The following is a 57671-nucleotide window of genomic DNA, read 5'->3' as shown; positions in this document are numbered from 1 at the left end:
CGACAGGGGTGGTATTGCTTAAGTTTAGTTTTTATGCTATAATATAGACAGTTCTTGCGCGATTGGCGTGCAGTACAGAACCTTTCACTGTGAGGTGAGAAAGTTGAAAAAACTCCTCGAGGGAGTTCCCCAGGGTCAGCGTCGTCTCGCGCGCGTTCTGGTCGTGCTCATCTTCGGGGCCTTGGCTCTGTTGGGTTTCGTGCTGTTGAATCCCCCGGACAATTCGGAGGACAAGCCAGCCGAGACCGCAGCCGCAGCGTCGGCTACCACGACCACGTCGACCACGACGGCATCACATCGGACGCCGACAACGGCAACCGATCAACCCGACGCCACGACCACCACCGTCCAGCCGCCGGCTGTGCAGCAAGCTGCTGCCCAGAGCGTGCGACCGGCCAGTACATCCGAGACCAACGACCCCGACACGACAGCGCCCCCCGCGCCACCGACAACCGTCACAACCCAGCCATCGACGCCACCTGCGCCTCCCACCACGGAGCCACTGGGTGTCGAGAAGCGCTACGTCACCATCGAGTCGGCGACCTACCTGTCGACCCGGCCGGTAGCCAACTGCGCCGATCTCGGCTGTGCCGTCGCTGGTACCCAGCTGAACCCGGGCGAATCGATGCTCGAAGTCAACTGCTACGGCGGTGGCTGGTACGGCATCCTTCGGAGTGGCAGCATCGTGTACATCCCCGAGCTGGCCCTCATCGAGTCCGACAGACACGGCCTGGGCTTGCCCAGCTGTGCTTTGTACTGAGCGTGGGGCATCCGGATGTTCTTCTCGACTTGTCGAGATTCCGGCTCTGCCCCCCAATTCAGCTCCTCTCACCTCACATAACAACTCTTTCGATGTTATATTGAATCTTATGCAAGCTCTCAGGCGTACCCAATTTGGCAATCCTATTCTGCGCCAGCAGGCACGACGCCTTAAGCCGAGTGAAATTATTGAAACAGACCTGCAGCAGCTGATCGCCGCCATGCGGCATACGTTATTACAAAAGAAGCTGGGTATTGGTCTGGCAGCTCCCCAGGTTGGCCACAGTGTGGCAGTGGTGGTTATCGCTATTCGGCCCCTGGCACATCGGCAACAAGTAGAACCATTTGACCTAGTACTCATCAATCCTGAAATTACCCAGACTTTTGGCCGGCGTATTCAATTATATGAAGGCTGTATCAGCGGCGGGCCAGGCAAGGCGGCACTATTTGCCAAGGTGCCACGTTACCAAAAGATACAAGTAAAGTTTTGGGACAAGCAGGGGAGACTGCGCCATGAAATATATGAGGGACTGCAGGCGCATGTTATACAGCACGAGACAGATCACCTGAATGGCATATTGTTTGTCGACAGAGTGGTAGACAGTACGACATATCTAACTTACGCAGAGTATATGAAGCGCGCACGCAAAATCCTGGCAAAACAGTCGTAGGCGGACCTATACCTTTAGCGCTAGTTTGGGCGTAGGCGGCCAGACGTCATCAAAGACATCAATTCTGACGGCAGCTACCTCAATATGGGCAGCTGTTTTATCACGATTCCGACGCATAATGGCGTAGAGCGCTTGCTTGGTTGTACCTTGTACGATTTCTATAATCTGATCCGGCTCCAGTGCGGGGCAAAGTTCCTCAAGTAATTGGTACTTCCCAACGACATGTCTCAGCTCTGCTTCATTGGTGCAGCCCACCATAATAGAAGTGGGCAAATCTCCATCGTTAACGGCCTGCATAGTGGCGGCAAATTTATGAGCGTTTCTTATGGTTATACGATCTACCTCTGCGTAGTACTTGTCTTCGACTTTAAGGTTAAATTTCTCGATGGTGCCGTATCTTGCGTGAATGGTTTTTGCCCCAGGGGACAGTCGTTTTGGCGAGAGTAGCTTGAGCACCCCGGTGTCGACGGGTCGGCCATTGTTGGCAAACATAAAGTCCACACCCCAATCTTCGTAGTAGTCTTCGTCTGCACCAAAGAATATATATAGCCCACGTCGCGTTAGTAGGCGCCGCATGCCGCCTTTTGTACGTTCGTTTATTGTTTTCAGGCCTGGCCCTTCGCCCCTTAGGTTAGCTTCACGCAGGGTCTGGGTGAGTGACTTTGTGCGGTCTGGGTTCGTCTCTTGTTTGTATACATAGTCAGCAAAATCATTGATATCCCAACTATCGTATAGGCCATATCTCACGGCATTGGGAAGCTCGGCGCGCTCATACAGTGCGGAGAATCCTCCTAGTTTCTCAATTCCTTTTTCAGAGGCGCCCAAGCTTAACTTGTGTAAAAATTTAAAGTGACCAATAACCACGCGCACCCGTTCACCCAGAATTTCATGACCGACCCACTGTGCAAGGGCTGTTAAATCCTCTTGATCTGGTAATTCAATCTGACGAGGCACCTCATTTGTCACAAGTGCTGCGTAACGCTTAGGATCATGCAACGCATCGCGCAGGTCTATGAAATCATGTGGGTTACTACCGGCTGCCAGGGCGTCCTCGTACGCAGTAGCACCCGTAAGCATGCGATTTTCGAACAGATCGTAATAAAAAAGAGGTTCTCCCTCTATGTGTGTCATAAAATACTTTTTACCATAAACAAATAATTCAGCCTAGTCTCATCCTGCTTGAGAATAGGAAGAGCTCCAATTTTACAGCATGCAAGTCTGCTGTTTTCGGGTAGAATGGTGGCTGACAAGCATAAAACCAAAGAATATACGGAGCATACGTGGAAGAACCTACCACCGAAGAAACGGCTGCACCAGCGGCCGAGAGCTACGAGCAATCTGACGTTTTCCTCTGGGCCAACAATCTCGTGCCCATAAAGGAAGAGCTGGTGATTGAGCTGTTTCTATTCAACAAGAACTATGTCGTGTACAGGGCGGCGGTCAGCAAAGACCTGCGTAAATCGCTAGAACCACTGCTGGTAGACAACCTGCTAGAGTTTGTGCTGGAGGGGGCTGAGTCTGGCCTGACAGTTCGGGAGTTCGAAGAGGGAGAGGCCGAAGGCAACGTTCTGCAACGAACCAAGCTCCGCAATGTTGAAAACGCTCGCATGGCGCTGAACTGGCTGAAAACCCAAGAACACGAAATAGAAACATTCGTAGAGGAAGAACACGACTTTAAGCGTATCAAGGGTTTAGTGGCCCGCTGTACTCACGCGTCTTTACCCAAGCCGTTTTATATCATCAAAGCCTTGTCTTCGAATATGGTCATGAAAGGGAGCACCGCCTGGCTGATGCGTGGCGGCAGGTTTGTGCCGTTTGATGCCGATGGATCATTGCAGATTCCCAAGGACAACCAACTGCTGGTGGTAGACCAAGATATGTACGTATTTAATCAGGCCAAGCTAGAGTCTTTGTTTGGCTACAATGCCAAGAAGTACGGCATTGCCCTGGACAAGATCAAGCTGATCGGTGAGCACTTCAAACTGAGTTTTGCCGAATCTTCGTTCGAGGAAATGATAAAAGGCAAAAAAGCTCTGGTAAACAAGCTGCAAAAGATTGACCCCCTGGCCATGAAACAGGAAGATTTACTGAACCATGCAGAAGAGATAGAAATTCCACTCATGACCGACGATACAGGGGCAATAATACTTATGGACGGTAAAGATTTGAATACATTTGTTAACCTCCTGAACGATGACTACATGGAATCACCCGTTACGGGGCTACGCTACGAGATCAAGACTAAGCGACCGCTAAAGCCACCCGATGACGAAGACTTACTAAAGCAAGTCATGTAGTATCATTAGGATATGGGAAAAGAGACTCAGCCAAAGCAAGTATTTGCTTTTATAGATAGCCAAAACCTAAATATCAGTGTGCAAAAACTGGGTTGGAAGATGGACTGGCGTAAGTTTCGTGTGTACTTGACAGAGAAGTACGGCGTGACGAAGGCGCTGATGTTCATCGGGTATGTTCCGGAGTTCGAGGATATGTACGTGCAGCTGCACGAGTCAGGCTATGCCATTGTGCTGAAGCCTACATTTGATATGACTCGTCCGCGCCCAGAGATGTCCGACAAAACAGATTCTAAGGGCAGGCCCGACAAAGAAGAGGATAAGAAAACAAAAGGCAACATAGATGCCGACCTAGTACTGTGGGCTATGAAAGAGCTGCCACATTACAACAAGGCTATTATTGTTTCTGGCGACGGTGACTTTTATAGTCTGGTTGAATACCTCGAGCAGGAAGGTAAATTGCTGAAGCTGCTCGCACCAAGTGGGCACTATTCTAACCTGTACAACACCTTCGACGCCTACGTAGACCGGCTGGATCAGTCCCGCAAAGAACTGGCATACCACGACCGCAAAAAGCATCGGCCCGCTCCTCGACCAAAGTCATGACAGTAGCTTTCCCTAAACAGAAAGCACACTATATGGTCGCAAAAGAGCGGCTCGTAATTACAACAAACCGCACATGCTAAACCCTGTATACTACGGAGGCTTATGGATCAAGTTTTGGCGCTCGAGATTATGTTGGCTGGCAACAGTGTACTGTTGACCGGTCCTGCTGGTTCGGGCAAAACATATGTGCTGAATCGCTTTATAAAAGAGGCCAAAAACGACGGCAAGCACGTAGCCGTTACGGCAACGACGGGGCTGGCCGCAACACACCTGAACGGATCGACTGTCCACTCCTGGAGCGGAATAGGTGTGTTGGATGACCTACCACCTCGCTTTATGGACCACATGCCAAAAGGTCGCCGAGAGACTATCCAAAAAACAGACGTTTTAATTATCGATGAAGTGTCTATGCTGCACGACTATCGGCTGGACATGATTGACGCCATTGCGCGCAAGGTGCGTAACAAAGACGAGCCATTTGGCGGTATCCAGGTTATTCTGTGTGGTGATTTTTTTCAGTTGCCACCCGTTAACAGGCGTGACGGAAAGCAGGGCAGCTTTGTCACGCAGTCACAGGCGTGGACCGACCTAAACCCGGTTGTGTGCTATTTGACCGAGCAGCATCGTCAGGACGACGATACATTTCTGGAAATTTTACATGCCATGCGGGCCAATGATCTGCGTCGCAGACATGCCGAACAGCTGCTGGGGCGGGTTGATGCGCAGCTGGCCGAGGACATAGAGGTTACCGAGCTCCACACCGTAAATGTCGACGTCGACACTATAAACGAAGGACGTCTGGGGTCTCTGGAGGGCGAGGAACATGTTTTCGAAATGCACACCACGGGTAGTGCAAACTATGTTGATACACTGAAACGATCTTGCTTGGCCGTAGAGCAGCTGGTTCTAAAGGAAGGCGCGTTGGTTATGTGTATTCGCAACAGCCCCGAAAAACGTTACGTGAACGGGTCGCTCGGTATGGTGGTTGGGTTCGAGGAAATTGGTGGTTTTCCAGTTGTACAGCTGCATAGCGGCAAAGAAGTGACCATGACAACAGAGACCTGGGAGCTACGTGACGGTGACAAAAAGCGTGCTTCTTTGACACAAATTCCGCTGCGTCTAGCCTGGGCTATTACCGTTCATAAAAGCCAGGGCATGACACTAGACGCTGCCCGGGTTGACCTGCGCAAGGCCTTTGTAGAGGGCATGGGGTATGTTGCCTTGTCTCGTGTACGTCGTCTAGACGACCTTAGTCTTATGGGGATTAATCGCATGGCGCTGCAAGTCAGCCCACTGGCGAGAGATATTGAAGCTACTTTGCGGAATCGGGCTACCGAAGCGGCTCAGCAGTTTGAGCACTTGCGTGAAAATGCTGCCAAGCGGGCCAAGAACCCAAAACCCAAGAAAGCTCCAAAGGGTGAGTGGGGAGAACGCCTAGCAAAAATGCGCGAAGAGTATCCAAATGCCTATACACCCTGGGTACAAGAAGACGATGATAAGCTGCAGAAACTCTACGATGATGGCAAGGGTGTCAAAGAGCTGACGGAGTTGTTCGGCCGACACCCAGGGTCTATTCGCGCTCGACTAAAAAAACACTACGGCGACGATATAAAGTTCCGCAAATAGTTCTACGGTGTGTCTGTAAAGTATCTTGCGTTTTTGACAGGGCGCATGGGTGTACACTCATGGGGCAAAGTAAATAAAGGCTTTCGTGAAAAAGACACTCCGTTTGAACGCCGGCAATGCTATACCGACTCTTGGTTTTGGTACATGGCAGCTGGCCGATGGCTCCGAGACACTGCGTGCGGTAAGGGTGGCATTGGATACTGGCTATCGGTTGATAGATACTGCCAAAATTTATGGTAACGAAGCCAGCGTGGGACGGGCTATACACGAAAGTCCGGTGGCCCGCGAAGATATCTTTGTCACGACGAAATTATGGAATAGCGACCAAGGGTATGAATCGGCGCTCAAGGCATTTGCGGGGTCGCTAGAAAAACTAGGTCTTGAGTATATAGACTTATACTTGGTTCACTGGCCGGGCGACGACCTGCAGAGACGGGGCGAGAGTTGGCAGGCATTGACGGACATACACGGCACCGGAAAGGCGCGGGCTATCGGGGTCTCTAACTACGACGTTTCGCAGCTGAAAGAAGTGTTAAAAACCAGTATCCCGCCTGCTGTTAATCAGATAGAGCTCCATCCTTTCAATTATGCCCAGCAAAAACCTATACTAGATTTCTGCAAAGAGCAGGGCATTGTCCTAGAGGCTTATAGCCCACTGGCTCAAGCTCGTCGCCTAGAAGATCCGGTACTAAAAGAAGTCGCAGCCCGTGTTGGCAAAACTCCTGCTCAGGTTATGCTGCGCTGGAGTCTGCAGCATGGTGCTGTGCCTACCCCCAGATCGTCTCGGCCCAAACGTATCCAGGAAAATTTTCAGATTTTTGACTTTGAGCTGACGACCAGTGACATGAAACTGCTCGATGGCCTAAGTGACGGAAGTAGTGTCATGAATCGCAGGAATATGGTCGGCTGGTATGTGAAAGATCGCCTGCAAAAAGGCCTGAAGCGCTTGTCTTGAGCCTAGCGTCAGCGCATAATGCTTATGAATGAGCCCTGGGGGGTTCGCTAAAGCAGGAGGGAATAATGGATGTTCAGATAAACTATCTGGCGGTTCTATTGGCAGCCATATCCAGCATGATTATCGGGGCGGGGTGGTACGCTGGCCCAGTGTTTGGTGACGCTTGGATGAAGATGGTCAAACTAGACAAAGACAAGGCACAGCAGGGTGCGACTGTTGCATTGGTCGGCGCTTTTTTGTTGGCGCTGGTAACAGCGACTACCCTGTATTATGTGGCGATTTTGCTGCAGCATTTCTATTTGGACACTTTCTTTTCCTCGGCTCTGCGGGCAGCTTTTTTGCTGTGGGTTGGTATTATGGTGCCGACGGTTATCATGCACGGGTTATTCGAGCGCCGCCGTAAAAAACTGATGGCACTGACCGTTGCCCATGAATTTGTGGCCATCATGATTATGGGGTTAGTTATAGGAATTATAGGATTCTGATATGACAGAAAAGACTCTAGACTTCTCGGGTACAAAAGCACTGTTCTTTAATTGCACACTCAAAAAATCACCAGAAAAAAGCCACACCGAATTGCTTATAGACGCTAGCCGCAAGATCATGGAAAAACATGGCGTTAAGACCGAACTGATTCGGCCCATAGACCACAACATTGCTACCGGTGTGTATCCTGACATGCGCGAGCATGGCTGGAAAGCAGACGAGTGGACTGATATATCCCCCAAGGTCATGGCTGCAGACATTGTCGTGGTGGCTGGACCGATCTGGCTTGGTGACAACAGTTCGGTTACCAAGAGAATCATCGAGCGGCTGTACGCCCACTCGGGCGAGCTGAACGAGAAGGGTCAGTACAGGTTTTATGGCAAGGTAGGCGGCGCCATTATCACGGGTAATGAAGACGGCATAAAGCACTGTGCCATGAATATCCTCTATAGTTTGCAGCACATTGGCTTTACTGTTCCGCCCAATGCCGATGCTGGCTGGATAGGCGAAGCCGGGCCGGGACCTAGCTATGGCGACAAGCTAGAGGATGGAACTAGGGCTGGGTTAGACAACGATTTCACTAACCGCAACACCACTTTTATGACCTGGAATCTTTTGCATATGAGCAAGCTACTCAAAGACGCCGGCGGAGTACCAGGCTATGGCAACCAAAGGAAAAAGTGGGACGCTGGTACTCGCTTCGATTTCGAGAATCCGGAATACAGATGAGGAAACCGGGATAGGTTTCCTCATCGCGCGGCGAAAATGTGCTCCATTTTCTCCGGCTGCTCCTTCCTGAAAGCAGATAAAATTTAGCCGAAGTAAATTCGGACTAAATTTTGCACATAAAAATAAAAGCAAAACCGCCAGTGGTATAATCACGCTTAAGATGAAGAATGATAATAATGAGAATGACAAAATTTTTCCGAAATCTTTTTTTTGGGGAGCGAGTACTGCAGCGCACCAGGTAGAAGGTGGGCTAGAAAATCAGTGGTCGGTGTGGGAGCGCGAGAACGCCAAAGAGTTGGCTCAGTCGGCGCACCAGCGCCTGACGGAGGTGCCATCGTGGAACGAGGTAAAGAACAGGGCCGAAGATCCGGCTAACTACATCTCGGGCAAGGGCGTTGGTCACTACAAACAGTACAAAGAAGATTTTGATCTGCTGGGAAAACTCAACATGAATGCCTATCGGTTCGGTATTGAATGGTCTCGGATCGAGCCAGAAGAAGGTAAGTGGAACGAAGAAGCGATCGAACACTACCGCAGATACATTCGCGAATTGCGCAGCCGGCACATCGAGCCATTCGCTAACCTGTGGCACTGGACATACCCGGTGTGGTTCGACAAAAAAGGTGGTTTTCAGAAGCGCAGCAATGTCGCGTACTTTGAGCGTTTTGTCCAAAAGATTAGCGACGAACTTGCCGAAGACCTGACTTATATCATCACGATTAATGAGCCCAATGTGTATGTAACCTTTGGCTTTATCATTGGTGAGTGGCCCCCGCAGCAGAAAAATATTTTCTTGGCCCTAAAGGTGTACCGGAACTTGGTGCGGGCTCATAAGCGCGCTTATCGCATTCTGAAAAAGGAAAAGCCCATGTTGCAGGTTGGCGTGGCGCAGCAGCTTGCCAATATTCAGGCCAAGCATCCGCATAGTCTGTTTGACCAGTTTTCGACGCAGCGCATGCGGTACTTTTGGAACTGGTGGTTTCTGAAAAGGATACGGAGTCATCAAGACTTTGTAGGGGTGAATTTTTACTTCTCGGATTACTACACGGGCCTGTTTAAGAAGGATAATCCACGGGTGCCACTGAGTGACCAAGGGTGGTATATGGAGCCGGAGGGTTTGTACCCACTGTTGCTGCGTACCTGGAAGCATTTTAAGAAGCCTATTTATGTGACAGAGAACGGCCTGGCAGATGAGGCAGACGAATACCGCCGCTGGTGGATAGAGGAGACGATTGTTGCTATGCAACGGGCTCTCAGTGAGGGAGTGGACCTGAGGGGTTATTTTCACTGGAGCCTCTTGGACAATTTTGAATGGAAGTTTGGCTGGTGGCCCAAGTTTGGGCTGGTGGCTGTTGACCGCGAGCGGGGTATGAAGCGCACCATTCGTCCCAGCGCCAAATGGTTTGCAAACCGTATCAAGGATATCAGGCAGTCGTAAGACACATTATTGACTAAAAACAATGCTTATGCTATAGTACTAGCTATGGATCATCCAAAACAAACACTCCCAGCAGATGTAACCGCACCACAACAAAGCCTAGAACAACGTCCATCGCCTGGCACATACCGAAAGCGAAGGGTTGCGGTTGGCGCTGGAGCTGCCGCTGCTGCAGCACTTGGAATAGTCGGTGGAGCGGCAGTTGTCCGAGCAGTAGCTCATAGTGAGTCCAGCGTACCGTTTGAGGGCCAAAGAACTGCCGAATACACCATCCAACCTGGGGACAACCCGACAAACATAGCTGAGAGGATAGTAGTAAACACGGGCCAGGACCCAAGCGAAGTAGATCTTAGGCCTGTAGCGCGCCAGCTGTCCGAGCAGATCCCTAAAGGGCAAGAAACCTTTCAGCCCGGTAACACGGCAGATGTTCCCGAGGCTGCAGATATATATGCAGACCAGGATGACGTGCAGCTTGACCATAAGTAGGGCAGTAGCGTCATAGCATATATGCAAAGCGCTACATGTTGTGGATATCTTTAATACAGAAGTAAAACTGTGGATAACTGCCGCTTAAGCGGCAGTTTTTATTGCGAAACTGCTTGCATGTGGGTAAACGTGGGTTGTACACTCATGTCAGTGGGTAATCGTGGGTAGCCCAAAACTGACTACCTAGAACGCGACAAAAATAAAAACCACTAGCAATTTAAACGGGACGTTGGAAACGAGTGGCAGTAGATTATTTCGAGAGGAAGCTTGATGATAAGCGTAGGTTGACAATACCTGCAGAGCTTAGAGTCGAGTTTGCCAGCGGGGTAGTACTGACACGCGGATTCCAGAAATATCTGCACCTATACCCAAAGTCTGTTTGGGATGAGCTGATGGAGCCAGAGCTCCAGGGCAATATCCTAGACGAACGTACCGCCGACCTGAACGTACAATTCAGATCCGGTAAAACCGAGGCAGATTTGGACCAAAAGCAGGGCCGCTTTGTGATAGAGCAGCACTTGTTGGACCACGCAGGTATGACTCGCGACGTCATTGCAGTAAGAGCAGGGAAGTATTGGCGCCTCCAAGCGTCCTAACCAACCTGAAATCTTGCCCCTTAACAATTAGATCAGAAGACCAAATAACAAGCGACCGACACTAGACTTCAAATTCTAGTTGAGGGGCAAATTGTTGCATTCGGATGCAGCGGTGGGACCGAGGCGAGAAACGGACCGAGGCGTACTTTAGTACGGTGAGGGAGTATCGCAGAATCGGGCACAGCGATGCGCCGAAAGGGCGGGCAAGCGGCTGGCTTTGCCAGGCGATGGCACGACCGGTGCAATGATTTGAGGTTAGCTATTTGGCAGTCAACATATGGGCTGAAGGTAACCATATAAAAAACCTTAGCACCTTACATCAAAACACCTCCCAAAACTCCACCTCACACATAAGTCTCTCAAACCGTTAGTAAACGCGGAAAGGACGCCGCAGGTTACAAAAACCCGCAAAAAATGTCCCTTCATTACGCATTTACCAACACCATAAAAACAAAAACTTTCCAAAAAACAAAAAGTTGACTGCTAAATAGGTGACCTTGCTTGTAGGGAACAGGTACCCTGTGAGGCCAAAAGCCAAGCAGAAAGTAATGACCTTACAAGAAGTTACGCTATAATCTTTATGGCGTGACTGAAAACAAAAACACCAAAACAAACAACCAAAATCAAACTAATTCACATTTTCCAGTGCTGCTTGAAGCAGCCGTACACTATCTCCAACCAAAAAAAGGGGAATCGTACCTGGACCTAACGGCAGGATACGGCGGACATGCTAGGGCAATACTGGAACGTACCTTACAACCAAGCAAATCTACTCTTGTAGATCGCGATCAAAATGCAATTGAACATCTGCAAAAAGAGTTCAAAGGTGGTGGCGTCCAGATAGTGCAAAAAGACTTTCTGGGTGCAAGCCAAGAACTGCAAGCAGCAGGTAGACAATTCGATTTGATTTTGGCCGATTTGGGTGTTTCGTCACCACATCTTGACAATGCCAGTCGAGGATTCAGTTTGAAGCTGAATGGACCACTTGATATGCGCATGGACCAGACACAAAGCTTAACAGCCGAAGTCATAGTGAATAGCTATGACCAGGAGGAGTTAAGTAATCTAATCCATGAGTATGGCGAAGAGCCACGGGCGAATAAAATAGCTCGCTTGATAGTAAGCCATAGGCCAATAACAACAACCCAACAACTTGCAGCTGTCATAGCCCCAGCTTGGCCGGGGCACAGCAAAGTCCATCCAGCTACCAGGACGTTCCAAGCGCTCCGAATAGCGGTGAACAGCGAACTTGACCAAATCAAGCAAGCCATACCAATCTGGATAGACCTGCTTGCCCCGGGAGGGCGAATAGTGGTTATCAGCTTCCATAGCTTGGAAGACCGCATCGTTAAACAAGCATTTAACGAGCTGGCTGGTAACCGCTACGACGCCGTCCTAACGTTGCTGAGTAAGCAACCAATTATGGCTGAGTCAAATGAACTTGTTTTCAATCCGCGGTCGCGCAGTGCAAAATTGCGTGCCGCAGCGAAACAAAAATAGCGTCTGCCAGGACAAAATTTTCTGGCAGAAGCAAAAAAAGAAAGGAAGAGGATTATGCCAATTACGGTAAAAAACCTCTCCCGAGCGTACAAAGTAAAAGTCCGGGTTGTTTAACCTTTAGAAGTGACTGACCCTTGTACAAAGGTGTGCCTCGGCTTCCCCCAGGGGAGGTCGGGGAACAAAGAAATACAAAAATAACAAAAAACAAAAACATTCATGACATATTCATCCTCACTGGCGATGGGCCGGCAGCGCTATGCTACCCGAAACCAAAATACGACAAGCTTCCGTGAGCGTGGCCGAAGTGTAGGCCCGGTTAGCAACACTATTATTCTGATTGTTTTGGCATGCTTGGTTGGACTGCTGTATCTCACGCAGGTTACCAAGACTAATGCCTATAGCTACCGGATCAACGATCTGAAAGAGCAGCAGGCGGGCCTAAAGGCAGAGCACGACCAGCTGACCATTGACTCGGCACGGCTGCAGGCACAAGAACGTGTCAAAAATAGCGAAGCGGCCAAAAATTTGGTTGGTGTTGCTCCAGCTGCTACACTGCAAAACTAATCTATGCAGTCGCCGCATCATGGGGTGGCAGGAGGGCCAAAAGGACAAGCATGCGGCCAACACTGAGTCCCGTACAATTAGAACCAACTTCAGAATTTCCTTCGGTTCCGAAGGCCGGATGCAGGAGAAAGATTGACGATTTATTGCGACAAAAGGTAGCCATAGCTACATTGCGAAGCAAAAATCGGCAAGGTTTCCCTGCATCAAGGCTGCAGGACGGAGGTGAATTTTGAAGTTGGTTCTGGAAGTAGATCCTGTTAGGCGTATCCGTATATGGTATGCCTTGTTGCTGATATTGTGCGCGGTGTTTATTATTCGGCTCTTCTATCTGCAGGTTATTCGCCACGATTATTACCAGACGGCTGCACTGACTGGACAGCTCAAACAATATGAAATCCCGGCAGAGCGGGGAGTGATAGAGGCTCACAATGGGTCAGCTACGGTGCCTATTGTATTGAACGAGACCCGCTACACTCTGTATGCCGATCCGGTCTATGTACACGACCAACGCAAGGCGGCCGATGAGATTGCTCGCGCCATAGGGGGCAACGCCAACGACTATGAAGAGAAACTCCGAACGCCAGAGACTCGGTACGTGGTACTTGCCAAGAAACTTGATAAGTCCCAGAGCGAGAAAATAGACAAGCTAAAGCTGAAAGGGATTGGCACGCGAGGGATTCCGTACCGGACCTATCCACAAGGGGCCTTGGCTGCCCAGCTGCTGGGATTTGTAAACGATGAAGGTGAGGGCAAATATGGCCTAGAACAGTTCTTGGGCACGCGCCTAAAGGGCAGGCCGGGACAGCTCAAGGCGATTACTGATGCCGAGGGTGTGCCGCTGGCGGCTAACCGCGAAAACGTTATGACTGAACCCATGTCGGGCGAAAGAGTGGTCTTGACCATAGACATTGGCATGCAACAGCAGCTAGAAGACATGCTAAAAGCGGGGCTTGACCGGGCCAAGTCTGATTCTGGTGGCGCCGTGATCTTAGAGGCGAAGACTGGCGCCGTAAAGGCCATGGCCAACTATCCCACCTATAACCCTGGCGAATTTTCTAAAGTAGAAGATGGCAATACCTTTAACAACGCCGTGGTAAGCGATCCGCTAGAAGTGGGATCTATCATGAAGCCTCTGACCGCCGCAGCCGCACTGGATATGGGTGTAGTAGGCAAGGACACAACCTATTACGACCCCAGCAAATATAAGGTGGGCGATGCTACGGTAAGCAATATCGAAGAAGATGGTGGGCCAGGGACCCATAGCGTTCGGGATATTTTGCAACTGTCGCTCAACACGGGTGCCACCTGGTTGCTCATGCAGATGGGCGGCGGCGAAATAAACCAACAGGCCAGGCAGCGCTGGTACGACTACATGACAGGGCACTACCATCTTGGCAAGCCAACGGGGATAGAACAGGGGTACGAATCTGGTGGGTCCATACCTGACCCAGTCGAAGGCTATGGCTTGAATATCCAGTACGCCAACACCGCCTTTGGGCAGGGTATGACGGCCACGCCGCTTCAGATGGCCGCCGCTCTGGCAGCTGTGGTCAACGGAGGCACCTATTACCAGCCACGCCTGATTGACAAGACTATTACCGATAAGGGCGAGCAGCAGGTAGCACCAAAAGTTATAGGTACTAATGCAGTTAAGCCAGAGGTGAGCCGCACTATCAAGGAAATGATGGAATATACGGTTGCCAAAAATCGGGTAACCTATGGATTCAAACAAGACTATCCTGCCTACAGTATTGGTGGCAAGACCGGAACAGCTGAAGTGGCAAAGCCCGAGGGTGGCTATTATGACGACGTATTTAACGGTACGTTTATGGGATTTGTTGGTGGAGATGATGCGCAATATGTAATACTGGTACGTGTAAATAAGCCAAAGATTGGCGGGTATGCAGGGTCAAAGGCGGCGGCCCCGCTCTTTGTTGATCTAACGGGCATGCTGATTAATAACTTTGGTGTAACACCAAAAAAGTAAGTGTATAATACAAGGAACTAACCATGACAGAAACAATAAGCCTCGTCGTTGAAACCAGCACCGTCATGCAGATATTGCTACTAGGCTTTCTGAGCTTTGCTTTTAGTATGGTATTGACGCCGTTGTACACCACCGTTGCGTACAAATACGAGTGGTGGAAGAAGCAACGAACAGAGGCAATGGGTGGCGTCAAGGCGCCTGTCTATGCCAAGCTGCATGCTGCCAAACACAAGCGCAACATTCCTAATATGGCTGGCATCGTTTTTGTTTTGGCGGTCACGTTCGTGACCCTTGTTGCCAACTTGGACAGGCAAGAGACTTGGCTACCGCTGGCCGGTATGCTAGGGGCTGCCACGGTTGGATTTATAGATGATTGGATGAATATTCGTGGCAGCAGTAAAGTTGCTGGTATGCGTGCCAAGGTAAAGTTCTTGCTGCATAGTACGGTGGGGCTTGTTGGTGGGTGGTGGTTTTATGCCAAGCTTGACGTTACCAGTCTGAATTTTGGCTTTGGCGATGTTATGCTGGGTGTCTTTGTTATTGTTTTGTTCTGGTTCGTAGTTATTGCGACGGCCAATGCGGTGAACATGTCTGATGGACTTGATGGGTTGGCTGGCGGGTTGTTGGCCTCTTCTTTCGGGGTCTATACCATTATCTGTGCCTTTCAACAGCAGTACGCTCTGGCAGGATTCTGTCTGGCTATTGTGGGAGCACTGCTGAGCTATACCTGGTTTAATATCTATCCGGCGCGTTTCTTTATGGGCGATATTGGGTCGTTTGCTATGGGTACCGCCCTGGGTATCATTGCTTTGCAGACAGATACTATCTACGTGCTGCCTATCATTGGCGCTGTGTATGTTGCAGAGACTGGCTCGGTTATCATCAACCGCACCTCGCGCAAATTGCGCCATGGCAAGAAGGTATTTCTATCGTCTCCTATCCACCACCACTTTGAAGCTATTGGCTGGCCCGAAACAAAAGTAACGATGCGCTTTTGGATACTGGGTCAGGTGTTCGGTGTCCTCGGTCTCATCTTGTACCTGCTTGGCAACAGTTAGGGGTACTAGATATGTTTGCGCGAACTACAGGAGGGCGTCGACGGCCAGCAGTTCTGGCGCGTGACAGTGGTACGCTGCAAAGGCGACACAAGCCAGACTATACACTGGTACTTATCAGCGCCTTGCTGTTGGCCGTGGGTTTGATTGTGGTATATGCCATTAGCCCCGGCCTGAGTGCCCAGAAGAATGTCGGCGAGAATTATTTTGTAACCAAGCAGCTAACAGCCATTGGCTTGGGGGTAGTGGCCTTTGCCATTGTGGCGGCGATTCCTCTGACAAAATGGCGCCAACTGCAACGACCACTGCTGGTGGCTGCGGTGTTGGCTACCCTTATTTCGCTGGTGCTGCCCGTCAGCGCCGAATATCCGGCACATCGTTGGATACGCTTTGGTGGCCTGTCGCTACAGTCGGTAGAGCTGGTAAAGCTTGGACTGGTTATCTGCCTGTCTGCATTTCTGGAGCAGCAAATTAGAAAGGGCGAGATAGGAAGCACCCAAAAAACACTCAAGCCGCTGATGTTCGTACTGGCAGTGGTTGGTGTAGTGGTTGCTATCGCCCAAAAGGACCTGGGGTCTACTGCGGTTGTTCTGGCTATGCTAGCTGCCATGTCATTTGTGGCGGGGCTGCCGCTCAAGCGCATTGCTCAAACCGGTGGAGTCGTGGTCATTGGTCTGGCACTGCTCATTCTGCCTTTTAGCTATCGCCGTGACCGGGTAAGCACCTTTCTGAACCCTGAGCGTGACTGTCAGAGTACGGGTTACCAGGCCTGTCAGGCGCTGATTGCAGTGGGCTCTGGGGGTATATTTGGTATTGGCTTGCAAAATAGCGGCCAAGCTTTTGGCTATCTTCCAGAGGCTGCCAACGATTCTATCTTTGCTATCATTGCAGAGAAGTTCGGCTTTATAGGGGCGACACTGTTGATTTGTCTGCTTATGGCCTTCTTTGTACGCATAAAAAACATTATGGAACGTACCACTGACGATTTTTCACGCCTGATCGTAGCTGGGGTGTTGGCTTGGCTCAGTACCCAGACAGTTATCAACATTGGGGCGATGATTGGTCTGCTGCCGCTCAAAGGTATTACATTGCCGTTTATTAGTTATGGTGGTACGAGCGTCATATTCGTGATGGCTGCCGTAGGGCTGGTGTTTAATATATCCCGGTACACTTCCTATGGGGTAAATACGGGAGGCGTCTCGACCGATCGACAGCCAGCTAGCGGCCGGCCAATCAGTCGCTACCGAGCTAGGAGCGAAGCCAATGCCTAAACGGATCCTACTGACCGGTGGAGGTACTGGTGGGCACATATCGCCACTATTGGCAGTGGCCCACCAGCTGAAAAAAGCCGACCCGGATTGTTACGTCATATACGCTGGTGAACGTAACGGACGGTTTGCACACATGACTGACGGAAACGCTGATATTGATAAAATAGTTACCATCTTTGCGGGCAAGTTCCGCAGGTATCATGGCGAGTCGTGGCTGCGCCGCTTGCTGGACCTGAAGACCATTGCCCTGAACATACGAGATGCCGTGTACATAGTGCTGGGCATTATCCAGGGCATCTTCCTGGTCAAGAAATTGCGGCCAGATGTAGTGCTTTTAAAGGGCGGCTTTGTAGGGGTGCCCATAGGGGTAGCCTCGGCTTTTTGGCGCAAGCCGTTTGTCACCCATGATTCCGACGCTATGCCAGGGCTGGCTAACCGGTTGGTGGCCAAGTGGGCTGTATATCATGCCACAGGCATGCCTGCCGAATTCTACACCTACCCACCAGAGAGCGTGAGGTATGTGGGTGTTCTGACCACTGCCGACTACAAGCCGGTAGATGCGCACCTGCAGGCACAGTACAAAAAAGAACTATCTCTGCCAGGGAAGAGCAGGGTACTTATGATAACAGGGGGTAGCACAGGTGCGCGTCGGTTGAACGACGGCATGCGACAGGTGGTGCCCGGGCTACTTCAGGACTATGCAGATCTTTTTGTTATTCACCAGGTAGGGAAGGGACAGGCAGATACTTATGGGGATTTCAGTCATGAGCGCCTGGAGGTGTTGGAATTTTTACAACCTTTATATCGGTACAGCGGTGCTGCGGACGTGGTGGTGACGCGAGCGGGCGCCAATGCACTGGCTGAGTTTGGGGTACAGGGCAAGGCTTGTGTGGTTGTGCCAAATCCCCTCCTAACAGGGGGCCACCAGCTCAAAAATGCCGAAAATCTGGTAAGGCATAATGCGGTGTTGGTTGTAGATGAGGCTGATTTTAAGAGAGACACTTCTGCTCTGGACGCGGCAATACGGAGTCTGTTGCAAGATCCTGAACGCCGTCAGAAATTGGCCAGCAAACTACAAGATATCAGCATACCTGATGCGTCCCGCAAGCTGGCACTGTTATTATTAGAAGTACAGACCAAATAAAACCCCCAATTAGCACTATGTTCCGCAAAAAACAAAAACCACAACCAGCCCAACGAAACGTTCGTGCCCAGCAATCGGCACAAGTCTTTTCATATTATGCCAGTCGCTCGTCAGAGCCGTCGGTTGGTCGGAATATGACTCCCAAGAAAACGGCTACGAGCCGTCGTGTAAACAAAGAGGCGCTGAAGTATGCACCTTCTATGGTTGCTGCTGTCGTCCTGCTGGTGTCGCTGGTGTATATGTCGACACTCAGTACGCTACCCAACGTACAGATACTGCGCAGCAGTGACCAAACATTGGTTGGAAACAGAGCGGTGTATGAAAAAGAAGCCCGGGATATACTGGCCCGGTCATTACTGAACAGTAGTAAGTTGACCATAGATACCACAAAGCTGGCGGCCGAACTGCGAGAAGCCTTTCCGGAGCTGGGTGATATTGCTGTTGTTATGCCGCTGATGGGCCGGCGGCTGGTAATACAGGCCCAGCCCGCTCAGCCGGCGCTGGTACTGGGGACGCGTAGTAGTGGTGCGTTTATCGTGGATGTGCATGGTCGTGCTATTGTAAAAGCCAGCGAGGTCGATAGCTCGACGCGTGACAGGCTGCCTCTCGTGCGTGATGAATCAGGTGTATCGCTAGAGCCTGGCAAATCCGCCCTGCCTAAGGAGGTGGTGCAATTTATTACCGATGTGTCAGCGCAGTTACGGGCCAAGAACATCCCTTTGGATAGCATGAGCCTGCCAGCCGCCCGAGAATTACGAGTCCGTCCCAAAGACAGGCCATATTACGTCAAGTTTGACACCCAAGGGGAGGGGAAGCTTCAGGCAGGGACGTTTATAGCGGTCAAGCAACGACTGGAAAAGGACAACGTCCTGCCAGCAGAGTACATAGATGTGCGGGTATCAGAAAAAGCCTTTTATAAGTAAGCAGTGAAGGTCCCCCGCTTTACCCCTCCCTCATGTTCGTAAAACGTTCAATATAAAAGTGCTGTGGAAGGCCGTGAAAAAACTATACAAAAATACAAAGTAGGGCAAAAGTCAAAAAAAGCAGAGCAGAGGAAGTAAAGGGGAATAATATATAAAACAAAGTAAATAGCGAAAAAGCAAATGTTTTCACGGCCGGGTGTGGAAAAGTCGTGGGAATGTCGGTAAATACAACAGAGCTTTCCGGTACAGCAAACGAGTGGCTGGACGGCCGCGGGGCTTAAACAGCGTTAGGTGTGTGCTTTAGGGCACGCATAAATGTAAACCGTAAGCCAAGTGCCATACTGCCTGTGCTTATCCCCTGCAGGAGGGGTATCGATAGTCGTCTATAAATCCTATATGTGAGTCGCAAAATATACATTGTGCGACGTCATGTGTATGTTTGGTTTTGGTTCGCTCGCCAATCACCCGCGGCTGTTTTGTGCCCTCTGCCCTTATGTTTGGCTTTGATTTTTATTGTCCCTGCCCGTTCTGCATGGCCTTTGAAAAATGCTGGCTGTTTTGTCTTGTCTTATAATTTCTCGAGCTGTATTTTTTATGAACACTTGTTCGGTTTTTGTATTTCTTTGTTCGTACTATGCTACTAGTAATGTTCGCTTTTTGTTTATAACTCTTGCTCTGTCTCCTGCTCTGCTTGGGCATTGAGCGCCGCAAGGTGCCTTGGACTCGCTGTGCGAGGTATTCGAAATGAGCTATGACTTCTGGGAGGCGTTTGGGGTCAAGGACTATTCTTTCCGGTGGACGAGAAGCCAGACCCGAACGATCGATTCGTTTCACGATAACTTCGTCTGCTGCTAGCCGGGCTAAGGTGCTATATACTGCAGTTCTTTTGTGGATGTGGGCGTTTACGAAATCAGCGGCCGTAAGGCCCTCTTCGCCTGCTTGAGCGAGTAGCTCTATGTATGGCTCTTCGTCACGGCCCAGAAACGTAGAGCCATTAGTGAGCTCCATCATGTTACTGGTGGTATCTTCTTGTTCGTGTCTTTCCATTACCGAAAGGCTTCCTTCCCCTCTTGCCACCGGGGCCTTTACCCTGCCATATGATAGGCTCTGGGTCCCATGGTGTATCAACCTCACGGTGAGGAGGTGACCATGGGATATCCAGAACTTACTCAGCGAGGGCGTAGGTAGCTTTGGCAACGCGCTTGAATTGCGGCTTGCCTTGTAGATTCAGAAGAATGGTTGTCTCTTTGACGTGACGACTCTTCAGGACTTCTTTAACGATCTCGTCGCGGTGCATAGGTTCGCTTGCGGTACGCAAGACTTCTTCTATGATGTCAGCAACGGTACCCTTTTCGTAGCCCCACTCTTTGAGGGCGTAGATACCACGACCAATCAGGACAAAGCGTTTGTCTTTGATGAGTTCGTTGTGGATAGCTTGGGTAGTTACGTCTTTGCGCTTGAAGTCTGAACCCTTGATGGCTTCAGAGATCTCGTTGAAGTGCATGTGCTGCCCTGCTTCGTGCAAGATAACGTAGATTTTGTCACGAATGTTCTTTGGGTTGACCATGGGCCACTTCACGAGGCCCCAGCGTCCGTTAAGGGTAGCAAGCTGCTTGCTAGTGCTAGCCAGAGCGGCTACGTGCTCAGCGTCTTCTTTACCGGCTGTCGTGGTGACATGCTCGATAGCGCTAGGTTCGCCGATATCTTTGATGGCGGCAATAATAGTCATGACGTGCTCTTTAATGGTCTTTTCGTCGTGAACTTCAGCTACGCCAACAGCGTGATGGAAGTGGTCGTTGTCTTCTACGACAGCCAGCTTAGGACTGAGCTCTGCCAAGAAAGAGATACGAGCCTGGTCTACGCGGCTGTTGTCTTTGGTAAGTCGTCCGCTGAGGTCGGTTACGCGGCCAACTTTGCCCATAGTGTTAACTTCGTCGAGCAAAAGGGTCTGTACTTCTTTGATATGCGGTAGTTGCCCAGCGTCAGCCATTGCCTTGAGACGAGCCATAACGGCCTTCTCGAGCTGCCGAACGCGCTCACGGGTAATACCAAGAAGCTCGCCGATTTGTTCGAGAGTTTCTTTGCGGTCGAACAAACCATAACGACGTGCAATAATCTCGCGTTCACGTTCGCGATCAATAGTGCCCAAAATGTCGGTAATGATCTTTTCGATCTGCAGCCGGTTTCGATTAGCTTCTGTCATTATTTACTTCCCTTACCCGGTCTGGGTAATCTCAAGTTTTAATATTATTGTAAAACAAATAGTCTGCTGAGTCAATACCCTTTGTAGATATAGCTATTGTATCACTAAATGGACGGTTATGCTTAAACTGTTGCATAGGAAGCTATAAGAGGTATATGTTGTATCTCTGTAAAATTGTGGATAAATATTCAACCTAAATCTGTTAGAGCGAATATTACTCTACAATTCGACTGTTCGTAAACGCTTATGCTTGTTATGTACAGCTCTGTAAAACAGATAGGTCTTAAATATAATAACAGCATATTACTTTTGTGTCAAATGCTTTTTTATAAAATCATGTTGGTATGACAGCAGGCGGGTGAACAGAGGGGAACAGAAAAAGGAGAGTTGCAGCCATAGGCCACATCCTTTTGCTGTACACATCCGCACCCACCTACTCGTCATACCGAGCCGACGAAGTCGACTAGCCGATGAAGACGACGATGTCGCCGTCGACGAGGAGGGCGGTCTTCTCGATGACCACGGCGTACTGGGTGACGACCAGGAGGTCGATGGCGACGAAGTAGCCATCGATCCAGGCGTAGCCCAGGCGGATCACGCTCTGCCGCTCGAACACCAGGGTGAGGCTGATCGACACGAGGTCGACCCGCGGCTGGTAGGCGGGGGCGTAGTACGTGGGGGTGTTGTAGGTGGCGGGGATGCTGGCGAGGGTGGTGATGCTCATGGTGCCGAAGCCTTTCGGTTGGCTGGACTGAGATTTCCTTCTAACTCGCGCAGTTTGACCTGCTTTTGCGAGTCCCCACGGCTAAAGCCACGGATGTGTCTGTTCTTGTGGTGACAGGAGCAGAATATTCTGTGCTCTTTGCTTACAAAAAGCCCACAATACTCCGCTCTGTCTGCCTGCTTGTCAATAATACGTTTTAGGGGTGAAAACCCATGTAAAACTATGTTATTTTAATAATAAAAACAGTATTTGTCAACTATTTCCTTCTCTGTTGCCTCTGTGGCTATAGCTTTTCGTCCTTTTGGACTCATCAGTACAAATCGCATTTGTAGAAGCTGTGACATGAAGTGGGAGGTATGAGGGGTTGTCGATGGATGATCCATCACCTCTACCACTTCATGACCTGGTACTCCAGGATTTGTAACTCTCTGTTGGCCAGTGTGTGCCTTAGGGCCCGCTGATAACACCGTCCCGGAAGAGGTTGTTGTCAGTCTTCTTGCCACCGATCCACGTCTCGTCGCCGAACGCACCCACCAGGACGAAAAAGGTGGTGAGGTAGCTGGCGAGTAGGCTGATGACGATGGTGCCGAACACGCCCGTGTCGATGGGACCACCTTCGGGGGAGCTGGAGACGAAGCCGGCGATTATGCAGCCCAACACGAACAGCACAGCTGCGACGATCCCGAAGGCTGCCATCAGGTGTCCCAGGAACTGACTTTCACCGAAGTCGGCATCTTCGACATGGATGGTGCCCATGAGGAGCACGTAGGCGATCACCACACCGATAATGCCGGATATGACGCCAGCGCTGAATAGGTCACCATGAGGTGCCCTGGACAATTCCTGGGTTCCGTAGGCGGCAAACCAACAGATCGGGAAAAGCAGCGCGCCCAAGCCGAGCGTGGCGAGTGTCATGCGACGGAACGTCAGCATGCTGAACATGATTCCTCCAAGAGGCCTCGAGGGTTATTTGTGAGTGCAGAAACGAATCACTCGCAAAATATTATAGCACTAATGTCAAAGAAGTTTTACAGCTTTTCGTCCTCTTGGACTCATCAGTATGACTCTTGCAGTGTTGGCTGCACATTCATAGAAACTGTGTGGGCGTGAAGTGGGAGGTATGAGGGGTTGTCGATGGATGATCCATCACCTCTACCACTTCACGTCCTGGACCCTCCAGGTATCATGCACGGCGGCGTGTTGCCTTGTCCTAGGGCCAGCCCTCAGGCTTGGACGACTCGGCTCAGCCAGCTGTCGATGGTCAGGTCACCAGGCCGGTCTGCCCAGAAGTACAGCACCAGGGACAGCAACAGGTTGGTCACCAGCAGGCCAGCGAGGAGGCTACCGGAGTAGCTGCCGAAGGTGGCCCAGTGGAACGGGACAGAACCGTTGGACACGTTGTTGGGGATGTCGGTCCCAGCCATGAGGGCGCCCATGAAGGACGGCAGGATCAGGACAACAGCTCCCCAGCCAGCGCACTCGTTTGCGAGATGCTTGACGAATCCGGGATTGCCGTACACCGACTTGGGGCCGTAGATGGTCGCGATCATGATGATGGCCGCGGCGATGATGCCGAGGGTACCGCAGATTGCGCTGGGCAGGAACAGGCTGGTGTGGTCGACACGCGGGCCGTCGTCGCTCCAGTAGCCGAAGTTCCAGCTGAGCCAGAGCGTGATGCCGATGAGCGTCACGATGATGCCGGCCATGAGGCCGAGGGTTCGATTGGAAAGCATGGGGTTTCTCCCAGGGGTGCTTGGGGGTCCATTTCCATTTGACGAGTGTGGAAAATCACTCAAGTGTATTATAGTATAAAATTAGCTAAAAGTCAATGATTTTACTTCTTAGCGGCACGCTTGCCGAAGCGCTTTTTGGCGGGTGCTTCGTCCAGTATTTTTTTGGCGTCTGTCTCTGTTAGCTTTGTGGCGTCTGTTTCTTTGGGGATACGGGCGTTCTTCGTGCCATCTGTTACGTACGGACCATAGGGGCCGTTCAGTATCTTGATCTTGCCGAAGTCGGCTATGTGCCTCTCTGCCTCTTGTTTGAGCTTGGCAGCGTATAGTTCTCGGGCTTCTTCCTCGGTAATCTTCATAGGGTCGTGACCTTTGATGGACACAAACAGCTTGCCTATCTGGATATACGGGCCGTAGCGGCCGATGTTGGATTTTATCTCCTCGCCCTGCTCTGTCGTGCCGACGGTGCGTGGAAGCTTGAACATCTCGAGTGCTTGCTCTAATGTGACGTCCTCTAGGTCTACGCCTTCTGGAAGCGGTGCAAAGTCTGGTTTTTCTTCGCTTTCGGTTTCTCCCCGTTGGAGCATTGGTCCAAAGCGGCCATAACGAGCGATAATAGGCTTGCTGCTCTTGGGGTCTGGGCCAAGTACGCGTGCCTGAGAAGTTTCTTCGCGGCTGACGTTCTCGCCTTCTTTCACGAGGGCGTGGAAATCTTTATAAAACTCTTTGAGCATGTCTTCCCATTTGCGCTTGCCGTCAGCAATGGCGTCAAAGTCTTCTTCGACGGTGGCAGTAAAATCATAGTCGACAACTGAAGCGAAGTGCCTAACCAAGAAGTCGGTAGTTACATCTGCCGCAGAGGTGGGAGTGAGTTTGCTGCGATCTGCCCCATGTACCTCTGTTTGTTCGTCGCGCAGGACGGCGCCTTTCAGGAGTGCTAGGTGTACTACTGTCCGTTCTTCTCCCTGCAAGTCGCCCTTTTCTACGTAGCCACGGGTCTGGATGGTGCTGATGGTTGGCGCGTAGGTGCTTGGGCGACCGATGCCCAGCTCTTCGAGCTTGCGCACCAGGCCGGCCTCGCCATAGCGGGCTGGCGGGCGGCTAAAGGTCTGATGGGCCTCTGCGGCTTGCAGCGCTAGCTTCTCGCCTACTTGTACTGGTGGCAACAGGACATCTTCTTTGCCGCCGCCGTACACCTTGAACCAACCGTCGAATTTGACGATCTCGCCTTTGCCCAAGAATTGTTCTGTGCGGTCGCTGACATCTATAAGTATTTCGGTGCGGTCTATCTGGGCGGGGGCCATTTGGCTAGCCAGGGCGCGGCGCCAGATAAGGTCGTATAGCTTCTTTTGCTGGGGATCATCGCCAGCGGCTACCTTGCGGAAGTCTGTGGGGCGAATGGCTTCGTGGGCCTCTTGGGCGGCCTTGTCTTTGGTCTTGTATTGGCGAACCTGATGATACTGGGCACCGTATTCTTTGGTGATGTAGTCTTCGGCTGCCTTTATAGCCAGGCCGGACAGGATGGTACTGTCGGTACGCATGTAAGTGATATGACCGTTTTCGTATAAACGCTGAGCTAGAGTCATGGTTTGTTTGACGCTATAGCCCAAGCGACGGGCGGCTTCTTGCTGTAGGACAGAGGTAGTAAAGGGGGCGCCCGGGTTGCGCGTGCCGGGTTTGGTGGCGACGTCTTTGACGGTAAAGGTAGCGCCTGCGCAGGCTTGCAGGAAGGCTTCGGCCTTCTCTTCGTCTACGATCTTATCTGTTAATTCTGCCGGTAGCTCGGCTTTCTCTGGGGTATGGAATGTGGCAGTAACCTTGAAGCTGCTCTGTGTCTGGAAGTCTTTTATCTCGCGCTCGCGCTCGACAATGAGGCGGACGGCTACCGACTGGACGCGACCAGCACTGAGGCCCGGACGGACCTTTTTCCAGAGGACGGGGCTGAGTTCGTACCCTACTAGACGGTCTAGGATGCGTCGAGCTTGCTGAGCGTCTACTAGATTCATGTCTACGGTGCGGGGGTTTTCTATGGCTGCCTCTATGGCGGACTTGGTAATTTCGTGGAAGACAATGCGTTTGGTTTTCTTGGGGTCTAGTTTGAGAGCCTCGCATAAATGCCAGGCTATAGCCTCCCCTTCGCGGTCTTCGTCGCTTGCCAGCCAGACTTCGGCGCCTTTGAGGGCTTTTTTGAGTTCGGCAACGACCTTCTTCTTTTCTGGACTGATTTCGTAGGTGGGTGCAAAATTTTTGGCAATATCTATAGACATGCCTTTTTTAGGCAGGTCACGGATGTGTCCAAAGCTGCTTTTGACCGAGTAATCCTTGCCAAGATATTTCTCTATGGTCTTGGCCTTGGCCGGACTTTCTACAATAACGAGATTTTTTGCCATGTGCTTACGCTTAGTGTACTGATTATTTGAGTTACAGCAAGTAACACTACTACGTTACGGTATGTAAAAGCAAATTCCGTTTACATATTAGCCAGTTTGAAACCGGCCCAGATGCCTATAAGTGAACCCAGGGTGCCAAGGGCTAGTGACCACAGGCCTAGAAAGTTTCCATGGTCTAGCATGGTACCCAGCAAGCCCCCTACGGTACTGCCGACACCTAGGCCAATCCAGACCATTGTTTTGGTTTCCATATATCAAATTGTACTCGCTTTTCGTCCTCTTGGACTCATCAGTATGAGTTTTGCGAAAGGTATCGCACATTCATAGAAGCGGGTACAGGACTGGCAGGAGGTATTAAAGAATGCACCAAGGGTGCGGTCTGTGTGGTCGCTGACTGCCAGGAGCCTGTAAAAGTTTGATGATGTATGAAGGGGCGGCCTGGTGGCAGCCGGCTGTTGCGCCAAAGGCACGAACGAGCCGGCTACCACCGAAGACCTACGCCGGCGACTAGGCCGAGCGGCTCTGCTTGTACTTGTTCCAGCCGAAGGCCGCAGCAGCTGCGACCACGATGACACCGATGACGTAACCCATGTTGTTTCCCCCCTTTCGAGGTTTTTGAGGGACTGAGATCTGGGAGATCAGGACTTCGGGGGCTCGCAGGCGTGCTTGCTGTGCAAGACACGGTGGATGTCGTTGGCGACCAATCGAAGCTCCGGACTTTCCTTGAAGCCGTCCAGGTCGAGCCTAACGGTGACGAATCCCTTGGGGTCACCACCGTGGAAGTCGAAACGTGCGGAGGGATAGTTCCTGGACAACTCGGTCTGGGTTGCGCTCCAGGTGGGTCCGCTGAAATCGGCATCCGCAGGGTAGCAGTCGGTCACCGTGAATTCGGCGATGTAACTGGCGCGTTCGGCCGGTCCATGGCTGTAGACCACGGTGCTGATTTTGTCGACCTCGATCCTGTCGTTATGGGTCACCCACAGGGTGAGTCCCACGCCGAGGAAGAAGCAGACGAGCGCGGACCCGATCCAGACAATGGGTCGGACCCGGCGGAGCTCTTGGGGAAAGCTGGTGACGGGGGCAGAAGACACGGGCATTCCTTTCGATGGTGCACGGAGCACAAGACGGGTTTATTTGGGATAGCACAGCATTGACTGCTGCTGTCCTATCCCAAATAAACCGTCTCACCGAAGAAACGCTTCTCATACATCTATCAAAAAAACAAACGTCAGCCGTAAGACGTACGTTAGCCTGCATTTATATCATATTTATGATTATAAAGCCATGTGTATTTTTATGTGGTGGCCCAATGACCAGCGCCCACGGAACGGATCTTGCCAGCTAGTTCCAGCATCGTGAGTGTTTGATTAAATAGAGCCGGGTCTAGTCCACTCTGGATCTGGAGCTGGGTCATATCGGTTGTGCCTTGTTGGAGCAGGTCTAAGATAATTGACTCTGTTTCGTCCGCGGGGAGGCGGAGTTGTCTGAGGGTGGGTTCTATGCCAAGCGCATAGAAAATATCTGACACAGCCGTGACGGGAATGGCCCCTGTTTTGACCAGGTTGTTCGTGCCCCGTGATAACTCGCTGGTGATGTTACCAGGTACTGCCAGGATGGTTTTGCCCTGCTCTAGCGCAAAGGCTGCGGTGTGTAGGCTGCCACTCTTCTCTGCTGCCTCTGGTATCAGGACGGCATCTGCCAGTCCGGCAATAAGGCGATTGCGAGCAATAAACTGGTGCTTCATGGGCGGGGTATCGTCGGCATATTCGCTTACCAGGACGTTGCCTGCCTGTAATATGCTCTGCGCCAGGTGGGTATGGCTGCGTGGATAGATGCTACTGAGGGCCGTCGGCAAAATGGCAATAGTCCGTCCCCCGGCATCCAGGGCTGCCTGGTGGGCCAGGCTATCAACGCCAATGGCCAGCCCACTGACAATAACAATGCCCCGTTCGGCCAGTTCCTGGGCCAATCTAAGGGTGACCGCCCGACCGTAGGGACTGACCCGGCGACTGCCCACAATAGCAATACAAGGGGCCTGCAAAAAACTTTTTAGAGGTCCCTGTATATAGAGCTGTTTTGGTGGTGGTATAACAGAGGTAATCCTGTCCGGAAGTGCGGATTCCTCAAGCGTAACCATGTTGACTTTTTTCATAAAAGGTGTTGACAAATATAATATTTTTGGTAAAATGACAATTTGTAATTACTGTAATGGTAAATTACGCACCTTATACCCCCTATTCTAACAGTTCTGTGTTTACACAGAATGTTTTGTTAGATTGTTTTAGAACGTGCTGATTATGAGTTGTTACCCTCCACTTATTCTTGGCGTTGCTTACTGGCTTGCCGGCGGGCGGCGTTCTAAAACAAACTAACCCCTTTAACTAGCCCCTTAGGATCTTTCGAGAATCTAAGGGTCCCCGTTTCAAAGTGAGTATGCAAGTATGGCCTTTCGAGGCCGGCGCGAGTCTTTATGGAGTTTTGGACATCGACGCTTCGCTGGGGTGGGTTGAAGGGTGGTTGGGAGCAACTTCGGTTGTTCCCTAAAATCGGGTCTTCGAGTGGTGCCCACCCCCTCTCGGAGGCCCGTTTTTAGTTACGGCCAGGTGCCCAGTCGCGCTAGCGCGACCCCGGAACTTCGCGATTGGCAACAAGTTGCCATCGGAAGGTTCCCTTGCAACATGCCACAGGCATGTCTCACCCTCTGCGGGCTCTTTTTAGTTAATTTTAGGAGGAGATGATTTCCCCTCCTAGCGCGCCGAGGAACAAGTTCTCGGGCTTTCCTCTTGTGCAAACCCATTGATAAAGCAAGTACTTTTGGGATTTACTCCCAAAAGTACTTATCCGTTTTCAGGAAGAGCAGCCGGAGAAAATGGAGCACATTTTCCCCGCGCGATGAGAGACCCGCTCGGGGTCTCTCATGTTGTGAGAGGTTTTTGGCTGTTTTTAAGCGGGGTTTATGATATTTTTTGGATATGAGTAACAGATCACTCGCACGAAGGCTCAGAAACGATCATGTGGCGCACACGCCTCGTATTTACGAGGCATTTGTCCATATCGACAGGCGGCAATTTGTGCCGCTTTTTCATAAGGCCCAGGCCTACTACGACCAGGCACTGCCTATTGGCCACCACCAGACTATCTCGCAGCCCTACACTGTGGGCTTTATGCTGGAACTGCTGCGGCCCGAGACGGGCAATAAGGTGCTGGATGTGGGCTCGGGTTCTGGGTGGACCTCGGCGTTATTGGCTTATATTGTGGGGCCTCAGGGCGTAGTCCACGGGGTGGAACGAATCCCCGAACTGGTAGACAAGAGTCGCAAGGCCGTCGCCAAGTTCAACATGTCCCATTTGCACATGCATGAGTGTGCGTCAGGGGTGATGGGCCTGCCCGAGGAGGCACCGTTCGATCGGATTTTGGTATCGGCGGCGGCTCAAGAGGTTCCGCAAGAGTTATTAGATCAGCTGGCAGCGCCAGGAGTGTTGGTTATGCCGATTGGGCATGCCTTGGTACAAGTTATAAAAGATGAGCATGGTCAGGTGCACACTGAGACCTACGAAGGTTTCTTGTTTGTGCCACTCATGGCCCCATAAAAGAATTTACGACCCGGGTACCAAAATCATGCTGGCAGCATGACATGATACCCGGGCCTGGGTGTAGAGAGTGGGCGTCCCGAAGGACTAGTTGCCCGACTCGGCTTCCTGCGGCTGGGTCGCCGGGATCGCCGGGATGGCGTCGGTGACCGGGGCGGTCGCGATGCCGAGCTGGGCCTTGATCTCGTCCAGACGGGTCGTGGCTTCGGCGTCCATGGTCGCGGCCTCGACCTCGAGCATGTGGACCTCGACGGAGTCGGCGTTGAGCTCGGCGGCGCCCTTGGCCTTGGCGTAGCGCGCCTCGATCTTGTCGCGGACCTCGTTGAGCGTGGGCACGTCTTGGCCGACCGTCTCGGACAGCGACGACATGGCCTTGTTCATGGTTTCCTGCATCTTGGCCTGGTCCAGCTGCGACAGCAGCTTCTGACGCTCGGCCAGCTTTTGCTGGAGGGCCATGGCGTTCTGCGAGACGGCCTTCTTGGCCTGGTCGGCTGCGCCGGTCGCCTGCAGCTGCATGGTCTTGAGGTCGGCGACCTCCTTCTCGAGCTGGATCAGCCGGGTGGCGAAGGTCTGCGCGGTGTTGGTGTACTGCGACGCCCTGGCCTCGTCACCCGCCACGGCAGCCTGATCGGCCATCTTGACGGCCTGGACGGCGTTGGTGTTGACCTTCTCGAGCTCGTCCATGGTGCGGTTGAGCCGCATCTCGGTCTGCTTCTGATGGGCGATGACGTTGGCCGCCTGCTCCTTCAGCCGCCGCTGCTGGTCCTGGGCCTCGATGAGAGCCTGTTCCAGCTGGACCTTGGGGTCCGCGTTCTCGCTGAACGACGAGGACAGCTTGGCCGTCAGGTACTTCCACCACTTGCGGAAGAGCTTCAACATCGGTGTTGACCTTCTCTCTGGGATGTTCGATGACTGTCGGATGACAATCAGACCGGAAAACTATACCATCTTTTTATTTATAAGTCTAGCGCTTTTATCTGGGTGCTTAAGGGGTGATATCGATCACTTGGCGGGTGTCATGTGGCAGCTGATTACTAAATATATACTCGGTCAAAATGCTGATAACTTCTTTGGTCAGAGCCGGGATATGGGCTTTTTCTTCTTTGGAGAATTTGGCTAGGACAAAGTCGGCGCTGTCCATTTTGTCTTGGGCGGGGCCAATACCCACGCGTACGCGGTTGAAGTCTGGGCCCACATGTTGTATGAGTGACTTGATACCGTTGTTGCCGGCCGAGCCGCCCCCTACACGGGTACGAATCTGGCCAAATGCTACATCTAGTTCGTCGTGCACCACAATGACGTCTTGGACTGGGATTTTATAAAAGTGGGTGGCCTTTTGGACGGCCTCGCCGCTGAGGTTCATGAAGGTTGTGGGCTTGATTATAAGGACGCGCGTATCGCCCAGGACCTTGCTGGTTAGCAGACACTTGAGGTCTTTTTTGTCTGTCCAAGGTTCGAATTCCTGGCTGTTGGCAAAGGCGTCGACGCTGGCAAAGCCAATGTTATGACGGCTACCGTCGTACTGCTTGCCACTATTGCCAAGGCCGACGACCAGGACGGTTTTATTCATACCGATGGTAAAGAGGGGTTGCTCTTGCCGGGTCGCGAAAGGGTTTCTCTGAAATAACGCCATTCCTGTAAGTTTGGCACTGCGCCGCCTGGGATGCAAGCGTATGCGTTAAAGAAAGGATCTAATCTTTTGTGGGGCTGCGACCGTGTTTGTGGGTCTCGTGTTTTTCAAAGAACCAGAAGCGGATCGGTGTGCCTTCGAACCCGTAGGCCTCGCGCAGTCGGCGGTCCATGAAACGTTTGTAGCTCCAGTGCAAATACTTGGTATGCGACCCATATACTTTGAAGTTGGTGGGATTCTCTTTTTCTTGGACTATGTAGTTCAGCTTGGGGGCGCGGTTTTTGAGCCCGGCTGGTGGGTGTTCGTCAGTAATCTGTTGGAGCCAGCGGTTGAGTTCGGTAGTCTTGATGGGTGTCTGGCGCTTTTGGACGATATCTAGGACGAGGTCGAACAGCTTGGTGACATTCTGCCCGGTAATAGAGCTGGTAAAGATCAGTGGTGCCCATGGCACAAAGGCATAGTTATGGGCTATCTGCGGGGCAAGCGCGTCGCGGGTATAGGCGTCTTTATGCACGCTGTCCCATTTGCTGACCACCAGTATGAGCCCCTTGCCTGCCTCTTTGATGAGCCCGGCAATTTTTTGGTCGAGTGCAACATTGAGCTCGTTGGCATCCATGAGCATGAGGGCTACGTCGGCTTGCTCGATAGCAGCGAGGGCTCTGACGACACTGAAGCGCTCTATGCCCTGGCCTATCTTGCCTGACCGGCGGATACCGGCGGTGTCCATGATTTCTATCTCTCTACTTTGGTATCGGACAGTTGCGCGGTTGACGTCGCGGGTGGTGCCTGCCCTGTCCGCCACGATGGCCTGCTGCTTTTTGGCGAGCGAGTTAAACATAGCTGACTTACCAACGTTGGGGCGGCCCAGGATAGCCAGATGGACCCGGTCGTCGGCCTCGTGCAGGGTTGCTTTGGGTATCTGGGCTACCAGAGTCTCTAGCAAGTCCTCGATGCCCCGGTTTTGGGTGGTGCTGGTTAGTAGAATGGGTTTGATGCCCAGCCGCTGAAAATCTTCGGGTATAACCTTGGGTTTTTTGTCTATTTTGTTGACTACCAAAAAGACTGGCTTGCGGCTCTTCAGCGCCAGCTTGGCGACCCGGCGGTCTTCTTCGCTAATAATAGTGTTGGCCTCTATGACGACCCAGATGATGTCAGCGCTGTCGGCGGCCTGGAGGATCTGCTCTTGGATGGTAAACTCGAACTCGTCTTCGGCATCTTTCATGCCGGCCGTGTCAACCAGCCAGAAATGTTGGTCCCGGTATATAGCCTTGGCCGTGATACTGTCGCGCGTTGTACCGGCCTCGCGCGCCACAATAGCCTCTCGGCGGTTGAGGATGGCGTTAAACAGGCTGGATTTGCCAACGTTGGCTCGTCCGACTATGGCGACAATAGGCAATTTCTTCACTCCATCTATCCTAACAGAGAAAACAGCGTCAAACAAAGCGGGTTACTTATGCTTTGACCGTGAAAAGTATTTAGGTAGTATTGACATTATGCCTAGACAAGCTCTGGAAAGTTCTCTGGAAGAGCCCTTGGACGTAGAGACATGCGCCCTTGAGTTGCTCATGCCGGGAAAGGTCGTTGAAGAGTCGCTGGACTTGGTGCGCTCTACCCGCGCCGTCTTGGGTGATGGTGATCGGTACCTGGGCAGTATCGCCGTAGACTTCTTGGAGCTGGAGCCACGATTTGAGGGGATGAGACAGGACTTGCAGCCTCAAAAAATAAACAAAAACAAAGGTGGACAATCGAGAAAGCCGAATAAATCACGTTCTGGCAACCCTGCCAAACGAGCTGCAGCCGTTCCAGGGGCCACAGGGCCACAGGTTTCTTACGTTGGCCACCACTATAGATTGGAAGAAGTTATACGCATTGCTCGGTTGACCACAAGGAGCTATGACTACCAGATTGCTTTAGGGCATGCTCTGGTGGGTGATACGGATATGCTTGAAAATCTTGAGTCATGGGGTGATGACACTATGCCAACCGATATGAGCGAGCAGCAGCAGATTGTCGCCTCTCGCTTTGAAAAGTATATGGCCGAGGCAGAACCATTTGACCTGCATAGTTTGGTTGATTTGTACCCTGTTCAGCGCGTAGGGGTTATGCGGGCGGCCTGGGGAAGCGGAATGGCTCGGATAGACATAGCCGAAGAGTATATGGCTGCTTTCTGCCTGTCGCGTCTTAAGGGTGTCTTTGACCGGAGAAACGTTGTAGAGGCGTTCAACAGAGACCGCTTACTGAGCCAGTGGAGGATTGGTATAGATGCTATCCCCACCCTGTCGCGGGAGCCGGCTGATCTACAGCGACGTACTACCCTTGTCCGTAAAATAGGCGCGGCAGTTCCGGTTGTGTTTGAAAATAGGGTAAAACCCGGACCAACTGATAGCAAGCTGCGTGATACCCGCAGGGAGCTGATTGTAGCCCTGGCCCGCTATGACGCGCTAGCAGATACCTGGGAAGCTGGTGATGCTAAAATGGTGGAACTCTTTGAGCCCCACAAGGCTGCCCTCCAGGAGGCTGCCGACCCCTTTATCGTAGAGCTACGGGAATTGCCCGACAGGCACAAAGAATTGGCTGAGCCTTGGCTGCAGATGCCAGAAGACGATGATCGAAACGCGACAGTTGCTGAGAGTGCTCAGTTCTTGGACCGACTATTGCCTGACATAGACCGAATACGGGCTACGGGCATGATATCGATAGTGACTCACTTGCGGGACGCAGCCCTAGCAGAGGACGAGGCGGTGGCCAAAGAAGGTCGCATGAGTTTCTTGAGGGCCATAGATTACGAGATTAAGTTGCAGCGAGAGTACGATGACGCTGCTGCTGTCATTGCTAATCATTCAGCAGAAGTACCGAAGGATGCGGTGCGTCAGTCGCCCCTCTGGGACGCGGTAGACTCGGTCTTAGTCCACTGGGATGATGTGCAAGATCTGCTGACTTACCATACGGGCGGCGAGCAGATGCGTACGGCCCTGAGAACAGTGAGGTCTTGGTTGGAGCATGCACAGAGCTTGGTCCAGAGTTACGAAGCTGAGAAGTAACTGTTATACAGATGTGGTTTTTCCGGAAGCCAACGCTCCCAGTGCATAGGAGCCAAAGTGGGTTCGGTGGAGCTTGAAGACCTTGTAGCCAAGGGCTGCGAAGGTACGACGGATTTGGCGGTTGCGCCCCTCGTGCATGGTGACTTTTAGGCTGCTTCCCTTTATGACTCGTGCCTCGAATGAGCTGGGTCCATCGTCCAGCATGACACCGGTGGTCATGAGCTTGGTCAGGTCGGCTTTGGTGGGTTCTTGGTTCAGCTGTACCTCGTAGATTTTGGTTTTTTGGTGACTGGGGTGAGTCAAGTCCTGGGCAAGTCGACCGTCGTTGGTAAGCAGCAGCAGACCAGAGGAATCTTTGTCTAGACGGCCCACTGGTTTTAGGCGCTGATAGTCCGGCGGCAAGAGGTTGTATATGGTCTGGCTGCCCTGCCCGTCGCGTGAGCACACAAAACCGACGGGCTTATGGAGCATGATGGTAGTAGTGTGCTCTGGTATGGCGAGCGGTTGGTCGTCCAGGGTGACTGTTTGGCCTTCTTGGACACGCTGACCCAATTCTGCGTGTTGACTTCCTAGCTTGACTCGTCCGTTGGCAATAGCCGTGTCGGCAGCACGACGCGACATACCGGTAGCGAGGGCTAGGTATTTGTTAAGTCTCATATCCTAGAGTTTAGAGCGCAATTGAGTTGGGGTCTACCCCAGTTGGTCCGCCACCGGGTTGAATAACATTGCCAGGGGCATGGTTGTCTGGGGCTTTATTGGGCGCCGCTGGTGTAACAGTTTCGCCGCCGGGGGCTACTACTGACGTGGCTGGAGGCGGAGATACTGAAGAAGCCTGTTGCTCTTTCTCGAGCAGTTTGTTCAGGTCGGGACCTTGAGTGGTGATATCGTTCAGCGGCTTTATAACTTTTTTGCCGGCAATGGACATACTGCCGCCACTGCTGGTGCCTGAGGTGGTGGTGTCTACGGCTTGCGGGGCTGACGGGGTATCTTTCTTGTCGAATATGTCGTTTACGGTGTGTGCCAGATTAGCGGCGTCGGCTGCGGCCTGGACTGTTGGGCCTGGGGTTGGTTCCTCTGGCTGGGGCGATGGGTTTTCTATTGGTGGCGTAGGGGCTGTAGGTTCGGGTGGTGTGACAGGGACTGGGGGCTCTGCCGGTGGTGTGGGGTTAGGTGTGGGCGTCACTGCGGGCGGTGCCTGAGTAGGCAGGTTGTTGATAAATTGGTTGATCTGGTCGTCTACGGCTTTTTCTTCGCTGGCCGCGGTCTGGGCTTGTGCCGGATCGATCGTAGGCGCTGCCACAGGGGGCTCAGAAGTAGTAGCCGCCGGTGTTACGGGCGGCTCGGGTGGCGTTGGAGGGGTTGGTGGTTCGGCCGGTGGAGAGGGCGCCGGTGGTATGGGAGGATCGGCGGCGGGCGGCTCTACTGGTGGCGTAGGGTCTGGCGCGGGTGTTACGGGCACCGGTGTAACTGCTGGAGCGGCAGGTGGTGGCGTTGGAGGATTGTTGGCTGGCATGTCTACTGAGGCCACTAGTTTAGCGGCAGGTGGTGTGGAGTCTTCGCCGTTCAGGACCTCGCGGGCTACTTTGGCGACATCTTCTAGGGTAACCTGGGATTTTACCAGGTATCGGTCTGCGCCAAGCTTGTCTGCTCGAGATTTATCTTCTGCCTGGCTGAGGGCTGTCATCATAATAACCTTGGCGTTCTTGGTTTCTGGGGTAGAACGCAGGATATCTAGCATGTCGAAGCCGCTTATTTTGGGCATCATGACGTCAGATATGATAAGATCTGGCTTTTCTTTTACGGCCATTGCCAGCGCTTCTTCGCCGTCTTTTGCGGAAACAATCTCGTAGCCTTCGGCGAGCAGACGCGCTTCGTATATTTCGCGTAGGTTATTGTCGTCTTCGACGAGCATAATTTTTGGCATACGGCTTTTTTCCTCTGTTATTTAGCTAAGTAATGCTTATCCTTTTCATTGTACCATGTGTGTTTTTGAAGGTCAGTGCTGGGTTGAGTTGTCGAGGGGACTGGTGTTGGCCTGGGCTTGTGCCTCGAGGGTTTGGAGCTCGGAGGCTTTTTGGCTGTCAATACGAGGCAGGTTTATATAGAAGCTGCTGCCCTGCCCTAGCTCGCTCTCTGCCCAGATGCGGCCCTTGTAGAGTTCGACTATCTTGCGGCAAATGAATAACCCTAGACCGGTACCGCCGACGGTGCGGGTGGCCGAGTTGTCTACCCGGTAGAACTTTTGGAACAGATGCGGGACGTCGTTTGCAGGAATGCCTGGGCCAGTGTCGCGGATGAAAAACTGGACAACCTGTTGGTTGCCGGTTAGCCCGACAGAGATCTTGCCCGAAGGCGTGTATTTGACGGCGTTGTCGAACAGATTGGTGATAACCTCGCGCAGGCGGTCCGGGTCAACATGCACAAAATATAGGGGTTTTATAACCTTACCCGTGGATAGTTCGGCGGCCTCGTTGCCGGCCCCTACGGTGAAGTCCATAAGCAGTCCTTTTTTCTCTGCTGCAAACCGTAGGCTGTCGACCAACTGCTCTAGGTAAGCTCCCATCTCTACAGCCTGAGGATGGCTGACCAGGCGTCCGTCCTCTGCTTTTGCGCTGGTCAGCAGATCTTGGAATAGCTTACCGAGGTGCTCGGTGCTGGCATGGGCTTTTTCCAGGAAGCTCCGAGCTTTGGCGTCTACCTGGCTGACCTGGGCATTGAGTGCTAGCGCCAAGTAGCCCTCTATGGCGGCTACGGGGGTGCGCATTTCGTGGCTGGCTGTCGATATAAACTCGCTGCGTTGTTGCTCTTCGCGCTTTTGTTTGTCAACATCACGGAGCACCACAATGACACCTACTACTTTTTTGAGGGTGCCCGCGGCTGCCCTTTCTTCTTGGAAGATGGGCGAGGCTGTGATGTCTACGTAGATCTGCCGGCCGTCCCGCGTTTTGACCAAGCTGACTTGTTGCTGCGGCTGTCCGGTGCTGGCACTCAGGGGTATTATCAGAGATTCCTGTGTGGCTTCAGGCGTTGGGTTGGTTGATTTTTCCTCGGGCTTTACGAGCTGCAGCAAAACCTCATACTGCAAGTTTTGGGCGTCTTCTTTGGTCCAGCCTAGCATCTTGGCACAGCTGGCGTTGACAACCTGCACAATGCCTTCGGTATTGATAACCATGACACCATCGGCAATTGACTCGAGTATGAGGCTGACCGTGGTGCGCTCTTGCTTGATAAGGTTGGTCAGGCTAGCTAGCGCCTTGGTATCTACGGCCTGCACGTATTTTTTGTGAAACACAAACCATCCTGCGCTGCCAGCTACACCAGACAGGCTGACCAAGATCATTTCTATGACATGTCCGCTGGGATCATGAACAAGGTGCCCTGAGCCCAAGGATCCGATAATCAGGAGTGTGAACGCCAGAGAGAAAGTGAGGCCCACAACCAACGTGCCAACCATGGCCGCCAAGAACATAAAGATCATGAGCAGTATATGGTAAGGCATATGTGCGGGCGTGTCGGCATTGACCAACAGCGACAATATGATTCCGGTTATGAGGACGCTCGGCGCATGTATTCGCCATAGCTGATACTTTTTGTCCAGCCACCAGACAAATCCGGCAAGGTAGACCAGCTGGAACAAAGCCAGGCCAGCGACAAGCGACGTGACACCCCAGGGAGCTCCCACAATACCTGCGCCGTGGGAATGGATGCCACCTTCCAGAGCCTGAGGTACGGCATCGGACAGAAATCTAGTGTAGACAAAGACGCCTATGAGCAATAGGTCAAAAACAGCCAGGCTAGCCTGGAAACGTTGGAGCCAAGAACGAGGGACGTGATTCATGTTTTGCTATCTACCACCATACAAACATCTTATGCTTTGATGTTCAGTATAAGCCAAATAAGGTGATAAGGGTAATTTACGTGGGCTTCTGGTGTGTATAAAAATGAGGGGAGACGTGCGGTAAGTTTATAGAGGTAGATGGACGGTGAAAGTCCAGGTACATATGCTTATCGCACGGCGCTTCCCTCGAGGGTTCCAGTGCTGCCTGCCGGGTGGCGGACGCATGGGCTGCCCCGAGGGGTTGTTCATCGGCGGGTTAGCGTGGTGTGGTGGTTGGCCCGCTGCGAACGGCATGTTCGCTGACGATGGCCAGCTTGGCTCGCTGGTAGAGGAGCTTGGCTTCCATGATGGTTGCCGGGATCGAACGGAGCAACATGAATGCCACGACGACCCAGCCGCAGATCGCGAACGTATCAACGAAGCCGGGATCGGGCTCGGTTCCCTTGGGGATCCAGACGGTAACGTCCAGACTCACCCAGACTGCGGCGGCGAGGGCGCCCAGGAGCAGGATGAACTGTAGGAAGGCCCATCGCCACTTGGCGGCGGATTCGTCGCGCAGGCGCTCGGATGCGAGAGGAAGTGTCATGGTTACCTCGAATTGTGAAGGACAACGGTCCTGTCGGATGGTTGATGAACTATGTATTTATAACATTTTATCATAATTAAGTCAATTTATTTCTCGACATTCCCTCTCTGTTGTGGTAGTATACTTCTCGAATTTCATCGTTCATGGCCTCATGCTTTGTATGAGCCGCAAATTTCTTGCCTACTCGATATTTGGCCTCATCGTCTAACGGTTAGGACACCAGGTTCTCATCCTGGCAATCGGGGTTCGATTCCCCGTGAGGTCACCAAGTAAAACGCCCACCAATGCGTGGGCTTTTTACTTGGCTATTTCTTTGGGCATCGAACTTTTACTGCATGTTTGCCAGTCGTAATCCAGTTTTTAAGCTTCTTTTCGATTCTCGCGTCCATGCCAAACGCGAATAATAACAACAATGTCATCTGCGAGGAAGTAACGCAGTACATAAAAACCAGCCCCAAATGGAATAAATATTTCACGTCTCCCTGTGCCGTCTGCCATGGGACGCCCTAGTCGTGGCGACTGCTCAAGCAGTGAGCTGCCTCGCAAGATTACTTGAGCTGCTTTTGCGGCCGTCTCCTCATTTTTGTCGAACAAGAAATTGTATAGGCGATCAATATCACCAAGAGCGCGTTCGCGCCAGACTATTTTTGCCTTGGCCATGCTGTCTTCTTGCCGTCTGCGAGTTCCGTAAGCCAAGACGTAACTGTTTCGTTATCGATGGCCTTACCGGTAAGTAGATAATCTTCATATTCTGCTAAGTCTTCCGCTTTCTCGCGTTCAAAGCGTTCTTCCTCGGCGAGGTATCGTTGTAGTGCATCGCGCACTAACCAGTGTGCAGACCTATCGCGCTGCTGTGCCAGTGCCTTTAGGCGATTATTGGTTTCATCATCTAGCTTTATGGCTTGGGTTGCCGACATAACTATTTCTCCTGACTAAGTACTATGTAAACCTTCGTATACTATTATATACCTAATACTTTCAAATTTTAAATCCATCTCCTCCAAATCGTCAAGCAAGATTTCGATCCTACTCACCCTATGATTCACCATGAAAAGTCCCGAACGTCAAATTCGGGCTTTTTCATTTGTTACGTCGATTGCTATCATGACAGTATGACGAAAATTGTTGTTACTCAGCCTTTAGATTTGTCAAAAGAACAAAAGACTAAGCTTAACAGCTTGGGGACTGTGACATTCTATGATGATATAGCAGTAACACCAGAAGAATGGCTCAGGCGCTGCGCTGGCTTCGATGTTGTATGTTCAGGAATAACGGGGCTCCGAGAGAGTTATAGCGGACTAAGTGATGTGCTTGTCACGGTACCTTTCGTTGGGGTGAGTAGCTTTGCAGATTCGGAAATACTCGCGTCAAGAAAGATCACCCTTTGTAATAGCCCTGGCAGTAATCGTCATGCTGTTTCGGAATGGATCATTTTTATGGTGCTCGAGACTACGCGCAAGTTCATGCACTATATAAATACAACAGAAGAACCCACTACCCCAACGCCTGTTCGCTCGCCTGGCTTAGCCGATAAGAATATAACAATTCTGGGTTGTGGCAATATCGGCAAGCGCGTTGGCTCGGTATGCAAGGCCTTGGATATGGATGTACAGTATTTTAAGCGAGGCGATACTTTGGTCGAAAAAGTTAAGGATGCCGACATAGTCGTAGATACCCTCAGTGCTAATCCTACTACCAAAGGATTACTGGATCAGAGGTTCTTTCAGTCACTCAAGACCGGCGCCGCATTTATCTCTGTAACCGTAGATGCTACGGTTGATTTTGACGCAATGCTTGATGCGCTTGATAGCAACAGGCTGGCTGTAGTAGCTTTTGATGTTATGAATGCAAAGCCTGGTGACATCACGAATCCACTATATTTGAAATTACAAACGCATCCCAAAGTGCTCGCCACTCCATGCATCGCTTCATACAGCACTACTACCAGCAGAATTGGCAATGATATGATGATCGCCAATATTGAGGCATGGTTAGCGAATGGTCCAATTCATGTTTTTGAAGGCTAGACACAGCGTGTGTAGCACCCCGTCTTCATGCATTTATCATACCTCGAGTGCTTTCAGCCTTGGTTCAAGATATTCCATCTCACCGAAGAACGTTTCGACCCTACTCACCCTATGGTTCACCAAGAAAAATACCCCACCTCGTGTGGGGTATTTTTCTTGGTTATTTCTTGAGCATCGAACCCTCGATTGCCGCAATCGGGTGAGAACAGCCTGTGGCTGTTCGCAAGGGAATCTTCACCTGGCAACTTGTTGCCATGGCAGAAGTTCCGGGCCGGCGGAACGTCGGTCGATTCCCCGAGGTCACCATTTTTAGGGAAATAGATTTGTCGAACACCGACAGATAGGAAAAGTTCTAGCAGTAGCTGGAACTTTTTGTTTACCGAAAAGTCTCATCTGTTGGCAAGGTTCGATTCCCTTGTGTTGTTGTGCTTACGTAGTTAACAGAGGTGATTGTTGTATACTAACTAGTAATGAACTTAGATGAAAAAATACAGCGATCAAAAAGCACTGAGAGAATTGATTTTTCAAAGTATCAGTCTGCCAATATTGATGACCCACTTGTAAAAGTTAGCAGTGCAGGCAAGCTGATTGTCGAGCCGTGTTGGACGGTTGAGGACGATTGGGATGGAAAACAATACAGAGATTATATTGTCGAACATCCGGAATATGACGATATCTATTTGCGTTCGGAAGTAGCCAAAAGACTGCAAGTAGCAGCCAACTCATTGGATGAACAGTATAGACTTGTCATTCGAGCCGGACATAGGCCAATTGAAGTGCAACGTAAGCTCTTGGTGGAATGCGCTAGAGAGTATAAAGATGAGCATCCTGATGCTACTGAAAAGGAGGCACTGAAGCACGCACGGACCTTTATAAGTGACCCCGACATAACGCTGCCTCCACATGTTTGTGCCGCTGCCGTAGACGTGTATATATTGGATGCTAAGTCTAATAAGTCCATGGATTTTGGTGCCAAAATAAATGATGATTCTGATGAAACTTTCTTGTACTATTCCGACCTAACTCAAGAGCAAAAAAATACTAGACAAATACTTTTAAGGGCCATGCTAGATGCAGGCTTTGCAAGCTGCATGCCTGAGTGGTATCACTTTTCGTATGGTGACCAAGTATGGGCTTGGTTTTATGGAAAATCAGAAAGTTTGTATAGTCCCATAGATCCACAAATCGGTGATGAGCATGGCTGACCAAAACGGCAATCACTACATACGGCCCTATCAACCAGATGATGCTGCAAGCATGCACAGAGTGGCTGTGAGGGCAGCACTTAATGATGGGGTGGATTCCCTGTCAACGCTCGAATCCATCCCTAGCTTGGAAGATTTGGTGAATTCTCTGGAAGCCAATAACTCGGACACTGATGCTGACGTTTTTGTTGCTGTTGATGGTGAGACGAATGAAGTGGTTGGCTACGGAAAAGTTAGCTGGTGGGACGAAGAGGATGGAACTTTTTTGTACCTACATCAGGGTCGGGTAGATCCGGCTCACCGTAGACAGGGTGTGGGTGGCAGTCTCCTCGAAACACTTCAAGACAGGATAAAAGAGATCGTCGCAGAGCATCCGATTGATGCGCCCAAGATGTTGGGCGCCAATGCATCTGAAAGCGAAAAAGACACATTGGCGTTAATCGATAAAAATGGCTATCAAAAGGTCTGGTCGTCGCTTGAGATGGAGTTCACGGACTTTTCTAAAATAGACGGCATCACACTGCCCGAGGGGTATGAACTCCGCCCGGTAGAATCTGAAGAAGATAAACACAAAGTATACAAAGCAAATAAAGAAATTTATGAGGGCACATGGGGGAATACGCCCGATTCGGATGAGGATTACCAAGATTTTCTAGCACAAAGCCCCGACTCATCCTTGTGGCGCGTAGCATGGCATGGCAATGAAGTGGCAGGCTTTGTCTTAAGCAGGGTTGAGGCTAGGCAAAGTGCAGCGGGTAGCGACACTCAGGTGGCCGAAGTGACACAAGTGGGTGTATTGCCTGTTTTTCGCCGTAAAGGGTTGGCGGGTGCGCTAATGGCGGAGAGTCTTAGGTCACTTCATGTTCGGGGAATGGAAATAGTTCGTTTGCATACAGATGCCGATGGTAAGATGGGCGGTCGACAGCTTTATGATAATCTTGGATTCTCAGCGCTGAAAGAACACCATCGATTCAGAAAGCCACTTGAGGACGACAGTAATCTTACGACTGGTTCGTAGCTTAGTATCTACAGTCTCTAAAGCTTTAAGTTTAGGGTCAAGCTGTTCAGCAATCTCTAAAATTGTTTCGACCTTAACCACCCTATGGCCTTACCATGCTGAATTTTGAGCGTTTGTCGAAACGCTCCCAGATAGAAAAAGTCTCGTCCGTCGCGGTGAGACTTTTTATGTGCCCTACTGGCATGCCATTCTCACAAGCAACGAACTCCTTAGCAATCTTAACCTTCGGGTGCTGAAAAGTACCCCTATTACCTAGCGCGTGACAAACAGTCTAGAAACGAACATATCGTCTCTTTTGTCTATAATTTTATCAACTGTTCAAGCGCAGTTGCGGCGCCATCATCCTCTTGGCTGGGAGCTATAAAAGTTGCGTTAGCAAGCACCTCGGGAACTGCGTTATCAACGGCAACTCCAATCCCCGCCATTTGCATTAACGCCAGGTCATTGTGGCCGTCGGCTACTGCTAGTGCGTTTTTTGCAGGTATGCCTAAAATTTCCAGTGCCTTAGCCATTGCCCATTGCTTGTTTGCGTTCTTGTGAACAACAAAGATTTCGTACTTAGTCTTTCCGCCGGCAAGTAGAGTTGTATGCCCAACAAGAGAAGTCACATCTTTGTCTGCATATTTTGACGCCAGCGCGTGTACTCGCTCTACATCAACATCACTAAAAACAGTTGCACACAGTATTCGAGGGTGGCGTGGAGTGTAGTCCGGTACCTTCCTGCGAGGCCCCTGAGGATGAAGTGGATCAATTGCAGAAGTGTAGGTCATGTTTCCTGGCGCATTCCCTGCCGGATATGCCCAAGTGTAATCAATGCCATCATCTTGGACTTCGTAGCTAAAGGTGCGCCTACGAAATTCCCGAATAAGCTCGTTGGTTGCGTCAAGCGGGAGGCTATTGTCGACAACGATCTTTTTGCTTGCCGCATCATAAAGCACGGCGCCATTGCTTAGTATTGATATGCTATTTGAGCCAATTGCATCTAGAATGTGCTGCGCACGCTGGAGTGAACGAGCGGTTGCTACACCTATGAGGGTGTTTTTGCCTGCTTTGCGCGAGATCTGTTGAAAGCGCTTGCTTGGTAACTCGGCACTGTCATTTGAGATAAGGGTGTTATCTATATCAAAAAAGCAAACTTCAATAGTAATTGGCGTATTTGGTCTATAGTTTGGTCCTGGGCGCAGTGAATAAGACATAGACCTAGCGTATGTCATGGGCACTTTCATATTCAATACCAAGAATTTTGCTGACCCCTTTTGGAATACGAACTGGATTGGACAAAAGAGAGGGTCGGGACGGAGCCAGGGGGAAGCTGAAGCTTCGGCCGCACTGGGTTTCCGTCCCGAACTCTCTGTTATGGCATGATGTCCTCGCTAGGTGGTTCGGCCACGAACACCGTGGTGTGCTCCATCCGAACGGCGTCGATCTTGAAGCCGATGTTGTGGTAGCCCCGCAGCTCGGTCAGGAGCGTTGGTACGACATGAGGACAGCACATGACGGCCCAGGCATGCATCAGATCGCCACAGGGGTTGGTGAGTACGCCACTGAAGTGGCTCATCCCCCGCTGGATGTAGCGGACCGTGTCGGTGGGCACATCTGGCAACTCGAAGGACTTGATGGCTCCGTCGTCGTTGAACACGCTGACGGCAACCGTGCAGACGGTGGGAAGGGTCGGATTGACCAGGCCAATCCCAATCCGGCGACCTTCTCGATCGGCTTGGCTGCTGAGCAGCAGACGGAGTCGGCCCTCTTGCTTGGTGGCGTGATCGGTAGCCCAGATGACGATGTCTGCCAGGCATGCCTTGGTGAGCTGCCCGCGGTGACCGTTGAGCACCTGCTGCAGTGCCACGACCGAAGTCGGGGAGAGCTGGTCGATCTGGAAGGCCAGTCGGCCGAAGACGACATGGCCGGGTGCGTCGTCGGCGCTGAGGTCGAAGACGCGCATGTTGACCGTACACGGTGTGTGTATGGTGGTTGTCGTGGACACAGAATTCCCTTCGGGAGTCAGATAACAGAGAGTATTAACGTGCCATCACCGAGGCGATAACTTACCTACTATAGAAGGATGAGATAAAAAATCAAACTGGTACCTTAACTTAATGTGTGACAATCCTGGCTTGGGGGAGTTCGCTCGGGTGGGTGGTGTAGCGTGGGCTGCGCAAGTTGTAGCGAGGCCGCCAGGTCTGAGCCAGGAGCTCGGTAGCATTGCGGATGGTGCGCTTGCCAAAGCGCTCGTTGAGGGAGTCTACGGCTTGCATGCGCCGAGTAGCGGCATCGTGCAGAGGGATGTCTATATATCCCATGAGATCTGTTTGTACAAAGCGGCTGGGGGCAAAATCGTACAGCATCACACCGGCTCGGTGGTAGGCCTGCTGAGGCTTGTATAGCTGGTGCCATAGCCCAACAAGGTCGCTGATAATGCGGCTGGTGTCTGCCGTGGGAACGTCGTACACCACTTCTCTGCTCCAGCGACGATAGCCTGGTTTGTGTTTATTGGTGGTGGCAAACAGCGCCGCTCGTCTGGTGAGTTGCCCACTGCGCCGCAACCGAAAAGCGGCTTGGGCGGCAAACGATGCCAAGGCAGCCTCTACCACTGCACTCTGATTAGTATCTTCGCCAAAAGTACGGGTTCGGGCAATACTTTTGGGCAGTCGTGCTTCGAGCCCGAGTGGATGGCAACTGACGCCATTTAGCTCGGCAATGAGCTGTCGCCCCTTGATACCCATGAGTTGCTGGGCCCGCTGAGGGCGCAGCTGAGAGAGCTGGTAGGCGGTGCTGATGCCTTCGGCGCGCATTTTGGGTGCCAGTCGCCAACCAATACCCCATACCTCTGACACGGGCACGGTGTGCAGCTGCCGGCCTACGAGTTGCGCAGGCATATCTATAAAGCTCAGGACTCCGTTGAGTTCTGGATCTTTCTTGGCACGCTCACTGGCCAGCTTGGCTAGGGTTTTGGTGGGGGCTACACCAATAGACACCGGTATACCGGTCCAGCGCCAGATAGCCTCGCGTACCCCTTGGGCCCAGGCGGCGTAGTCTTGGATGGGCAGTTGGCTGAGGTCTAGAAAAGACTCGTCTACCGAATATACTTCTATGCGTGGAGTGATAGTGGTCAGCAGCTCGGTAATGCGGCGAGACATGTCGCCGTACAGGTCAAAGTTGGCACTGAACTGCACCACGTTGTGCTGCTTGAACAAGTCACGGTATTTAAAAGCCGGTGCGGCCATGGCAATGCCCAGGGCTTTGGCCTCGTTACTGCGAGCCACGGCACAGCCGTCGTTGCTACTGAGTACTACCACTGGCTTGCCTTCTAGGTCGGGCCGAAATACTTTCTCGCAGGACACGAAAAAGTTGTTGCAGTCTATGAGTGCAAATATGGGCGCGTTCATGTCTTGTTCCTGTACGGATGAATAGCGGTGGTGATAACTCCCCATACTTCACTGCCCTCTGGCAGCTGGTGATGGGGCGATACGGCAAAGCTGCCGTCGTACCACCACACCACTAGGTCGGTCTTGCGCGGTGCCAGGGCACGGTCTATCAGAATGATATCGGCGTCAAAGATCCCACTGTCCTGCCAATCGTTGCCAAGGATGCGCATAAAGTACGTGCTGGCACCATTGCGCACCAGCATCTTGTTGAGGTCGACGCCTTGCAAGCTGGCGTCGGTGGCGGGGTTGGGAAAACCATCGTGCACAGACACGCCGCCGGGTTTTTCATAATACATATCAATTACCTTTCGAGACTAGAAGGTTATAAAAAAGAGTTAGGTTTGAAGCCAGTGAGGCTGGCTAGAGCCATCGTCCAGAAGAACGAAGACAAGGTAATTGATAGAGCCTGGGGGTGGAAATTCTTAGAGCCTATGTCAGATCTCGCTCCCGATGCCAAAACCGATACATTTCGGATGACAATTCGTTCTGGTCTTTTCAGGCGTAACCATAGTTACGGCTGGAAAGTCAGGGCGGATTGGCGCCGGAATGAGTGGTTTTGGGGCGGGACTGGAGGTCTGGGATAGGTTCTGCCAGAAAGTACTCCCATGACTCCCCTTAGTATAAACCAAAAAAGAAAGAGGGACCGAGATATTTGCTTGGGGGTGCAACGCTTGAAAGCGTGGCAAAGCAAAAGTCTTGGTCCCACGGTGGGGTGTCTAGGCAGCTCCGATGCGGGAGCACTTATAAATCCTAGACACCCCTAGTCTCGCGTTGATCAGCCGGAGCTGGTCTAGCTGGTGGTGGACGGCGCAGTCGGCGGGGTGGCTGGCTTGGGCGCGTTCTTTGGGTCGCGTACGACGAGTTCGTCGTCTTTGATACCGGTCTCCCAGCCGTTGTCCTCGAAGTGGACCCTGACGTTCTCGACGATTGCCCTCGGCACTTGCTTGCTGGCGTTGTCGACCAGCGAGTAGGAGGTCTCCCAGTCGGGCACTGTCGAGGTGGTGTAGTCGTCGATCCGTTCCTGGACGGCGTCGATCAGGGCGTCCACTGTGGCTTGGTCTTCCTTGCGGACGTGGCGTCGCCTGTCATCCGGTGTCAGTGTCTTCTTCTCGGCGGGCTTGTTGCGGAACCGATTGACAAGACGGACGATGCCGAAGATGATGAGCGGCACACAAATGCCGACGATCAGCACTCCGCCGCCGCCGCCGCCGATTGACACGATCAGGACGATCGCGGCCCAGACAGCTCCGATGGCAGCCCACTTGGCTTCTTGCACGAGAGTCTCCTTTGTGGGGAGAGCGCAAAGTCAGAGAATTACCTCTGTCTTCACTTCTAGGGGGAGGCCTAGCACCTATCATGTCAGAATGACTATACTACTCTAACACATTTCTATTAAAAAATCAAGGGTGAGCTGGTCGCTTGCACGCATCATGCGCATAGCAAGCAACCAGCTCAAACCCTTTAGCGGTGACCCCTAGGCCGCCAGCCGGGAGCGCACGAGGTAGACGTCCTCGCCTGCTGCCTTCTCTAGGCGCTCGCGCAGCACGTGCACCCGGCCCCTCATGATGTGGCAGATGATGGCACAGATCTGCTCGTCCCAGTAGGACGGAAACCCGGAGGCGGCGACCACGATGGATCCCAGGACCCAGCTGCCGCCGTACTTGACGTCGCCGTCACGAAGACGCTCGGGTTCCTGGGTCTGTACCAGGCGCGAGGGCAAGCCGGTGGCTGCGGAGATGTCGAACTTGCCGAGGGCGATGTCGTCGATGGGGTACTTCCATCCCCTTCTGTCGCCGTAGGCGAAGGTGGTCAGGATGCCACCCGTACCGTCCGGGTTGCGGAAGCCGGCAACGATGTACAGCTTGTCGCTGCCGTTGGTCAGGCCACCACTGACGATGTTGTCGATGGTGGGGACGGCGTCCTGGATGGAGTCCTCGGCGATGGAGGCATTGAGTAATAGTTCCACTTCACTCCTTGGGGGTGCGCGGTGTCAGGATTGACCGATTCATTCTATAACAGATATACCCAGTATGTAAAAAGAGACCAAATGCACTGTGTGGGGCCAACGCATGAAAGCGCGGGTACAAAGTGTATGGTCTCTTGGGGTGTGGTGGAGGGTCTCTGGGGCACAGAGTCCGTCTTTGTCCCTTTGGCAGGAACTTATCCTCTCGGTAAGAGGTCCGGGGTGTGAGGGGGGCGTCGGCGGCGCTGGTTAGCTGGCCGGGGTCTGGCTCTCGACGAGGCGCTTGCCACCGATGATCAGGTAGGCCAGCGTGCCGACGACCAGGATGAACCCGGCGACGACCGCAGCCAGGAGGCTGGCCATCACGTAGACGGTGACGACGGTGACGACGATGACAACCAGGAACAGGAACAACTTGAACATGTCCCCTCCTCAGGGAACGGCGCAAACTGCAGGGAGGCCCTGCGTTCACTTCTAGGGTAGGCCTAGCACCTATGTCAGAATGACCAAGCTATTTTACAATATTTATCAGAATATACAATACCTTAAGCTTGAGAAGTATCCCCTTTGCGCACAGAATAATAAGGTGTTTTTGTCGGCAACGGGGGTTTTACGGAGCGGGGTGCCAGTATGCGGGCGGCTCTAGGACGTAAAAGACAAAAACAACAGGAGTTCCTCACGGATAAGATGCGCCACCGGCGCGTGGTGCTCGGCTGGTGGCCGAGTTCCACGCGCGGCGGTGGCATCTTGGTGGTGGCGTGCGTAGGGCGATCAGGTGTTGTAGATCAGCATCATCGCGGAGCAGTTAGGCTTGCGGGTTACTGCAGATCTCCACTCGCTGGGTGTGTAGCCCTTCGGAAGGCACTCGAGAGTTCCTTCCCAGAAGGCTTGGGCGATTCGTGCGATCTCGTCGCAGTCTTCGGGCTCGCTGGGGATCTCTCTCTTCTTGAGAGGGAGGTGAGGGACTAGGACGGAGTGATCTTGAAAGGACACGGCTACCTCCGGAGAGATTGTTGTTCTGTTGCCGACAAAGAATCTTCGACACAATGGTGATGTAGAAGTTATGTTACTTTAACACATTTTTTATATTTTTGCAAAATTAAATAGAGAGGAGATAGTGGCAAGTCCGCGTGCCTAGGTGTTGAGCTGGCCTAAAAACTCGGCCAGTTGTCGTGGAGTCATCTCGGCCTTGACTACATAGCCGTCGGCTTGGCTCTCTATGGCGGCCCGGTCTTCGTCGCCCATCTCGAGGTTGGTGGTTATGACGATCTTTGCCTTTAGGTCTGGTTTTTCGGCTCGCAAGCGTTTGAGCACCTCGGTGCCGGTCATGTTGGGGATCATAATGTCCAGCAGGATAATGTCGTAAATATCGGTCAGGGCTTCGTGCAGGCCCTCTTCCCCGTCTATGATCATCTTTACCTGGTAGCCGGCTTTTTTCAGAGCGCGTTCATAGAGCTCGTTTATAAAGTGTTCGTCCTCTATGCAGAGAACTTTTTTAACAGTTTGGGATATTGGTTCATCCATTCATTAAATAGTAGCACGTCCACAGCCATGCATTCGGGTGCTAGGGTTGATTTCTCGACGAGTAACGGACCGGGCTGTGCAAAAGGCACTGCCCAGGAGTAACGCAGGCGAAAATCAGGTCTAGTGCCTGAAAACAAAAGCACAGAGGGGCAAAGCCCCTCTGTGCTTTTGTGGTGCGTGGCTGTGGTTATTTTCGATACAACGAGTGATTTTTTATCCAGCCATGGGCGTGGCGCACAATGTCTGTATTATTACTGTTTTTTACTTCGTCAGCAAGCTGAGCGTAGGGTTGTAGGGTAAAGCTAAAGCTACTGCCCTTCCCTGGCTTGGAGCGGACCCAAATGTTTCCACCGTGGGCGTCTACAATGGCCTTGCTCAGGTACAGTCCCAGGCCCGTTCCGCCGATTTGCGCCTTGGTGCGGTGGTTGCGATAAAACTTCTCAAACAGGTTGGGCAGCACGCTTTCTGGAATACCTACGCCAAAATCTTGTACGGTTGTCTCTACCATTCCCTCTTGGTTTAAGGATGAGGTAACGATAATCTCGGTAGTGGTGTTGCTGTACTTGATGGCATTGTCCAGCAGGTTGTTCACCACTTGTGAAATGCTGACGGGGTCAGCTGCCACCGTGGGCAGATTGGGCTCTATGGTGAAGGTTATAGACTTGCCAAGAGCCTGGGCGTGGTTTTGCATAGGGAGCGAGGCAGTTCTCAGGAGCGACTCCCACGTGCCTTCTACCATCTGTAGCGACAGCTGGTTTTCTTCTATTTTGACAACGTTCAAGATATTGCCTACAAAAGCAGATAACTGATCTGCAGAGACACGCAAGCGATCCATGTAGGTTTGCAGTTCGTCGTCTAGCTTGCCTTCTAATTCTTCTTCGAACACCTCTATGTAGCCGCGCATAACCGTCAGTGGGGTACGCAGTTCATGTACGGCCAAGGCCACAAAGCTTAGCGACTGATCGTCTTTGCTGTACTCTTCTGTGTGGTCAAAGAGGGTCACGATGAATTCGGTGCCACTTTCGTTGTCTCGGTTGTAGTAGGCGGCAATGTCACACTGCTTTACGGTCTTGCCGTCCCGTAAAACCACATGGACGCGCTCCCAGTAGGCTTGGTCGGTTACTTTGTTTTGCTGGCAATCATCAATCCACTTTTCCAGTGTAAATTCGCTGGGAAATTCAAAGTTAACGCTGTCGAAAATGCGTTGTCCAAACACCTGTGGGCTTTCCAGTTGGAGGTATTCCAGGGCTTTTAGGCTGGCGTTGGTAACAAATTGTTCTTTGTTAAACACAAAGACGGGCAGCGGAAACCGGCTAACTACGTTAACGGCTTGCAGAATTGACTTGCGGTGAGTGGCTAGGTCTCGGCCATCTTCTTGGCTGGCAAACTGATACACTCGATTGGCCAGTGAGGTGATGAGCTCGCGACCCATGCGCAGCTCGGTCATATTGGGGGCGGCTACTGTTGTTGTGTCGGGCGCTACGTGCAATATTGCCTGCCACAGGGCCTTGAGGGGTTTCATGAGGTAGCTGCTGCCAGCTTTGGCGGCAAAATGGGCCAGTACTAGCGTAACGATGGCGTCTGTCGAGACTATCACCACTGGAGGAAGGCCAAACTGGGTTCCGACCAGCCATATGGACAAGGCAAAGACTATCAACAGACAATGCAGCACTATGAGGTAGGTGTAAGCTTTGCGCTCCAGCTTCTGAAAATTGTCCACCCTAGTACCCTGCTCCACCTACTGTGGCCAGCCTCAGGCTCTCGTCAGCTGTGCGGGAGTGCTGCTGTGGAACGCACCGTAAACGAGTCGTAGCCGTAGCTACGATGAGTGCGGAGCGGATCTGCGGGAGTGCTCCTGTGCGCTGAGGTGAGTCTGAGGTGGTCATGGTGGGTGGAGCGGGGTACTTCCCTTTCTATGGCTTTGCTACTACTGCTCCGGCTGAACTTACTATAGACACCCATGTTTGCCCGGCATTGAGGGCAAGCGGGGCCCCGTTAGCATCGCCAAACTTGAATTGGCTATTACGCTGCGACTTCTCCCATATGCCTTCGGTCATGGTGCCATCTTGGAAGAAATAAGCCTTGCCCGAACCCGTAGTGCCGTACTGCGAGTACACTCCGGCGTAACGGTGTGACATAACCAGCACTACGATCACCTTGGGATTGATCTGTTTGGCTGCTTTCTCGTCCATATGTGGCTTGCCACCCTCGCTGCGGTAGTAGGTATTGTTGGTGGCGTCGTAGTCAAAGTGCGGGTTGTAGAGGAAGCCGCTAATAGTCAGGTCGATAGTCCGGGCTGTGGCTGGCGAAACTTGTTTGTCGGCCTTGCGAACAAAGCCACTGAAGTTACTGCTGTTGTACCCCCTGGCGCTTTGGGCGGTTAGCAGTGCGTCTCGGCTGGTATAGAGATTGTGGGGTGCAAAGCGGTTATTGACACGCTGGAAGGTGCTGCCGTTGGCGCCGTGGTCGATGTCTTTTATCTGTTCGCGCTTGATCTGGGCCAGGGCTTCACCACTGCCGCCGGCATGAGCGATAGCAGCATCATAGGGCACCAAGAAATCCAGGAAATATGGCCGCACAGAGCGCACGGGCCCGATATATCCGGGCTTGGTCTCTAAGAATAGGGCCAGGAAACGAGTTATACCGCCCTCGGCGATTGCCTCGTAGACAACGCCTGCGTCGTACAGGCCGGCCTGGGGGCGGGCATCTGGGCTGTTTTCTATCATGACACCGGTCATGGGCAAATTATTGAGCTCGGGGGCAACCTGTACACCTGTCAGGCGAGAGGCGACGGTGGTGGGCTTGGGTGGCTCCTCTACTTTGGCTTCTTGTTTGGTGGCAGGTTTGGCGGGCTGCGGTTTGTCACGTAATACAAACCACCAAATGAGTCCGCCGGCAATGAGCAGTCCGGCAATGATACTCAATATAATGATTTTCTTGTTGCGGCTGAGGTGTTTCCACTTGGCCAGCCAAGCCTTTGGCCCCCGTCCTTTTGGCGGTGCATGCCGATGAAAGGTGGTCGGCTGCGTGGGCGGCGGACCACCCATGTCAGCCTCTGCGGCTTGTTCGGGTGTTACAAAAGCCGGTGCTGGCATGACCGCTACGTTTTTGATATTGGTTTTTGTGTGTGCCATTTCTGGCGACGCCTCTGGGCGCGGCCGAGACGGCTTTATGTCATCCATCATTACCATGTAGTTTACCATTACCGGTTCGTAAGGGTAAACTACGTGGTAATTTTATTCTTCGGCCGCGGCAGCTGCCTGGGCGGCCAAAGCCTGGATGCTGGCTACCATTCGCATGCGGTGTCTACGCATATCGCTGCCGTGGGGGTGACGAAGCGCCTCGGCACCGTGAGCCTGGGCGTTGGCCTTGGACAAGCGATAGAGTTCGCGCCATTTCAGGTACGGGCGCTCCGCGTAGGCATAGGCAGCGTTGCCGTACAGTGGATTGTCGCCCACAGTGACGATTTGTTCGATCTTTTTTTCGGGGTGCTTAAACTTCAGCTCTAGCACAAAGTACGGGATCTTTTGCTTGAGCGAACCGGGTAAGGCCCGGTAGAGAGTAGCCGTGATATCATCGATTGCTCCCAGTTGTAGATAGAGTTCATGCATTGTTTCCAGCCGCTCCCACTCTACGCGCTGGAGCGCCTTTTTGTCCGTGGCCAAATGCGCTTCTAGTTCGCCGCGCAGCTCGGACATGCTGACTCCAGGTGGGAAAACCCGGAAGTTTAAGGGGGTGGATTTGTTAATAATTTCTAAGATGGCTGCCCGTCGTGGGTCGGATGCGGGCAGTGGCTCGATTGCCTGTTTGGTCTCATCTGTAGCGACAGCCTCTTCGCCCTGGGTTTCGTTCCAGTAGGCATCAAACTGTTTTATGACATTTTGGGCAAAGTCTGGCAGTAGTTTGATGTAGGAGCTGGTTAGGATGAGCTCGTTAGCCAAGTACCAGCTCAGTACCTGCTGCAACTGGGGAGTTGGGCGCTCCAGGCGGTGGGCGGCTCTGAGATCTTCCAGGTCGGTCCGAATTGTTTCTAGGCGCTGCGCGTCCTCTAGTAGTTCGTCAAAAACAACCTGATGATCGGTAGTGGCTAGCCGTTCGTTGACCACATACATCATGGTCAGGAAGTCACGGGCAAAACTTTTATCTACAGGAGCAATCCGCGCTCGGCCCACCAGCTCCGAGCCAAAGCCATCCATCAGTTGGCGGACATACCGACTGTCGGGATCGACCAGCTTGCGGAAGTTGGTGCGCGATAGCTCGTACGGCGCGTGTACCTCGGCATGTTCGGTCAGCAATGTTTGAACTTGCTGTCGGCGTGCCTCGACACCCTCGACTTCTATGGCCCGGGCCAGTGCCTCGTGTAGTGCGAGTTCACCAGTGACGGCTGCCAGCGGCTGCATCTGCCGGAACCGGGGCCGCTTTTCCCACAACTGCAGTGTCCCGGCGGTCAGGAGTTTTTCTAGGGAGAGCGCACCCAGCATGGCATCGGGCGAGCTAAGGTCTCGGCCAGCCAGTGCCTCTAATAGGGATTCTCGAGTTGTTCGTACTTGCTGGTATCCGTCTGCAAAACAGTCCCCCCACTGTACTGCCAAACTGTCTATGTCGCCACGCAAGGTCTGGTAGTTGGCGGTGATAGTCTTGTGTATTTGGGGCAAGGGTGACGCTGCTGGGTCCAGGCCCAGTCGGCGCTGCCGAAGTCTTTTGAATAGCCCACCGTCGCTGCTCTTGGCGCGGCCTTCTAGACGGTCTGGGTCAACAAATCCCAAGAGAACGGTGTGGACGGTAGCCAATCTGGCATAGCCGTTGTCAGGATCGTTGTCCACTAACGACCCAGCCATGATCAGGGCTTGTTGCCAGGGTTGCTTGTAGAATATGGGGTTCCAGTCCTGCTCTTCTGACAGTGCGGCTCGCACCTGGTCCAGGCTGTCTGGGTCACAGGCATCGAACAGGGCTACCGAATCCACAAAAGTCCGTGCTACAAATAGAGCCGCGTCGGCAGGTGTAACTGTTTCTGTGGCCCGTTGGTGTACTTGCTTGGTCTGATTGTGCAGTTCGGCCAGGGGCAGTTGGTTGGTCAGGCTGGAATCGGTGCGGCGTTGGTCGCGTAGCCAGCCAGGGATAGACAGATCTGCGGCGTTGGTCGCGCCGACTACATCTGGTTCGTCTTCGTCCAGAACCGCTCGGGCTAGTCGCTGGCAGTCACCCATAAAACGGCGAAATTTAGGTGAGCGCTTGAACCGACCGGGCGTGGCTTCCCCACTGCGGTAAGTCACATGTTGCACAATCGCTATTCCTGCTGCGCTAGACCCTAGTTCAAGGATGGTTTTGCCTACCCGAAGCATCAGATCAGTGTGGGGCCTCGAATCCCTCTAGCATCCGCTCGCCCTGCAGACCAATCCGGTCATCACCCAGCTCGTGCCGCACTGCGAGCAGCTCGCTAGCTACTGCAGCCGCTTCCTGTGCAGTCTCGATCTCTGTGCCTATACCTACCAGCTGCTGAGCCACATCAGGCATAGTGGCTTCAATACTCCTGCGTTCGGTTACCTCGGACTCGATCATACCTATCATGATATGCAATAATGACATTTTGACAAATATCTAAATACTGTTCGAAGCTTCTTTTATGCTGAGTACAGACGATGATTGACTTTTAATATAAAATAGTGTAAAATATATTACTGTGTTAGTACCCTGCAAAGGGACAACGCACCTTAAGTTCTAAGAAGTGAACTTGTGATTGGATATAAGTGCATCCAGATGAATGTGCCCTTACTCCCAATCGCAAGATAAGAAATCGCTCCCCAGCGATCGGGCTGCACGTTGCAGACAACCTTTGAAAGGTCGGCGGATATGAAAGTTCTGCTCTACTTCATTGCCTTCGTGGCTTGCCTCACGGCCCTCAAGCTCGTTGCTGATGGCAACACTGACTCCGTCGATGTTCCCGTCGTCGCTATCCCCATCATCGTTGGCGCAGTGTTCCTGATCCTCGGCCTGATCGTGCCCGGTCACTCTGCCGAGCGCTAACCCACTTCTACATGAGCTCCCAGGAGCGAGGAGGTGCGCGGTGCGTGCATTGTGGCCCTACGGCTCCTTCACCCATTCGCGCATTCTCCTCTCTCCTGACAACACCTAAATACATTTTTGGCTCAGTGTATTCAGGTGTTGGCTGCCCGGAAACCCACTCCTCTGGCGTGTTCCGGTAGTTACCATAAACAAAACACCGTATAATTGATATGTCTATGAATCCTCCTAAAGCCCCTCGTCTGTTAAGCAAAGCCTATTCTGATAAGTACGATTTGTCAGTTCTTGTACGAAGGCGTACCCGTAGGTACGCCGACAAGCAAGACTGGCAAAGCGCACACACCCCACAAAACAGATTTTGTGGGGACCTTGTTGTGCCGTCAGAACGGGCTGAGGCTGGAGGGGTGGCTTAAGATGGGTTCACTGTTCGGAAAATTATCTAATCCCGTCGCCACCGACCCTGGCACCGTCCTGCTGCTGCAAGTCCCCCGTACCAACGAAAAGAAGGAACTGGCCGCAGAGCAGATGTTTGCCAGCTTGCATGGCTTATTAACCACAGCCCAGGCTTCTTTTTTCAAAACAGAGGTGCACGAGCGGGTGAGTTTTGAGATTGCCGTGCAAAACAAAAGCATTGGCTTTTATATCTGGGTGCCCGAACATTTGAAGAGCTTTGTCGAAGAACAAATTTATGCCCAATACCCAGACGTGCACATTGCCGAAGTTGATGATTATACCCACACGGCCGACGCCCAGGTGGTTGTCCAGGCAGCAGCAGAGATAAAGTTTACTGCCAACGAGGCTTTGCCTATCAAGACCTTTCCGAGCTTCGAGGTTGATCCTCTGGCGGCCATAACAGCTGCCCTGGCCCAGTTTGACGAAGACGAAGAGGCCTGGTTGCAGGTGGTGATACGCCCCGCCCCTTCCAACTGGCATAAACGAAGCGAATCATACGTAGCCGGTATTCGTGGCGGCGGCGCCGGGCCTATGGGGTTTGGCATGATCAAAGTACTGTGGGAACCGCCCGGTGAGGGTGGCGGTGGTGGCAGCGCGCCCAAGCTGGCCGAGCACGAAACAGCCCGGGCCAGTGCGGCCGAAGCCAAAAGCCACAAGCTAGCCTACGAAACTGCCGTGCGGTTGATTTACCGTGGCAACACCAGTGCGCCCCAGGCCCGTATGCGTATTCAGGCTATTACTGCCAGCTTCAAACAGTTCAACACCACCTACCTGAACGGTTTTACGGCCAAGTATTTGGGTGAGGACCCTCGGTATGTCGAGTTGTATCGGGCGCGCACTGTTGGCCGCCGGGGGTTTGTCTGTAACATCGAAGAAGTTGCCAGCTTGTATCACCTGCCCCATACCAACGTAGAGACGCCGAATATTTTGTGGGCTCGGGCCAAGACGGCCGAACCACCGGCTATCCTGCCCATTGTAAACGAGAAGAACCGAGACACTATCAGCCCCGTTGCTGTCACCAACTTTAGGGGCCATAACTCTATGTTTGGTCTGCCACGGAACGACCGTGGACGTCACTTGTATATTATTGGACAGACCGGTGTTGGTAAGTCTGGTCTGCTCGAGCTACTGAGTATATCTGATATTTATAGTCCCTTTGGCTTTGCGATTATTGACCCTCATGGTGACTATGCCCTGAGCGTCATGCGCC

At 52.2% G+C, this 57671-nt stretch carries 56 protein-coding genes and 1 tRNA gene (1 of these 57 cut by a window edge); 25 read left to right on the top strand and 32 right to left on the bottom strand.

From position 1 onward, the window contains the following. Nucleotides 1–292 precede the first annotated feature (292 nt). Nucleotides 293–817 (bottom strand): hypothetical protein, encoded by a 525-nt coding sequence (locus VK694_07000; GenBank protein ID HTE58465.1) that lies wholly within the window; start codon nt 815–817, stop codon nt 293–295. 52 nt (nt 818–869) lie between these two features. Here VK694_07000 and def point away from each other — a divergent pair, with 52 nt between their 5' ends. Continuing rightward, nucleotides 870–1430, top strand: a complete 561-nt coding sequence (gene def, locus VK694_06995; protein ID HTE58464.1) for a peptide deformylase — start codon at nt 870–872, stop codon at nt 1428–1430. Nucleotides 1431–1436: 6 nt separating this feature from the next. On the opposite strand, the gene VK694_06990 is transcribed toward def, so the two are convergent. Continuing rightward, nucleotides 1437–2561, bottom strand: a complete 1125-nt coding sequence (locus VK694_06990) for a hypothetical protein (GenBank protein HTE58463.1) — start codon at nt 2559–2561, stop codon at nt 1437–1439. Between the two features lie 149 nt (nt 2562–2710). On the opposite strand from VK694_06990, the gene VK694_06985 reads away from it, so the two are divergent. The 16 genes from VK694_06985 to VK694_06910 all read left to right on the top strand — a co-directional run bounded on the left by VK694_06985 (nt 2711) and on the right by VK694_06910 (nt 19090). Next, nucleotides 2711–3727, top strand: a complete 1017-nt coding sequence (locus tag VK694_06985; protein ID HTE58462.1) for a Kiwa anti-phage protein KwaB-like domain-containing protein — start codon at nt 2711–2713, stop codon at nt 3725–3727. 12 nt (nt 3728–3739) lie between these two features. Next, complete coding sequence (locus VK694_06980) at nt 3740–4330, top strand: NYN domain-containing protein (GenBank protein ID HTE58461.1); 591 nt, start codon at nt 3740–3742, stop codon at nt 4328–4330. Nucleotides 4331–4432: 102 nt separating this feature from the next. Further along, nucleotides 4433–5956: a PIF1 family DEAD/DEAH box helicase gene (locus tag VK694_06975; protein HTE58460.1), complete on the top strand. Its 1524-nt coding sequence runs from the start codon at nt 4433–4435 to the stop codon at nt 5954–5956. Nucleotides 5957–6041: 85 nt separating this feature from the next. Beyond that, on the top strand, nt 6042–6911 hold the full coding sequence (locus VK694_06970) for an aldo/keto reductase (GenBank protein ID HTE58459.1): 870 nt from the start codon (nt 6042–6044) through the stop codon (nt 6909–6911). Nucleotides 6912–6976: 65 nt separating this feature from the next. Continuing rightward, entirely contained in the window at nt 6977–7396 is a 420-nt protein-coding gene (locus VK694_06965) for a DUF1761 domain-containing protein (protein HTE58458.1), read from the top strand. A gap of 1 nt (nt 7397) precedes the next feature. Then, complete coding sequence (locus VK694_06960) at nt 7398–8126, top strand: flavodoxin family protein (protein HTE58457.1); 729 nt, start codon at nt 7398–7400, stop codon at nt 8124–8126. A 160-nt stretch (nt 8127–8286) separates the two neighbouring features. After that, nucleotides 8287–9564 (top strand): glycoside hydrolase family 1 protein, encoded by a 1278-nt coding sequence (locus tag VK694_06955; GenBank protein ID HTE58456.1) that lies wholly within the window; start codon nt 8287–8289, stop codon nt 9562–9564. A gap of 45 nt (nt 9565–9609) precedes the next feature. Continuing rightward, entirely contained in the window at nt 9610–10050 is a 441-nt protein-coding gene (locus VK694_06950) for a hypothetical protein (protein ID HTE58455.1), read from the top strand. Nucleotides 10051–10289: 239 nt separating this feature from the next. After that, nucleotides 10290–10646, top strand: coding sequence for a hypothetical protein (locus VK694_06945; GenBank protein HTE58454.1), 357 nt, complete (start codon nt 10290–10292; stop codon nt 10644–10646). Between the two features lie 585 nt (nt 10647–11231). Continuing rightward, a complete protein-coding gene (gene rsmH, locus VK694_06940) occupies nt 11232–12146 on the top strand; it encodes a 16S rRNA (cytosine(1402)-N(4))-methyltransferase RsmH (GenBank protein HTE58453.1) in 915 nt (304 codons plus the stop codon). Nucleotides 12147–12362: 216 nt separating this feature from the next. Next, nucleotides 12363–12710 carry a hypothetical protein gene (locus VK694_06935; protein ID HTE58452.1) on the top strand — a complete coding sequence of 116 codons (348 nt, stop codon included), beginning with the start codon at nt 12363–12365 and terminating at the stop codon, nt 12708–12710. A 229-nt stretch (nt 12711–12939) separates the two neighbouring features. Next, nucleotides 12940–14697: a penicillin-binding protein 2 gene (locus tag VK694_06930; GenBank protein ID HTE58451.1), complete on the top strand. Its 1758-nt coding sequence runs from the start codon at nt 12940–12942 to the stop codon at nt 14695–14697. A gap of 23 nt (nt 14698–14720) precedes the next feature. Continuing rightward, on the top strand, nt 14721–15755 hold the full coding sequence (gene mraY, locus VK694_06925; protein HTE58450.1) for a phospho-N-acetylmuramoyl-pentapeptide-transferase: 1035 nt from the start codon (nt 14721–14723) through the stop codon (nt 15753–15755). Nucleotides 15756–15766: 11 nt separating this feature from the next. After that, a complete protein-coding gene (locus VK694_06920) occupies nt 15767–17023 on the top strand; it encodes a putative peptidoglycan glycosyltransferase FtsW (protein HTE58449.1) in 1257 nt (418 codons plus the stop codon). Next, nucleotides 17016–18167 carry a glycosyltransferase gene (locus VK694_06915; protein HTE58448.1) on the top strand — a complete coding sequence of 384 codons (1152 nt, stop codon included), beginning with the start codon at nt 17016–17018 and terminating at the stop codon, nt 18165–18167. The genes VK694_06920 and VK694_06915 overlap by 8 nt, the downstream gene beginning before the upstream one ends. 17 nt (nt 18168–18184) lie before the next feature. Next, nucleotides 18185–19090, top strand: a complete 906-nt coding sequence (locus tag VK694_06910; protein HTE58447.1) for a hypothetical protein — start codon at nt 18185–18187, stop codon at nt 19088–19090. 510 nt (nt 19091–19600) lie between these two features. Here VK694_06910 and VK694_06905 read toward each other — a convergent pair. The 9 genes from VK694_06905 to dprA form a co-directional block, all read right to left on the bottom strand. After that, complete coding sequence (locus tag VK694_06905; GenBank protein HTE58446.1) at nt 19601–20137, bottom strand: hypothetical protein; 537 nt, start codon at nt 20135–20137, stop codon at nt 19601–19603. A gap of 118 nt (nt 20138–20255) precedes the next feature. Further along, nucleotides 20256–21293: a sigma factor-like helix-turn-helix DNA-binding protein gene (locus VK694_06900; GenBank protein HTE58445.1), complete on the bottom strand. Its 1038-nt coding sequence runs from the start codon at nt 21291–21293 to the stop codon at nt 20256–20258. A gap of 463 nt (nt 21294–21756) precedes the next feature. After that, the gene (locus tag VK694_06895) at nt 21757–22017 is read right to left on the bottom strand and encodes a hypothetical protein (protein ID HTE58444.1); all 261 of its coding nucleotides are present in this window, start codon (nt 22015–22017) and stop codon (nt 21757–21759) included. Nucleotides 22018–22464: 447 nt separating this feature from the next. Next, the gene (locus VK694_06890) at nt 22465–22959 is read right to left on the bottom strand and encodes a hypothetical protein (GenBank protein ID HTE58443.1); all 495 of its coding nucleotides are present in this window, start codon (nt 22957–22959) and stop codon (nt 22465–22467) included. 281 nt (nt 22960–23240) lie between these two features. After that, nucleotides 23241–23750 (bottom strand): hypothetical protein, encoded by a 510-nt coding sequence (locus VK694_06885; GenBank protein ID HTE58442.1) that lies wholly within the window; start codon nt 23748–23750, stop codon nt 23241–23243. A 101-nt stretch (nt 23751–23851) separates the two neighbouring features. Continuing rightward, nucleotides 23852–26137 (bottom strand): type I DNA topoisomerase, encoded by a 2286-nt coding sequence (gene topA, locus VK694_06880; GenBank protein HTE58441.1) that lies wholly within the window; start codon nt 26135–26137, stop codon nt 23852–23854. 80 nt (nt 26138–26217) lie between these two features. Then, nucleotides 26218–26388, bottom strand: a complete 171-nt coding sequence (locus tag VK694_06875) for a hypothetical protein (protein HTE58440.1) — start codon at nt 26386–26388, stop codon at nt 26218–26220. Between the two features lie 387 nt (nt 26389–26775). After that, nucleotides 26776–27228: a hypothetical protein gene (locus VK694_06870; GenBank protein HTE58439.1), complete on the bottom strand. Its 453-nt coding sequence runs from the start codon at nt 27226–27228 to the stop codon at nt 26776–26778. Nucleotides 27229–27431: 203 nt separating this feature from the next. Next, nucleotides 27432–28289, bottom strand: a complete 858-nt coding sequence (dprA, locus tag VK694_06865; GenBank protein HTE58438.1) for a DNA-processing protein DprA — start codon at nt 28287–28289, stop codon at nt 27432–27434. Between the two features lie 820 nt (nt 28290–29109). On the opposite strand from dprA, the gene VK694_06860 reads away from it, so the two are divergent. Then, nucleotides 29110–29727 carry a protein-L-isoaspartate(D-aspartate) O-methyltransferase gene (locus VK694_06860; protein ID HTE58437.1) on the top strand — a complete coding sequence of 206 codons (618 nt, stop codon included), beginning with the start codon at nt 29110–29112 and terminating at the stop codon, nt 29725–29727. Between the two features lie 87 nt (nt 29728–29814). Here VK694_06860 and VK694_06855 read toward each other — a convergent pair whose 3' ends face one another. The 3 genes from VK694_06855 to der all read right to left on the bottom strand — a co-directional run bounded on the left by VK694_06855 (nt 29815) and on the right by der (nt 32762). After that, entirely contained in the window at nt 29815–30606 is a 792-nt protein-coding gene (locus tag VK694_06855) for a PspA/IM30 family protein (GenBank protein HTE58436.1), read from the bottom strand. Between the two features lie 106 nt (nt 30607–30712). Further along, nucleotides 30713–31297, bottom strand: a complete 585-nt coding sequence (gene pth / locus VK694_06850; protein ID HTE58435.1) for an aminoacyl-tRNA hydrolase — start codon at nt 31295–31297, stop codon at nt 30713–30715. Between the two features lie 121 nt (nt 31298–31418). Next, nucleotides 31419–32762, bottom strand: coding sequence for a ribosome biogenesis GTPase Der (gene der, locus VK694_06845; protein HTE58434.1), 1344 nt, complete (start codon nt 32760–32762; stop codon nt 31419–31421). A gap of 88 nt (nt 32763–32850) precedes the next feature. Between der and VK694_06840 the strand changes: the two genes are divergently transcribed. Next, nucleotides 32851–34398, top strand: a complete 1548-nt coding sequence (locus VK694_06840) for a hypothetical protein (GenBank protein HTE58433.1) — start codon at nt 32851–32853, stop codon at nt 34396–34398. 3 nt (nt 34399–34401) lie between these two features. On the opposite strand, the gene VK694_06835 is transcribed toward VK694_06840, so the two are convergent. The 4 genes from VK694_06835 to VK694_06820 all read right to left on the bottom strand — a co-directional run bounded on the left by VK694_06835 (nt 34402) and on the right by VK694_06820 (nt 38822). Further along, nucleotides 34402–35055, bottom strand: a complete 654-nt coding sequence (locus tag VK694_06835) for a pseudouridine synthase (GenBank protein ID HTE58432.1) — start codon at nt 35053–35055, stop codon at nt 34402–34404. A 10-nt stretch (nt 35056–35065) separates the two neighbouring features. Continuing rightward, nucleotides 35066–36322: a response regulator gene (locus VK694_06830; GenBank protein ID HTE58431.1), complete on the bottom strand. Its 1257-nt coding sequence runs from the start codon at nt 36320–36322 to the stop codon at nt 35066–35068. A gap of 72 nt (nt 36323–36394) precedes the next feature. Next, a complete protein-coding gene (locus VK694_06825) occupies nt 36395–38236 on the bottom strand; it encodes an ATP-binding protein (protein ID HTE58430.1) in 1842 nt (613 codons plus the stop codon). A 256-nt stretch (nt 38237–38492) separates the two neighbouring features. Beyond that, complete coding sequence (locus VK694_06820; GenBank protein HTE58429.1) at nt 38493–38822, bottom strand: hypothetical protein; 330 nt, start codon at nt 38820–38822, stop codon at nt 38493–38495. A 193-nt stretch (nt 38823–39015) separates the two neighbouring features. Here VK694_06820 and VK694_06815 point away from each other — a divergent pair. Continuing rightward, a tRNA-Glu gene (locus VK694_06815) sits at nt 39016–39090 on the top strand. A gap of 92 nt (nt 39091–39182) precedes the next feature. Here the strand turns inward: VK694_06815 and VK694_06810 are convergent. Then, nucleotides 39183–39482 (bottom strand): type II toxin-antitoxin system RelE/ParE family toxin, encoded by a 300-nt coding sequence (locus tag VK694_06810; protein ID HTE58428.1) that lies wholly within the window; start codon nt 39480–39482, stop codon nt 39183–39185. Then, nucleotides 39464–39739: a ribbon-helix-helix protein, CopG family gene (locus tag VK694_06805; protein ID HTE58427.1), complete on the bottom strand. Its 276-nt coding sequence runs from the start codon at nt 39737–39739 to the stop codon at nt 39464–39466. Before VK694_06805 ends, VK694_06810 begins: the two co-directional genes overlap by 19 nt. Before the next feature lie 195 nt (nt 39740–39934). On the opposite strand from VK694_06805, the gene VK694_06800 reads away from it, so the two are divergent. The 3 genes from VK694_06800 (at nt 39935) to VK694_06790 (ending at nt 43072) form a co-directional block, all read left to right on the top strand. Next, on the top strand, nt 39935–40849 hold the full coding sequence (locus VK694_06800) for an NAD(P)-dependent oxidoreductase (GenBank protein ID HTE58426.1): 915 nt from the start codon (nt 39935–39937) through the stop codon (nt 40847–40849). Nucleotides 40850–41319: 470 nt separating this feature from the next. Further along, the gene (locus VK694_06795; GenBank protein HTE58425.1) at nt 41320–42054 is read left to right on the top strand and encodes a M15 family metallopeptidase; all 735 of its coding nucleotides are present in this window, start codon (nt 41320–41322) and stop codon (nt 42052–42054) included. Next, on the top strand, nt 42047–43072 hold the full coding sequence (locus VK694_06790) for a GNAT family N-acetyltransferase (GenBank protein HTE58424.1): 1026 nt from the start codon (nt 42047–42049) through the stop codon (nt 43070–43072). The genes VK694_06795 and VK694_06790 overlap by 8 nt, the downstream gene beginning before the upstream one ends. A gap of 299 nt (nt 43073–43371) precedes the next feature. Here the strand turns inward: VK694_06790 and VK694_06785 are convergent, their stop codons facing one another. From VK694_06785 to VK694_06730, 12 genes are all read right to left on the bottom strand, one after another. Continuing rightward, nucleotides 43372–44268, bottom strand: coding sequence for an HAD-IIB family hydrolase (locus tag VK694_06785; protein HTE58423.1), 897 nt, complete (start codon nt 44266–44268; stop codon nt 43372–43374). Between the two features lie 158 nt (nt 44269–44426). Beyond that, nucleotides 44427–44906, bottom strand: coding sequence for a hypothetical protein (locus VK694_06780; protein ID HTE58422.1), 480 nt, complete (start codon nt 44904–44906; stop codon nt 44427–44429). Between the two features lie 262 nt (nt 44907–45168). Then, nucleotides 45169–46461, bottom strand: a complete 1293-nt coding sequence (locus VK694_06775; protein ID HTE58421.1) for a Y-family DNA polymerase — start codon at nt 46459–46461, stop codon at nt 45169–45171. Then, nucleotides 46458–46796: a S24 family peptidase gene (locus tag VK694_06770; protein HTE58420.1), complete on the bottom strand. Its 339-nt coding sequence runs from the start codon at nt 46794–46796 to the stop codon at nt 46458–46460. The genes VK694_06775 and VK694_06770 overlap by 4 nt, the downstream gene beginning before the upstream one ends. 494 nt (nt 46797–47290) lie before the next feature. Continuing rightward, the gene (locus tag VK694_06765) at nt 47291–47776 is read right to left on the bottom strand and encodes a hypothetical protein (GenBank protein ID HTE58419.1); all 486 of its coding nucleotides are present in this window, start codon (nt 47774–47776) and stop codon (nt 47291–47293) included. Between the two features lie 198 nt (nt 47777–47974). After that, nucleotides 47975–48466 (bottom strand): hypothetical protein, encoded by a 492-nt coding sequence (locus VK694_06760; GenBank protein ID HTE58418.1) that lies wholly within the window; start codon nt 48464–48466, stop codon nt 47975–47977. Between the two features lie 246 nt (nt 48467–48712). After that, a complete protein-coding gene (locus VK694_06755) occupies nt 48713–48886 on the bottom strand; it encodes a hypothetical protein (GenBank protein HTE58417.1) in 174 nt (57 codons plus the stop codon). A gap of 711 nt (nt 48887–49597) precedes the next feature. Then, nucleotides 49598–49987 (bottom strand): response regulator, encoded by a 390-nt coding sequence (locus tag VK694_06750; GenBank protein HTE58416.1) that lies wholly within the window; start codon nt 49985–49987, stop codon nt 49598–49600. Between the two features lie 187 nt (nt 49988–50174). Further along, entirely contained in the window at nt 50175–51707 is a 1533-nt protein-coding gene (locus VK694_06745; GenBank protein ID HTE58415.1) for a HAMP domain-containing sensor histidine kinase, read from the bottom strand. Nucleotides 51708–51900: 193 nt separating this feature from the next. Continuing rightward, nucleotides 51901–53121, bottom strand: coding sequence for a DUF3048 domain-containing protein (locus VK694_06740; protein HTE58414.1), 1221 nt, complete (start codon nt 53119–53121; stop codon nt 51901–51903). Between the two features lie 102 nt (nt 53122–53223). Then, a complete protein-coding gene (locus VK694_06735) occupies nt 53224–55269 on the bottom strand; it encodes a hypothetical protein (GenBank protein HTE58413.1) in 2046 nt (681 codons plus the stop codon). A gap of 64 nt (nt 55270–55333) precedes the next feature. Further along, on the bottom strand, nt 55334–55573 hold the full coding sequence (locus tag VK694_06730; protein ID HTE58412.1) for a hypothetical protein: 240 nt from the start codon (nt 55571–55573) through the stop codon (nt 55334–55336). 264 nt (nt 55574–55837) lie between these two features. Here VK694_06730 and VK694_06725 point away from each other — a divergent pair, with 264 nt between their 5' ends. After that, nucleotides 55838–56011 carry a hypothetical protein gene (locus VK694_06725; protein HTE58411.1) on the top strand — a complete coding sequence of 58 codons (174 nt, stop codon included), beginning with the start codon at nt 55838–55840 and terminating at the stop codon, nt 56009–56011. Between the two features lie 282 nt (nt 56012–56293). Further along, on the top strand, nt 56294–57671 hold the 5' portion of the coding sequence (locus tag VK694_06720) for a DUF87 domain-containing protein (protein HTE58410.1). The gene runs 1688 nt beyond the window's last position; 1378 of the gene's 3066 nt are visible here — the first part of the coding sequence; it begins with the start codon at nt 56294–56296; its stop codon lies off the right edge, out of view.

Source organism: Verrucomicrobiia bacterium (assembly GCA_035489575.1).
Taxonomy (GTDB): domain Bacteria; phylum Patescibacteriota; class Saccharimonadia; order Saccharimonadales; family JAGQNK01; genus DATHJY01.
The sequence above is the reverse complement of the archived record's forward strand: the minus strand, read 5'-3'. Positions and strand labels throughout refer to the sequence as shown.

What these genes read in the sequence shown, in the direction of transcription:
- VK694_06965 (HTE58458.1), top strand. Translation starts at nt 6,977, where the DNA reads ATGGATGTTCAGATAAACTATCTGGCGGTTCTATTGGCAGCCATATCC.
- VK694_06785 (HTE58423.1), bottom strand. Translation starts at nt 44,268, where the DNA reads ATGTCTTATTCACTGCGCCCAGGACCAAACTATAGACCAAATACGCCA.
- VK694_06915 (HTE58448.1), top strand. Translation starts at nt 17,016, where the DNA reads ATGCCTAAACGGATCCTACTGACCGGTGGAGGTACTGGTGGGCACATA.
- VK694_06795 (HTE58425.1), top strand. Translation starts at nt 41,320, where the DNA reads ATGAACTTAGATGAAAAAATACAGCGATCAAAAAGCACTGAGAGAATT.
- VK694_06910 (HTE58447.1), top strand. Translation starts at nt 18,185, where the DNA reads ATGTTCCGCAAAAAACAAAAACCACAACCAGCCCAACGAAACGTTCGT.
- VK694_06810 (HTE58428.1), bottom strand. Translation starts at nt 39,482, where the DNA reads ATGGCCAAGGCAAAAATAGTCTGGCGCGAACGCGCTCTTGGTGATATT.
- VK694_06980 (HTE58461.1), top strand. Translation starts at nt 3,740, where the DNA reads ATGGGAAAAGAGACTCAGCCAAAGCAAGTATTTGCTTTTATAGATAGC.
- VK694_06875 (HTE58440.1), bottom strand. Translation starts at nt 26,388, where the DNA reads ATGGAAACCAAAACAATGGTCTGGATTGGCCTAGGTGTCGGCAGTACC.
- VK694_06825 (HTE58430.1), bottom strand. Translation starts at nt 38,236, where the DNA reads ATGAATCACGTCCCTCGTTCTTGGCTCCAACGTTTCCAGGCTAGCCTG.
- VK694_06960 (HTE58457.1), top strand. Translation starts at nt 7,398, where the DNA reads ATGACAGAAAAGACTCTAGACTTCTCGGGTACAAAAGCACTGTTCTTT.
- VK694_06800 (HTE58426.1), top strand. Translation starts at nt 39,935, where the DNA reads ATGACGAAAATTGTTGTTACTCAGCCTTTAGATTTGTCAAAAGAACAA.
- VK694_06895 (HTE58444.1), bottom strand. Translation starts at nt 22,017, where the DNA reads ATGAGCATCACCACCCTCGCCAGCATCCCCGCCACCTACAACACCCCC.
- VK694_06890 (HTE58443.1), bottom strand. Translation starts at nt 22,959, where the DNA reads ATGTTCAGCATGCTGACGTTCCGTCGCATGACACTCGCCACGCTCGGC.
- VK694_06830 (HTE58431.1), bottom strand. Translation starts at nt 36,322, where the DNA reads ATGCCAAAAATTATGCTCGTCGAAGACGACAATAACCTACGCGAAATA.
- VK694_06990 (HTE58463.1), bottom strand. Translation starts at nt 2,561, where the DNA reads ATGACACACATAGAGGGAGAACCTCTTTTTTATTACGATCTGTTCGAA.
- VK694_06750 (HTE58416.1), bottom strand. Translation starts at nt 49,987, where the DNA reads ATGGATGAACCAATATCCCAAACTGTTAAAAAAGTTCTCTGCATAGAG.
- def (HTE58464.1), top strand. Translation starts at nt 870, where the DNA reads ATGCAAGCTCTCAGGCGTACCCAATTTGGCAATCCTATTCTGCGCCAG.
- VK694_06975 (HTE58460.1), top strand. Translation starts at nt 4,433, where the DNA reads ATGGATCAAGTTTTGGCGCTCGAGATTATGTTGGCTGGCAACAGTGTA.
- VK694_06835 (HTE58432.1), bottom strand. Translation starts at nt 35,055, where the DNA reads ATGAGACTTAACAAATACCTAGCCCTCGCTACCGGTATGTCGCGTCGT.
- VK694_06730 (HTE58412.1), bottom strand. Translation starts at nt 55,573, where the DNA reads ATGTCATTATTGCATATCATGATAGGTATGATCGAGTCCGAGGTAACC.
- VK694_06860 (HTE58437.1), top strand. Translation starts at nt 29,110, where the DNA reads ATGAGTAACAGATCACTCGCACGAAGGCTCAGAAACGATCATGTGGCG.
- VK694_06755 (HTE58417.1), bottom strand. Translation starts at nt 48,886, where the DNA reads ATGTTCAAGTTGTTCCTGTTCCTGGTTGTCATCGTCGTCACCGTCGTC.
- VK694_06950 (HTE58455.1), top strand. Translation starts at nt 9,610, where the DNA reads ATGGATCATCCAAAACAAACACTCCCAGCAGATGTAACCGCACCACAA.
- topA (HTE58441.1), bottom strand. Translation starts at nt 26,137, where the DNA reads ATGGCAAAAAATCTCGTTATTGTAGAAAGTCCGGCCAAGGCCAAGACC.
- dprA (HTE58438.1), bottom strand. Translation starts at nt 28,289, where the DNA reads ATGAAAAAAGTCAACATGGTTACGCTTGAGGAATCCGCACTTCCGGAC.
- mraY (HTE58450.1), top strand. Translation starts at nt 14,721, where the DNA reads ATGACAGAAACAATAAGCCTCGTCGTTGAAACCAGCACCGTCATGCAG.
- VK694_06955 (HTE58456.1), top strand. Translation starts at nt 8,287, where the DNA reads ATGAAGAATGATAATAATGAGAATGACAAAATTTTTCCGAAATCTTTT.
- VK694_06840 (HTE58433.1), top strand. Translation starts at nt 32,851, where the DNA reads ATGCCTAGACAAGCTCTGGAAAGTTCTCTGGAAGAGCCCTTGGACGTA.
- VK694_06770 (HTE58420.1), bottom strand. Translation starts at nt 46,796, where the DNA reads ATGTATTATGAAAAACCCGGCGGCGTGTCTGTGCACGATGGTTTTCCC.
- VK694_06855 (HTE58436.1), bottom strand. Translation starts at nt 30,606, where the DNA reads ATGTTGAAGCTCTTCCGCAAGTGGTGGAAGTACCTGACGGCCAAGCTG.
- VK694_06905 (HTE58446.1), bottom strand. Translation starts at nt 20,137, where the DNA reads ATGGAAAGACACGAACAAGAAGATACCACCAGTAACATGATGGAGCTC.
- VK694_06725 (HTE58411.1), top strand. Translation starts at nt 55,838, where the DNA reads ATGAAAGTTCTGCTCTACTTCATTGCCTTCGTGGCTTGCCTCACGGCC.
- VK694_06790 (HTE58424.1), top strand. Translation starts at nt 42,047, where the DNA reads ATGGCTGACCAAAACGGCAATCACTACATACGGCCCTATCAACCAGAT.
- VK694_06885 (HTE58442.1), bottom strand. Translation starts at nt 23,750, where the DNA reads ATGCTTTCCAATCGAACCCTCGGCCTCATGGCCGGCATCATCGTGACG.
- pth (HTE58435.1), bottom strand. Translation starts at nt 31,297, where the DNA reads ATGAATAAAACCGTCCTGGTCGTCGGCCTTGGCAATAGTGGCAAGCAG.
- VK694_06820 (HTE58429.1), bottom strand. Translation starts at nt 38,822, where the DNA reads ATGACACTTCCTCTCGCATCCGAGCGCCTGCGCGACGAATCCGCCGCC.
- VK694_06935 (HTE58452.1), top strand. Translation starts at nt 12,363, where the DNA reads ATGACATATTCATCCTCACTGGCGATGGGCCGGCAGCGCTATGCTACC.
- VK694_06920 (HTE58449.1), top strand. Translation starts at nt 15,767, where the DNA reads ATGTTTGCGCGAACTACAGGAGGGCGTCGACGGCCAGCAGTTCTGGCG.
- VK694_06740 (HTE58414.1), bottom strand. Translation starts at nt 53,121, where the DNA reads ATGGCACACACAAAAACCAATATCAAAAACGTAGCGGTCATGCCAGCA.
- VK694_06900 (HTE58445.1), bottom strand. Translation starts at nt 21,293, where the DNA reads ATGACAGAAGCTAATCGAAACCGGCTGCAGATCGAAAAGATCATTACC.
- VK694_06805 (HTE58427.1), bottom strand. Translation starts at nt 39,739, where the DNA reads ATGTCGGCAACCCAAGCCATAAAGCTAGATGATGAAACCAATAATCGC.
- VK694_06775 (HTE58421.1), bottom strand. Translation starts at nt 46,461, where the DNA reads ATGAACGCGCCCATATTTGCACTCATAGACTGCAACAACTTTTTCGTG.